Origin of the sequence: Citrobacter sp. CK199, from assembly GCF_030333285.1 — a bacterium.
Taxonomy (GTDB): Bacteria; Pseudomonadota; Gammaproteobacteria; order Enterobacterales; family Enterobacteriaceae; genus Citrobacter_B; species Citrobacter_B koseri.
Window position 1 is genome coordinate 805,076 of sequence record NZ_JAOWGF010000024.1, and the last position, 57,671, is coordinate 862,746.

55 protein-coding genes and 1 tRNA gene (1 of these 56 cut by a window edge) are annotated in these 57,671 nt (G+C 54.9%); 22 read left to right on the forward strand and 34 right to left on the reverse strand.

Annotated elements, in window-relative coordinates; genetic code table 11:
• Window positions 1-192: 192 nt before the first annotated feature.
• Entirely contained in the window at window positions 193-1,056 is an 864-nt protein-coding gene (gene yieE, locus OGX75_RS07895) for a DNA-binding transcriptional regulator YeiE (RefSeq protein ID WP_012131605.1), read from the reverse strand.
• Window positions 1,057-1,175: 119 nt separating this feature from the next.
• Between yieE and OGX75_RS07900 the strand changes: the two genes are divergently transcribed.
• From OGX75_RS07900 to OGX75_RS07910, 3 genes are all read left to right on the forward strand, one after another.
• On the forward strand, window positions 1,176-2,225 hold the full coding sequence (locus OGX75_RS07900) for a YeiH family protein (RefSeq protein WP_012131604.1): 1,050 nt from the start codon (window positions 1,176-1,178) through the stop codon (window positions 2,223-2,225).
• A 115-nt stretch (window positions 2,226-2,340) separates the two neighbouring features.
• Complete coding sequence (gene nfo, locus OGX75_RS07905; RefSeq protein WP_071258993.1) at window positions 2,341-3,198, forward strand: deoxyribonuclease IV; 858 nt, start codon at window positions 2,341-2,343, stop codon at window positions 3,196-3,198.
• A gap of 2 nt (window positions 3,199-3,200) precedes the next feature.
• A complete protein-coding gene (locus OGX75_RS07910) occupies window positions 3,201-4,295 on the forward strand; it encodes a sugar kinase (RefSeq protein ID WP_024130172.1) in 1,095 nt (364 codons plus the stop codon).
• Between the two features lie 373 nt (window positions 4,296-4,668).
• On the opposite strand, the gene OGX75_RS07915 is transcribed toward OGX75_RS07910, so the two are convergent.
• The 6 genes from OGX75_RS07915 to fruB form a co-directional block, all read right to left on the reverse strand.
• Window positions 4,669-5,919, reverse strand: coding sequence for a NupC/NupG family nucleoside CNT transporter (locus OGX75_RS07915; protein WP_115609094.1), 1,251 nt, complete (start codon window positions 5,917-5,919; stop codon window positions 4,669-4,671).
• Window positions 5,920-6,005: 86 nt separating this feature from the next.
• Window positions 6,006-6,941 carry a pseudouridine-5'-phosphate glycosidase gene (locus tag OGX75_RS07920; RefSeq protein WP_012131595.1) on the reverse strand — a complete coding sequence of 312 codons (936 nt, stop codon included), beginning with the start codon at window positions 6,939-6,941 and terminating at the stop codon, window positions 6,006-6,008.
• Window positions 6,929-7,870 carry a pseudouridine kinase gene (locus OGX75_RS07925; protein ID WP_012131594.1) on the reverse strand — a complete coding sequence of 314 codons (942 nt, stop codon included), beginning with the start codon at window positions 7,868-7,870 and terminating at the stop codon, window positions 6,929-6,931. The genes OGX75_RS07920 and OGX75_RS07925 overlap by 13 nt, the downstream gene beginning before the upstream one ends.
• A 357-nt stretch (window positions 7,871-8,227) precedes the next feature.
• Entirely contained in the window at window positions 8,228-9,919 is a 1,692-nt protein-coding gene (gene fruA, locus OGX75_RS07930) for a PTS fructose transporter subunit IIBC (protein ID WP_286451205.1), read from the reverse strand.
• A 16-nt stretch (window positions 9,920-9,935) separates the two neighbouring features.
• A complete protein-coding gene (gene fruK / locus OGX75_RS07935; RefSeq protein WP_012131592.1) occupies window positions 9,936-10,874 on the reverse strand; it encodes a 1-phosphofructokinase in 939 nt (312 codons plus the stop codon).
• Window positions 10,874-12,004 (reverse strand): fused PTS fructose transporter subunit IIA/HPr protein, encoded by a 1,131-nt coding sequence (gene fruB / locus OGX75_RS07940; RefSeq protein WP_101744026.1) that lies wholly within the window; start codon window positions 12,002-12,004, stop codon window positions 10,874-10,876. Before fruB ends, fruK begins: the two co-directional genes overlap by 1 nt.
• Window positions 12,005-12,373: 369 nt before the next feature.
• On the opposite strand from fruB, the gene setB reads away from it, so the two are divergent.
• On the forward strand, window positions 12,374-13,555 hold the full coding sequence (gene setB / locus OGX75_RS07945) for a sugar efflux transporter SetB (protein WP_047462472.1): 1,182 nt from the start codon (window positions 12,374-12,376) through the stop codon (window positions 13,553-13,555).
• On the opposite strand, the gene OGX75_RS07950 is transcribed toward setB, so the two are convergent.
• A complete protein-coding gene (locus OGX75_RS07950) occupies window positions 13,552-13,806 on the reverse strand; it encodes a YkgJ family cysteine cluster protein (protein ID WP_024130170.1) in 255 nt (84 codons plus the stop codon). The two genes, setB and OGX75_RS07950, sit on opposite strands and share 4 nt — an antisense overlap.
• Window positions 13,807-13,958: 152 nt before the next feature.
• Here OGX75_RS07950 and yeiP point away from each other — a divergent pair, with 152 nt between their 5' ends.
• On the forward strand, window positions 13,959-14,531 hold the full coding sequence (gene yeiP, locus OGX75_RS07955; RefSeq protein WP_012131588.1) for an elongation factor P-like protein YeiP: 573 nt from the start codon (window positions 13,959-13,961) through the stop codon (window positions 14,529-14,531).
• Between the two features lie 67 nt (window positions 14,532-14,598).
• On the opposite strand, the gene uxuA is transcribed toward yeiP, so the two are convergent.
• Window positions 14,599-15,789 carry a mannonate dehydratase gene (gene uxuA, locus OGX75_RS07960; protein WP_115609093.1) on the reverse strand — a complete coding sequence of 397 codons (1,191 nt, stop codon included), beginning with the start codon at window positions 15,787-15,789 and terminating at the stop codon, window positions 14,599-14,601.
• A gap of 204 nt (window positions 15,790-15,993) precedes the next feature.
• Here uxuA and OGX75_RS07965 point away from each other — a divergent pair, with 204 nt between their 5' ends.
• The 9 genes from OGX75_RS07965 (at window position 15,994) to yejF (ending at window position 27,677) form a co-directional block, all read left to right on the forward strand.
• Window positions 15,994-17,460 (forward strand): mannitol dehydrogenase family protein, encoded by a 1,467-nt coding sequence (locus OGX75_RS07965; protein WP_286451204.1) that lies wholly within the window; start codon window positions 15,994-15,996, stop codon window positions 17,458-17,460.
• A 119-nt stretch (window positions 17,461-17,579) separates the two neighbouring features.
• Complete coding sequence (locus tag OGX75_RS07970) at window positions 17,580-18,566, forward strand: CobW family GTP-binding protein (protein ID WP_049009461.1); 987 nt, start codon at window positions 17,580-17,582, stop codon at window positions 18,564-18,566.
• A gap of 28 nt (window positions 18,567-18,594) precedes the next feature.
• Entirely contained in the window at window positions 18,595-19,314 is a 720-nt protein-coding gene (locus OGX75_RS07975; RefSeq protein ID WP_047462461.1) for a phosphatase PAP2 family protein, read from the forward strand.
• A gap of 413 nt (window positions 19,315-19,727) precedes the next feature.
• Window positions 19,728-20,297, forward strand: coding sequence for a bifunctional murein DD-endopeptidase/murein LD-carboxypeptidase (gene mepS / locus OGX75_RS07980; protein WP_012131581.1), 570 nt, complete (start codon window positions 19,728-19,730; stop codon window positions 20,295-20,297).
• A gap of 188 nt (window positions 20,298-20,485) precedes the next feature.
• A complete protein-coding gene (locus OGX75_RS07985) occupies window positions 20,486-22,042 on the forward strand; it encodes a cyclic di-GMP phosphodiesterase (RefSeq protein WP_104868436.1) in 1,557 nt (518 codons plus the stop codon).
• 109 nt (window positions 22,043-22,151) lie between these two features.
• Entirely contained in the window at window positions 22,152-23,966 is a 1,815-nt protein-coding gene (locus tag OGX75_RS07990; RefSeq protein ID WP_110494017.1) for an extracellular solute-binding protein, read from the forward strand.
• The gene (locus tag OGX75_RS07995) at window positions 23,967-25,061 is read left to right on the forward strand and encodes a microcin C ABC transporter permease YejB (protein WP_012131578.1); all 1,095 of its coding nucleotides are present in this window, start codon (window positions 23,967-23,969) and stop codon (window positions 25,059-25,061) included. It abuts the gene before it with no gap.
• Window positions 25,061-26,086 carry an ABC transporter permease gene (locus OGX75_RS08000; protein WP_198447488.1) on the forward strand — a complete coding sequence of 342 codons (1,026 nt, stop codon included), beginning with the start codon at window positions 25,061-25,063 and terminating at the stop codon, window positions 26,084-26,086. The genes OGX75_RS07995 and OGX75_RS08000 overlap by 1 nt, the downstream gene beginning before the upstream one ends.
• Before the next feature lies 1 nt (window position 26,087).
• The gene (gene yejF, locus OGX75_RS08005) at window positions 26,088-27,677 is read left to right on the forward strand and encodes a microcin C ABC transporter ATP-binding protein YejF (RefSeq protein WP_286451203.1); all 1,590 of its coding nucleotides are present in this window, start codon (window positions 26,088-26,090) and stop codon (window positions 27,675-27,677) included.
• Window positions 27,678-27,680: 3 nt separating this feature from the next.
• On the opposite strand, the gene OGX75_RS08010 is transcribed toward yejF, so the two are convergent.
• From OGX75_RS08010 to rsuA, 3 genes are all read right to left on the reverse strand, one after another.
• Entirely contained in the window at window positions 27,681-28,025 is a 345-nt protein-coding gene (locus tag OGX75_RS08010) for a YejG family protein (RefSeq protein ID WP_024130169.1), read from the reverse strand.
• Between the two features lie 335 nt (window positions 28,026-28,360).
• Complete coding sequence (locus OGX75_RS08015) at window positions 28,361-29,551, reverse strand: Bcr/CflA family multidrug efflux MFS transporter (RefSeq protein WP_024130168.1); 1,191 nt, start codon at window positions 29,549-29,551, stop codon at window positions 28,361-28,363.
• 49 nt (window positions 29,552-29,600) lie between these two features.
• Entirely contained in the window at window positions 29,601-30,299 is a 699-nt protein-coding gene (rsuA, locus tag OGX75_RS08020; RefSeq protein ID WP_115626774.1) for a 16S rRNA pseudouridine(516) synthase RsuA, read from the reverse strand.
• A 150-nt stretch (window positions 30,300-30,449) separates the two neighbouring features.
• On the opposite strand from rsuA, the gene radD reads away from it, so the two are divergent.
• The gene (gene radD, locus OGX75_RS08025) at window positions 30,450-32,210 is read left to right on the forward strand and encodes a DNA repair helicase RadD (protein WP_286451202.1); all 1,761 of its coding nucleotides are present in this window, start codon (window positions 30,450-30,452) and stop codon (window positions 32,208-32,210) included.
• Between the two features lie 124 nt (window positions 32,211-32,334).
• A complete protein-coding gene (gene rplY / locus OGX75_RS08030; RefSeq protein WP_012131568.1) occupies window positions 32,335-32,619 on the forward strand; it encodes a 50S ribosomal protein L25 in 285 nt (94 codons plus the stop codon).
• A gap of 130 nt (window positions 32,620-32,749) precedes the next feature.
• Here rplY and yejK read toward each other — a convergent pair whose 3' ends face one another.
• The gene (yejK, locus tag OGX75_RS08035) at window positions 32,750-33,757 is read right to left on the reverse strand and encodes a nucleoid-associated protein YejK (RefSeq protein ID WP_012131566.1); all 1,008 of its coding nucleotides are present in this window, start codon (window positions 33,755-33,757) and stop codon (window positions 32,750-32,752) included.
• A 134-nt stretch (window positions 33,758-33,891) separates the two neighbouring features.
• Here yejK and OGX75_RS08040 point away from each other — a divergent pair, with 134 nt between their 5' ends.
• The 4 genes from OGX75_RS08040 to narP all read left to right on the forward strand — a co-directional run bounded on the left by OGX75_RS08040 (window position 33,892) and on the right by narP (window position 36,907).
• Window positions 33,892-34,119, forward strand: a complete 228-nt coding sequence (locus OGX75_RS08040) for a YejL family protein (RefSeq protein WP_012131565.1) — start codon at window positions 33,892-33,894, stop codon at window positions 34,117-34,119.
• 19 nt (window positions 34,120-34,138) lie between these two features.
• On the forward strand, window positions 34,139-35,899 hold the full coding sequence (yejM, locus tag OGX75_RS08045; protein WP_012131564.1) for an LPS biosynthesis-modulating metalloenzyme YejM: 1,761 nt from the start codon (window positions 34,139-34,141) through the stop codon (window positions 35,897-35,899).
• A 73-nt stretch (window positions 35,900-35,972) separates the two neighbouring features.
• Window positions 35,973-36,049: transfer RNA gene (locus tag OGX75_RS08050), tRNA-Pro, on the forward strand.
• Window positions 36,050-36,259: 210 nt separating this feature from the next.
• Window positions 36,260-36,907, forward strand: a complete 648-nt coding sequence (gene narP, locus OGX75_RS08055) for a nitrate/nitrite response regulator protein NarP (protein WP_012131563.1) — start codon at window positions 36,260-36,262, stop codon at window positions 36,905-36,907.
• 78 nt (window positions 36,908-36,985) lie between these two features.
• Here narP and OGX75_RS08060 read toward each other — a convergent pair whose 3' ends face one another.
• From OGX75_RS08060 to napF, 15 genes are all read right to left on the reverse strand, one after another.
• Window positions 36,986-38,035, reverse strand: coding sequence for a cytochrome c-type biogenesis protein CcmH (locus tag OGX75_RS08060; protein ID WP_286451201.1), 1,050 nt, complete (start codon window positions 38,033-38,035; stop codon window positions 36,986-36,988).
• Window positions 38,032-38,589, reverse strand: coding sequence for a thiol:disulfide interchange protein DsbE (gene dsbE, locus OGX75_RS08065; RefSeq protein ID WP_286451200.1), 558 nt, complete (start codon window positions 38,587-38,589; stop codon window positions 38,032-38,034). The genes OGX75_RS08060 and dsbE overlap by 4 nt, the downstream gene beginning before the upstream one ends.
• The gene (locus OGX75_RS08070) at window positions 38,586-40,529 is read right to left on the reverse strand and encodes a heme lyase CcmF/NrfE family subunit (RefSeq protein ID WP_047462438.1); all 1,944 of its coding nucleotides are present in this window, start codon (window positions 40,527-40,529) and stop codon (window positions 38,586-38,588) included. The genes dsbE and OGX75_RS08070 overlap by 4 nt, the downstream gene beginning before the upstream one ends.
• Window positions 40,526-41,005, reverse strand: coding sequence for a cytochrome c maturation protein CcmE (gene ccmE / locus OGX75_RS08075; protein WP_012131559.1), 480 nt, complete (start codon window positions 41,003-41,005; stop codon window positions 40,526-40,528). Before ccmE ends, OGX75_RS08070 begins: the two co-directional genes overlap by 4 nt.
• A complete protein-coding gene (gene ccmD / locus OGX75_RS08080) occupies window positions 41,002-41,214 on the reverse strand; it encodes a heme exporter protein CcmD (RefSeq protein WP_012131557.1) in 213 nt (70 codons plus the stop codon). The genes ccmE and ccmD overlap by 4 nt, the downstream gene beginning before the upstream one ends.
• A complete protein-coding gene (locus OGX75_RS08085) occupies window positions 41,211-41,948 on the reverse strand; it encodes a heme ABC transporter permease (protein WP_012131556.1) in 738 nt (245 codons plus the stop codon). The genes ccmD and OGX75_RS08085 overlap by 4 nt, the downstream gene beginning before the upstream one ends.
• 144 nt (window positions 41,949-42,092) lie before the next feature.
• The gene (gene ccmB / locus OGX75_RS08090) at window positions 42,093-42,752 is read right to left on the reverse strand and encodes a heme exporter protein CcmB (RefSeq protein WP_012131555.1); all 660 of its coding nucleotides are present in this window, start codon (window positions 42,750-42,752) and stop codon (window positions 42,093-42,095) included.
• Entirely contained in the window at window positions 42,749-43,375 is a 627-nt protein-coding gene (gene ccmA, locus OGX75_RS08095; protein ID WP_102949630.1) for a cytochrome c biogenesis heme-transporting ATPase CcmA, read from the reverse strand. Before ccmA ends, ccmB begins: the two co-directional genes overlap by 4 nt.
• Window positions 43,376-43,381: 6 nt before the next feature.
• Window positions 43,382-43,984, reverse strand: coding sequence for a cytochrome c-type protein NapC (napC, locus tag OGX75_RS08100; protein ID WP_012131552.1), 603 nt, complete (start codon window positions 43,982-43,984; stop codon window positions 43,382-43,384).
• Between the two features lie 9 nt (window positions 43,985-43,993).
• The gene (gene napB / locus OGX75_RS08105; protein ID WP_286451199.1) at window positions 43,994-44,443 is read right to left on the reverse strand and encodes a nitrate reductase cytochrome c-type subunit; all 450 of its coding nucleotides are present in this window, start codon (window positions 44,441-44,443) and stop codon (window positions 43,994-43,996) included.
• Window positions 44,440-45,303, reverse strand: a complete 864-nt coding sequence (gene napH, locus OGX75_RS08110) for a quinol dehydrogenase ferredoxin subunit NapH (protein ID WP_012131550.1) — start codon at window positions 45,301-45,303, stop codon at window positions 44,440-44,442. Before napH ends, napB begins: the two co-directional genes overlap by 4 nt.
• On the reverse strand, window positions 45,290-45,985 hold the full coding sequence (gene napG, locus OGX75_RS08115) for a ferredoxin-type protein NapG (protein WP_024130165.1): 696 nt from the start codon (window positions 45,983-45,985) through the stop codon (window positions 45,290-45,292). The genes napH and napG overlap by 14 nt, the downstream gene beginning before the upstream one ends.
• A 6-nt stretch (window positions 45,986-45,991) precedes the next feature.
• Window positions 45,992-48,478 (reverse strand): nitrate reductase catalytic subunit NapA, encoded by a 2,487-nt coding sequence (gene napA, locus OGX75_RS08120; protein ID WP_286451198.1) that lies wholly within the window; start codon window positions 48,476-48,478, stop codon window positions 45,992-45,994.
• Window positions 48,475-48,741, reverse strand: coding sequence for a chaperone NapD (gene napD / locus OGX75_RS08125; protein WP_012131547.1), 267 nt, complete (start codon window positions 48,739-48,741; stop codon window positions 48,475-48,477). The genes napA and napD overlap by 4 nt, the downstream gene beginning before the upstream one ends.
• On the reverse strand, window positions 48,728-49,222 hold the full coding sequence (napF, locus tag OGX75_RS08130; RefSeq protein WP_024130164.1) for a ferredoxin-type protein NapF: 495 nt from the start codon (window positions 49,220-49,222) through the stop codon (window positions 48,728-48,730). Before napF ends, napD begins: the two co-directional genes overlap by 14 nt.
• Before the next feature lie 77 nt (window positions 49,223-49,299).
• Here napF and yojO point away from each other — a divergent pair, with 77 nt between their 5' ends.
• Window positions 49,300-49,467 (forward strand): protein YojO, encoded by a 168-nt coding sequence (yojO, locus tag OGX75_RS21285; RefSeq protein ID WP_487490358.1) that lies wholly within the window; start codon window positions 49,300-49,302, stop codon window positions 49,465-49,467.
• Window positions 49,468-49,632: 165 nt separating this feature from the next.
• Entirely contained in the window at window positions 49,633-50,130 is a 498-nt protein-coding gene (gene eco / locus OGX75_RS08135) for a serine protease inhibitor ecotin (RefSeq protein ID WP_134769216.1), read from the forward strand.
• Between the two features lie 101 nt (window positions 50,131-50,231).
• Here the strand turns inward: eco and mqo are convergent, their stop codons facing one another.
• The 6 genes from mqo to apbE all read right to left on the reverse strand — a co-directional run.
• A complete protein-coding gene (mqo, locus tag OGX75_RS08140; RefSeq protein ID WP_112001896.1) occupies window positions 50,232-51,893 on the reverse strand; it encodes a malate dehydrogenase (quinone) in 1,662 nt (553 codons plus the stop codon).
• A 244-nt stretch (window positions 51,894-52,137) separates the two neighbouring features.
• Complete coding sequence (mgtE, locus tag OGX75_RS08145) at window positions 52,138-53,574, reverse strand: magnesium transporter (protein WP_049009135.1); 1,437 nt, start codon at window positions 53,572-53,574, stop codon at window positions 52,138-52,140.
• A 179-nt stretch (window positions 53,575-53,753) separates the two neighbouring features.
• Complete coding sequence (locus tag OGX75_RS08150; protein WP_047462412.1) at window positions 53,754-55,397, reverse strand: multidrug ABC transporter permease/ATP-binding protein; 1,644 nt, start codon at window positions 55,395-55,397, stop codon at window positions 53,754-53,756.
• Between the two features lie 75 nt (window positions 55,398-55,472).
• The gene (alkB, locus tag OGX75_RS08155) at window positions 55,473-56,123 is read right to left on the reverse strand and encodes a DNA oxidative demethylase AlkB (protein ID WP_024130162.1); all 651 of its coding nucleotides are present in this window, start codon (window positions 56,121-56,123) and stop codon (window positions 55,473-55,475) included.
• Window positions 56,123-57,187, reverse strand: a complete 1,065-nt coding sequence (gene ada, locus OGX75_RS08160) for a bifunctional DNA-binding transcriptional regulator/O6-methylguanine-DNA methyltransferase Ada (RefSeq protein ID WP_114848238.1) — start codon at window positions 57,185-57,187, stop codon at window positions 56,123-56,125. The genes alkB and ada overlap by 1 nt, the downstream gene beginning before the upstream one ends.
• Before the next feature lie 79 nt (window positions 57,188-57,266).
• Window positions 57,267-57,671, reverse strand: partial view of an FAD:protein FMN transferase ApbE gene (apbE, locus tag OGX75_RS08165; RefSeq protein ID WP_071260256.1) — the 3' end only. The gene runs 651 nt beyond the window's last position; only the last 405 of its 1,056 coding nucleotides appear in the window; its start codon lies off the right edge, out of view — the gene reads right to left on this strand; the stop codon is at window positions 57,267-57,269.

Genomic DNA, 57,671 nt, shown 5'->3' on the forward strand with positions numbered 1-57,671 from the left:
AAATGCGCAGTTATAAGAGACCTTCATGACTGGCCGCGGATTATAAGTAAAGTGTAGATCGGATAGACGTTAAGACATTCGCCTGATGGCGCTACGCTTATCAGGCCTACAGGATCGACATTTGTAGGCCGGATAAAGCGTCGAGTTTGTAGGCCGGATAAGGCGTTTACGCCGCCATCCGGCAAAGGACGCTTATTCGCAGTAGCGCAGAAAACGCTGTAAGGCATTGGAAAGGTGTTTCTGGCGATGGTGGATTCGCCACAGGGTTCGCACCAGGCGCGGCAAAGGCACCGCGATTTCACTCAACGTTCCCGCCTGAAGCTGTTCCTCAATAACCCGCCGCGACAGGCAGCTGATGCCCAGACCATGACGCACGGCGTGTTTGATCGCTTCGGAGTTACCCAGCTCCATCGCCATTTCGAATTTTGGCAAGTGCGAAAGCAACAGGTAGTCGACAATCTCACGCGTACCGGAACCGCGCTCGCGCAGTATCCAGGGCGCGGCGGCAAGTTGTTCAAGCGTTACCGGCCCTTGCGCCAACGGCGAGGACGGTGCGGCAAACACCACCAGCTCATCGTCCAGCCACGGCTCAGAAATAATCTCAGTATTGTGGCACGGGCCTTCAATCAGGCCGATATCCACCCGAAAATCGAGCACCGCCGTAATGACATCCTGGCTGTTGCCCACGCTAAGTTCCAGCGGCAGATCGGGAAAGTCTTTCCTGTAACGGGCAATTACCGCAGGCAGGATGTAATTACCGATGGTGCTACTGGCATAAACGCGGATTGCGCCATTGTCTTCCCGAAACAGTTGCTCAATTTCGACAGCCTGCTCCAGCAGCGCCAGCGCGCGCGGGTACAGCAAGCGCCCGTGTTCATTAACCACCAGCCGTTTTCCGACGCGGTCAAATAGCTGTACGCCAAGCTGACCTTCCAGATCGGTCAATGCCGCGCTTACGGCCGACTGCGACAGCGACAGCATGACAGATGCCTGGGTCGTCGAGCCGCTTTTTAGCACCTCAGTAAAAACTTCTAGTTGTCGTAGCGTGATATGCATTGTTGTTTTCCACTGGCAGGCCGTCGCTTACCACTTATAAAGATTAATTATAAATATATAATCAATTTTATTTTTAAACCAGTTCGCCATAACATTTTACCCATATAGAGGAGAAGGTTATGACAGAACTCACCTTACAGAATCACCATCGTACAGTGTGGCATTTTATACCGGGGCTTGCCCTGAGCGCAGTTATCACAGGGGCCGCCCTGTGGGGTGGATCTATTCCAGCCGTCGCGGGAGCCGGGTTCAGCGCCCTCACCTTAGCCATCTTACTGGGAATGGTCATCGGCAATACGGTGTATCCGCAAATCTGGAAAAGCTGTGACGGCGGCGTGCTGTTCGCTAAACAACATCTATTACGCCTGGGGATCATTCTCTACGGGTTTCGCCTCACCTTCTCACAGATTGCAGACGTGGGCGTCAGCGGGATTGTGATTGATGTACTGACGCTCTCCAGCACTTTTTTACTCGCCTGTTTCCTCGGGCAGAAAGTGTTTGGTCTGGACAAGCACACCAGTTGGCTGATTGGCGCCGGAAGCAGCATTTGCGGAGCGGCGGCAGTGCTGGCAACGGAGCCCGTCGTTAAAGCGGAGGCCAGTAAAGTTACGGTGGCCGTCGCGACGGTGGTGATTTTCGGTACGCTGGCAATCTTCCTCTACCCGGCAATGTATCCGCTGCTGGCGCACTGGTTCAGCCCGGAAACCTACGGCATCTATATTGGTTCGACCATGCATGAAGTAGCCCAGGTCGTTGCCGCCGGGCACGCCATTAACCCGGACGCGGAAAACGCCGCGGTGATTGCCAAAATGCTGCGCGTAATGATGCTGGCGCCGTTTCTGATTCTGCTGGCCGCCCGTGTGAAACAACTTTCTCCGGCGACGGGCGCGGAGAAAAGCAAAATCACCATCCCGTGGTTTGCGGTGCTGTTCATCGTAGTGGCAATCGTTAACTCGTTCCATCTGCTGCCGCAGGCGGTGGTAAACATGTTGATTACGCTGGATACGGTTCTGCTGGCGATGGCAATGGCCGCGCTGGGCCTTACAACGCACGTCAGCGCGCTGAAGAAAGCCGGGGCGAAACCGTTACTGATGGCGCTGGTGCTGTTTGTCTGGCTGATTGTTGGCGGTGGCGTGATTAACGTACTGATTCACCATCTTATCGCATAAAGCACTACATTTTGCCCCTGTTAACCCGCTATCATTGGAGAGTATTTTTTTCGAATACACGACATTATTCAAACCTGAAGAATAATGTGTATAGCGGGTTTAACAGGAGTCTTCCATGAAATATATCGGAGCGCATGTCAGCGCCGCTGGCGGGTTAGCCAACGCTGCAATTCGCGCCGCAGAAATTGACGCAACCGCATTTGCGCTGTTCACGAAAAATCAGCGTCAATGGCGCGCCGCGCCGCTCACTGCCCAAATCATTGATGACTTTAAGGCCGCCTGCGAGAAATACCACTATTCGCCTGCGCAGATCCTTCCCCACGACAGCTATCTGATCAACCTCGGGCACCCTGTCAGCGAAGCGCTGGAAAAATCGCGCGATGCGTTTATTGATGAAATGCAGCGTTGTGAGCAACTGGGGCTATCGCTGCTCAATTTCCATCCGGGCAGCCATTTACAGCAAATCCCGGAAGAGGAATGTCTGGCGCGAATTGCAGAGTCGATCAACATTGCCCTTGAGAAAACCCAAGGGGTCACGGCAGTCATTGAAAACACTGCGGGTCAGGGGAGCAATCTGGGATTCAGGTTTGAGCATCTCGCCGCCATCATCGACGGCGTGGACGATAAGTCCCGCGTGGGCGTCTGTATTGATACCTGTCACGCGTTCGCGGCCGGTTACGATCTGCGTACCACCGGCGAATGTGAAAAAACATTCGCCGACTTTGAGCGTGTTGTGGGCTTTACATACCTGCGCGGCATGCACCTGAACGACGCGAAAAGCGCCTTTGGCAGCCGCGTTGACCGTCACCACAGTTTGGGCGAAGGCAACATTGGTCATGATGCATTTCGCTGGATTATGCAGGACGATCGTTTTGACGGTATTCCGCTGATTCTGGAAACCATCAACCCGGATATCTGGGCAGAAGAGATTGCCTGGCTGAAAGCGCAGCAAACGGCAAAGGTGGTTGCGTAATGATGAACGACAGGGAAAAGCAGATCCTCAAGATCCTGCGCCGCAATCCGCTCATTCAGCAAAATGAAATCGCTGATATTTTGCAGATCAGTCGCTCACGCGTGGCGGCCCATATTATGGATCTGATGCGCAAAGGGATGATCAAAGGCAAAGGCTATATCCTCACCGAGCAGGAGTATTGCGTGGTGGTCGGGGCGATCAATATGGATATTCGCGGCGTGGCGGATATCCATTATCCGCAGGCGGCTTCCAACCCTGGCAGCATTCACTGTTCTGCTGGCGGCGTGGGGCGCAATATTGCGCATAATCTGGCGCTACTGGGTCGCGATGTGCATTTGCTCTCTGCGGTCGGTAGCGACTTTTATGGTGAAACGCTGCTGGAGCAGACTCGTCAGGCTGGTGTGAACATCTCCAGCTGTATCCGTCTGCATGGGCATAACACTTCAACCTATCTGTCCATCGCCAACCAGCAGGAAGAGACAGTGCTGGCGATTAACGACACCCACATTCTGCAACAGCTGACGCCGCAGTTGCTGAATAGCTCGCGGGATCTAATCCGTCACGCTGGCGTGGTGCTGGCGGACTGCAACCTGACGCCGGAGGCCATCGAATGGGTCTTTACCATTGCGGATGAAATCCCGGTCTTTATTGATACCGTTTCAGAGTTCAAAGCGGAAAAAATCAGGACCTGGTATTCACGCATTCATACGTTAAAACCCACGCAAAAAGAGCTGGAGATTCTGTGGGGAAAAGCGGTGCGTTCCGATGCCGACCGTGTACAGGCCGTCAATGACCTGCATCAGCAAGGCGTACAGCGAATCTTCGTTTGCCTGGAAGATGAAGCGGTCTTTTGTAGCGAGAAAAATGGCGAGCAGTTTTTACTCACCCCGCCGTCTCACACCCGCGTGGACAGCTTCGGCGCGGATGATGGCTTTATGGCCGGGTTGCTCTACAGCTTTCTGGAGGGAAGTGATTTTCGCGATAGCGCGAATTTCGCGATGGCCTGCGCGGCGTTATCGCGCGCCAGCATCAGTATTAACAACCCCACCCTCTCCGCCGATAACGCGCTTTATCTGCTGAAAACAACCCTGGCATAATGCCTGATGGCGCTACGCTTATCAGGCCTACGGGGTGCGTCACTGTGGGTCGGATATACCTGATGGCGCTGCGCTTATCAGGCCTACGGGGTGCGTCACTGTGGGTCGGATATACCTGATGGCGCTTCGCTTATCAGGCCTACGGAGTGCGCCACTGTGGGTCGGATATGCCTGATGGCGCTGCGCTTATCAGGCCTACGGGGTGCGTCACTGTGGGTCGGATATACCTGATGGCGCTTCGCTTATCAGGCCTACGGAGTGCGCCACTGTGGGTCGGATATACCTGATGGCGCTGCGCTTATCAGGCCTACGGAGTGCGTTACTGTAGGCCGGATAAGGCGTAGCCGCCATCCGGCAAAATCGTCTACTACAACTACGCCAGCCCGATAAAGAACCCCGCGATAGTAGCACTCATCAGGTTAGAGAGCGTTGCCGCCGCCAGCGCCCGTAAACCTAGCTGAGCGATTTCCGGCGCACGATGTGGCGCAATCGCAGAAAACGCGCCCACCACCACGCCAATCGAACCAAAGTTGGCAAAGCCACACAACGCGAAAGAGATGATCGCTATCGTCTTCACATCCAGCGTACCGGCAGCTTGCAGATACGGAGAGAAGTTGAGGTAAGCGACAAACTCGTTAATCGCCAGTTTTTGCCCAATCAGGCTACCGGCAAGCGTCGCATCGCTCCAGTCCACGCCCATAATCCAGGCCAGCGGCGCTAAAACCCAGCCGAAGATCCCTTCTAGCGTGGCGTGACCAAAGCCGAACCAGCCGCCAACGCCGCCGATGATGCCGTTAATCAGCGCGATAATCGCCACAAACGCCATCACCACCGTCGCCACACCGGCGGCGATTTTCAGCCCGGTCATCGCGCCGCTGGCCGCCGCTTCGATGATGCTTTTTGGCGGCGTTTCGGTAAATGACAGATTTTCAAACGTCACCTTCGATTCTTCCGTCGCCGGGCTCAGCATACGGGCAAACAGAATGCCGCCAGGGATCGCCATTAAGGACGCCGCCAGCAGATAATCAATCGGCACCCCCATTCCGGCATAGCCGATCATCATCGAACCGGCGATTGAAGCCATGCCGCTACAAATGGCGGTAAACAGTTCATTACGATTTAGACGGTCGATAAACGGCTTAACAATCGCCGGGATCTCGTTTTGCCCGAGGAAAATGGTAGTGACCGCAACGAACGACTCGATCTTGCTGATGTTCAGCGCTTTCTGGAAAATACCACCGAGAATACGGATCAGCAGTCCCATCACGCCAATGTAGTAAAGCAAGCTGATCAGCGCAGTCACAAAGATGATGGCCGGCAACACGCGAAAGGCAAAGATAAACCCAGCGCCGTCAAACAGCACATCCATTTTTGGCCCTACTAATGAGCCAAAGATAAATGCGCTACCCGCGTCGCTGTAGGACATCACCTTGTGGACACCGAGCGCGGCCTGCTCCACCAGCCATTTCCCCGGCGGGAAATAAAGCATGATCCCACCGATGGCGATTTGCAGCACCAGCGCGGCGCCAACGGTACGCAGGCTGATACGTTTTTTATTCACTGACAGCAGAAATGCGATTGCCAGTAGTACCACCATACCCACAACACTTCTCATTATATCCATAATGATTTTCCCTTCATGCCAGGAAACCCGGCGTGAAAGCCAGGTTTTGATATCGCGGGCGACCGCTCTCTGCCCGTGCGTTTTTATCAGGCGAGGCGTTGATATTCCTTCGCTATTTCACAGGCCAGTACAGCGTTGTTGAACACCAGTTGGATATTGGATTTCAGGCTATCGCCGCCGGTCAGTTCCGCCACGCGCGCCAGCAAGAATGGCGTGCTTTCTTTCCCCACGACGCCCTGCTCTTCCGCTTCTTTCACGGCCTGATCGATCGCCGCGTTGATTTTCTCTTCCGCCATCGCAAACTGTTCCGGGATCGGGTTTGCCACAACCAGACCACCGTTCAGGCCGGTTTGCCATTTCACCGCCATTGCGCGGGCGATGTCTTGCGCGCTGTCCAGGCGGATACTGACGTCAAACGGACTGGTACGGCAGAAAAATGCCGGTAATGCCTGGGTCTGATAGCCAATTAACGGCACGCCAAAAGTCTCTAAATATTCGGTGGTTAATCCCAGGTCGAGAATTGATTTCGCCCCCGCACAAACTACCGTGACATTGGTATGCGCCAGTTCCTGCAAGTCAGCAGAAATATCAAACGTATGTTCTGCGCCACGATGTACGCCACCGATACCGCCAGTTGCAAATACTTTAATTCCGGCCAGTGCGGCAATAATCATGGTGGATGCGACCGTCGTTGCGCCATTTTTTCCAGCGGCAACCACAAACGGTAAGTCACGACGACTGACTTTTGTAACGTTATGTCCTTCACGACCTAATAATTCAATTTCTTCTTTATTCAGGCCCACTTTCATTACACCGCCAATAATGGCAATGGTTGCGGGCACGGCGCCATGCTTACGAATGGTTTCTTCAACTTCAATTGCCGTTTGCGCATTTTGCGGAAAAGGCATGCCGTGGGAAATAATGGTTGATTCCAGCGCAACAATGGGTTTCTTACTCTTTAATGCGTCCTGTACTTCTGGCGAAATTTGTAATAATTCAGAGGAAAGAGTTAATTCAGACATTCTGTGTTCTCCACTAACGATGTAACATTCGCGACAGATAAATCAGGGTTATTGGTATATTCACAGGCAAGCGCCATTGATGAACAACCCTGTGCAAATCGAACCGAATCTATAAAGGGTAAGCCGTCCATCCAGCAGGCGGCGAGTCCCGCCATCATGGCGTCGCCAGCGCCGGTCACATTGACGACGTTGGTTTTAATGGGGAGCGACCAGCCGTTTTCGCCGTTGATATCGCTGTAATAAACGCCGTCGCCACCCATACTAAGCACCAGACGGTTCAGGCCATGTTCATGAAACCATGCCGCAACGCTCCCGACATCTTCCCGCCCGGAGAGGGGAATGCCGCTGAGGGTTTCAGCTTCAAGCCGGTTGGGTTTCAGCGTGTGAATTTTGCCAAGTCGCTCGCGAATTTTGACACACTTCCAGGCAGAAACCGGATCAACAAATACCGGCACATCGCCTGCATTTTCCAGCACCCAGTTCAGTGCCTCTTCGCTGATATTACAATCGGCGACAATCACTTTTGCCCCACGAATAAAATCAGCATGCTGTGATAAAAATTCAGCCGAAATAAAGTCGGTAATGCTCATGTCATTTATGGCGACCAGCATTTCTCCGGTATTGTCGAGCAGGGATAAGTAACTTGACGTATTTTCTCCCGGCACAATCAGACATTTATCAACGTGCACACCGGATTGATTCGTTTGCGCCATTAATGACTGCCCATAGAAATCACTCCCGACTGCCGTCAGTAGCCATGAGTTTTTTCCCAGCAGAGCCAGATTATGCGCAATATTGCGCCCCACGCCGCCGGGGGTAAATTTTATTTTTCCCGGATTGGAGTCCGCATAATTTAAAGAAGCATGCGAATACCCGGCAACATCCATATTGGCTGAGCCAATCGTCACTATGTATTCCGTTTCACGCATAGAACGTCCTCTGGCATTAAGCTGCCATAACAATGAGTTCGTTAAGAATAACCACCGCCACAATCGAGATTATTAGAGCACATGTTCATATTAAAACATGTGTTCATGATATGCGTGTTTTTGATAAAGTAAATCCATCCGCAAGCCCTAAAGTGAATAGATATGAACAGAGTCACAATTTTTTATAGATACAGTTTGCAAGGGAGGAAAAAGTTGCGAGCCAGGACACAAAATGGGGGGATAAAAAAGGCAGAAAAATGCCGGATGGCGACGCTAATGCGTTTTATCCGGCCTACAGGATCGGTATCCGTAGGCCGGATAAGGCGCTCACGCCGCCATCCGGCACAAGGTTTTACATTATGCCGCTTTCGCGATAACTTCAGCTTCCGGGCGTTTCAGGAACGCATAGGCCAGACCGGCAACCAGCGTACCCGCAACAATCGCCAGCAGATAGCCCAGCACCGGTGTAATCGCGCCAGGAATCAGCAGCACAAACAGACCGCCGTGCGGCGCCATCAGTTTCGCGCCAACCCACATTGAGATTGCGCCTGTCAGCGCGCCGCCGACGATACAGCATGGCAGGACACGCATCGGGTCACGCGCCGCAAACGGGATCGCGCCTTCGGTAATGAAGCACAGCCCCAGCACCAGCGCGGCTTTGCCCCCTTCCTGCTGCGCCTTGTCGAACTTACGACGCGCAACCAGAGTTGCCAGCCCAAGAGCCAGCGGAGGAACCATGCCTGCCGCCATAATCGCCGCCATCGGCGCATAGGTTTGCGTACTCAGCAGACCAACACCGAACGCATACGCCGCTTTGTTAACCGGGCCGCCCATATCAGTACACATCATACCGCCGAGGATCGCGCCCAGCAGTACCGCATTCGCCGTCCCCATCGTTTGCAGCCAGTGAGTCAGCCCTTCCAGAATGCCGGCAACCGGTTTACCGATAAGGTAAATCATCGCCAGACCGACAATCAGACTGGAAATCAGTGGAATGATCAGGATCGGTTTCAGCGCTTCCATACTCTGCGGAAGTTTCAGTTTAGTGCTGATAAGTTTCGCGACATAACCGGCCAGGAAGCCCGCGATAATACCGCCGATAAAGCCAGATCCGGTGCTCACTGCCAGCATACCGCCGATAAGACCCGGCGTCAGGCCTGGACGATCCGCGATGGAAAACGCGATATATCCCGCCAGCACTGGCACCATTAGCGCGAAGGCGGAACCGCCGCCGATCTGCATCAGCGCCGCAGCCAGCGTACCTTCTTCTTTAAACGCCTCAATACCAAACGCAAAGGAGAGCGCGATACACAACCCACCCGCAACCACCATTGGCAGCATGTAGGAAACGCCCGTCAGCAGATGGCGATATGCGCCAGCGCTCTCTTTTTTCCCTTCTGTCGCGGCGGCCTGCGCTTTGCCCGTAGGCGCATACGGCGTCGCTTCCGCTACGGCTTTGTCCAGTTCCTGCGCGGTTTTCTTCAGCGCCAGGCCGGTTGACGTACGGTACATCGGTTTTCCGGTAAACTTCGCCAGATCCACTTCGATGTCAGCCGCCACGATCACCAGATCCGCTTCCGCAACCTCTTCCGGCGTGATGGCATTGCCTGCGCCCACGGAGCCGCGGGTTTCGACCTTCACCCACCAGCCACGTTTTTTCGCTTCGGTTTCAATCGCCTCAGCCGCCATAAAGGTATGCGCGACGCCTGTCGGACACGCCGTCACCGCCACGACGCGTTTCGGGCCGCTGGCCGCTGCCGGGGCGGCAACCGCTGTCGGCGCGCTGTATGGCGTCGCGTGTCCTTTCGCTTCATTGAGGAACAGTTCCGGGTGCGCCACGGCACGGGCAATATCGCCCAGCCAGACTTTTTTACCGTTCAGCGCGCTGTCGTTCGGCACAGCGTCAGCCAACACAATGGCCAACTCTGCGTCATTCGGATTGTCGATAATTTCCAGATTTGCTTTATGTGCCGCCGCGCCGAGCAGGGTCTTCGCCATGTAAGCGCGAGCCTGGCCGAGATTGGCGTCAATAATCAGCAGCGTTTTCATTATGCCTCTCCTGCTGTCAGTTAAACGGTTTTAAGTCGACGCGCGCCATCATTGCGGCCAACTGAGGACGATCGGTAATGCCCACATTGCTCTGGCTTACCGCAAGCGCGGCAACGGCTGTCGCCAGACGCAACGTATGTTCACTGGATTCACGCATCAGCAGGCCGTAAATCAGACCGCCAACCATAGAATCCCCTGCACCTACGGTACTCACCACATCAACGGACGGTGGCTTCGCAATCCATTCGCCGGATGCGTTCACCCACAGCGCCCCTTCCGCACCGAGAGAGATCACCACATGCGCAATACCTTGCTCACGCAGGGCGTGCGCCGCGTCGATCACATCTTTCATTTCCGGCAGCTTACGGCCTGCCCAGATTTCTAATTCACGGCGGTTCGGTTTCACCAGCCACGGCGCCGCTTTCAGACCCGCCACCAACGCTTCACGACTACTATCAAAGATAATGCATGGGCACTGGCTACGCAGACGCGTCATCCAGTCGGTAAACGCTTCCGGGCTGACGCCTGTCGGCAAGCTGCCGCTGACGCAGACCATATCGAACTGACCCAGCCAGCTCAGCGAATCGTTCACAAAACGTTCCCAGTCAGCCGGAGTCACGTCAAAACCGGAGAAGTTAAAGTCGGTCACTTCACCGTCTTTTTCCGTCAGCTTAACGTTGATGCGGGTACGCCCCTGCACCACCTGAAAACGGTTGGCAATGCCCAGCTCGCTGAACAACTGCTGGAAACCGTCCTGGTTGTCTTTACCCAGGAAACCGCCAACCGTGACATCAATACCTAAATCTTTCAGAACCCTGGCAACGTTGATGCCTTTACCCGCCGCATGCAGACCCGTGGTTTTCACCAGGTTCACTTCGCCGCGTTCAATCTCCGGGCAGAAACCGACCAGGTCGTATGCCGGATTAAGGGTGATAGTAGCAACACGTCTGCTCATTACGCGCCCTCCCCAAGACCAGCGGCAATGGCGTCGCCAATCGCTTTCAGCGCCTGTTCAGCATCTTCGCCCTGCGCCGTAAAGCGCAGGCGATGGCCTTTCTTCACGCCCAACGCCACCACTTTCATCAAACTGCGTCCATTTGCCGGTTTTCCGGTTCCATCAAGGTTTGCCACGGTAATTTCGCTATTAAATTGTTTAATGGTATTCACCAGCATGGTGCCCGGACGGGCGTGTAAGCCATGCTCATTGCGCACGACAAATTCGGCGCTCAGCACGTCGTCAGTCAATGCTTCATCACTGGTCAGCAGCGCCAGCACGGTGGCGGCATCCGCTTTCAGCAAACGGTCAGCTTTATTGTTCAGCAGCAGATCGCCAAGGCGCTTCAGCACGGCGACGGGCTGATCGTCATTCATCGCGACGGTCACCAGCAACGCAGCCGCTTCGCCCTCTACGTCAAACGCCGTAGCCGCACGGCTCACAGCGATAGCGCTGCGCAGGTTGCCGTCCGCGCTGTCGTTCAGCCAGATGCCCTGGCCGAGATTCATCGGCTGTTCATTGATGGTTCTGGCGACAAACGCGGCATCCACAGCGCCTGCTTCTTTCAGGCGCGCGGCGTTCAGCGCCTGTAGCGTCACCAGGTCGCTGGCCGTCACATCCAGCGTCAGGGTGTCGTTATCCAGCTTCAGCTGTTCGCTCTGCTTTTCACCCATCAGCAACGCGCGCAGTTCTTCTGCCGTCGTGGCGGATTTCAGCTGTTCAGCCACAGAGTCATCGCTTAATACGTGCGTCAGCTGACGCAGCAACCCGAGATGCTCATCGGAGCTGGCGGCAATACCAATCGCCACATAGGCCACCTGCCCTTCGCCCCAGGTTACGCCCTGCGGAAACTGGAACACCTGCACGCCGGTTTTCAGCACCTGATCGCGCGTGTCGGTCGTTCCGTGCGGAATGGCGATACCGTTGCCAAGGAAAGTGGATGTCTGTTGCTCACGCGCCAGCATGCCGTCGACGTAGCCGTCTGCGACGTTGCCCGCCTGCACTAACGCAGCGGCAACCTGACGAATGGCCTCTTCTTTGTTTCCGGCCTGTTCGCCCGGATGAATGTCCTGAACCGATAACTGGAACATAGTTCTCCTCTCCTGCTGAACTTGAAACGATTCAGCTAACATGAGAAAAAAGGCGCTAATCTGACTTGTAGCCAAAAACAAAATAGCGCTGAAACGTTTCAAGAAGTCTTGCGCTTTCTGCTTCAGCACGCAAGTAAAGTCGTAAAATTGATGACAGAATTTAGAGATAAAGCACACTTTTCATTCAGGAAGGTAATAAATGCTGAAGTGAATTGCCCGTAAAACGATCTGTTTCAGCACCGTCAGCATCTTCCCTTCATAGACTGAAATGCTATTTTGATTTTTTGTGGCGATTTTGATTTGGGCACCTGTTTATTTCCTGACGAGCAGCGTAAACTCCGCGTCTCTTCACACCACTGATACAGAAACATGCATAACACCCCCGTTGCCGCCACACCAAAAACGTTTGACTTGACGTCTTCGGCATTCCTGCTCGTCGCGTTTCTGACGGGTATCGCCGGTGCGTTACAGACGCCGACGCTCAGTCTTTTTCTGACGGATGAGGTACACGCTCGTCCGGGGATGGTTGGCTTCTTTTTTACCGGCAGCGCCGTTATCGGCATTCTGGTGAGCCAGTTTCTGGCCGGGCGCTCCGACAAAAAAGGCGATCGCAAAAGCCTGATCGTTTTTTGCTGTGTGCTGGGCATGTTGGCCTGCGTACTGTTTGCCTGGAACCGCAACTATTTTATTTTGCTGTTCGTCGGCGTTTTCCTGAGTAGTTTTGGTTCGACCGCGAACCCGCAAATGTTCGCCCTTGCCCGCGAACATGCCGATCGCACCGGTCGCGAAGCCGTGATGTTCAGCTCGATATTGCGCGCCCAGGTTTCGCTGGCGTGGGTGATCGGGCCGCCGCTGGCCTATGCGCTGGCGATGGGGTTCAGCTTTACCGTGATGTACCTGAGCGCGGCGGCGGCGTTTGTCGTCTGTGGCGTAATGGTCTGGCTGTTTTTACCGTCAATGCGTAAAGATGCGCCACTTGCTGCCGGAACCCTTGAAGCGCCGCGCCGTAATCGCCGCGATACGCTGCTGCTTTTTGTTATCTGCACATTAATGTGGGGAACCAACAGCCTCTATATCATTAATATGCCGCTGTTTATCATTAACGAACTGCATCTGCCGGAAAAACTTGCCGGCGTCATGATGGGGACTGCCGCCGGGCTGGAAATTCCCACCATGTTGATTGCAGGTTATTTTGCTAAACGGCTGGGAAAACGCCTGCTGATGCGGATCGCCATCGTGGCGGGGTTTTGTTTTTACGCGGGTATGCTGCTGGCGCACTCGCCTGTCGTTCTGCTCGGCTTGCAGTTGCTGAACGCAATTTACATCGGCATTCTCGGCGGCATCGGGATGCTCTATTTTCAGGATCTGATGCCCGGCCAGGCGGGTTCAGCAACCACGCTGTATACCAATACCATCCGCGTAGGCTGGATTATCGCCGGATCGCTGGCGGGGATTGCGGCGGAAATCTGGAATTACCACGCCGTATTCTGGTTTGCGCTGGTGATGGCCCTCGCGACGATGGTTTGTCTGGCACGCATTAAAGACGTTTAAGGCGCCGTGAGCGTTTCCAGTTCAATGAGGTAGATCATTGCCTGCGCCCTTGTCTGACCGCACATATCGGCGCTGGGTTGCAGACCTGCGCAGACCTTTGGACGCAGCGGCGAACCGAAGATCTTACAGCGTTGATGTTCATCAAGCTGGACGCACGGCGTGTTTGCGGGTTTGCCGTCAGGCATACCCGGAATGGGGCTGGAGATTGAAGGCGCGGTGCAACATGCTCCGCAATCCGGGCGGCATTCCATACAGTATTCTCTATTCGTAAGCCACCGGACTGAAAGTGGGCGAACAGTATACACAAAATCATCCGGGATATGTGAATTCCACTTGCCTGAATCGCCCGGCGCGAGTAGTTTGACGCGATATTTTAGACATTCTCTACAACAGGATTTTTTCGATGCCAAGAGCGAACGAAATTAAAAAAGGTATGGTACTGAACTACAACGGCAAGCTGCTGATTGTAAAAGATATTGATATTCAGTCACCGACCGCCCGCGGTGCCGCGACGCTGTACAAAATGCGTTTTTCCGACGTCCGTACGGGTCTGAAAGTCGAAGAGCGTTTCAAAGGCGACGACATCGTTGATACCGTCACCCTGAGCCGCCGTGGCGTCGATTTCTCTTATATCGACGGCAACGAATATGTGTTCATGGATAAAGAAGACTATACCCCGTATACCTTCACCAAAGATCAGATTGAAGAAGAGCTGCTGTTTATTCCTGAAGGCGGAATGCCGGATATGCAGGTGCTGACCTGGGACGGTCAGTTGCTGGCGCTCGAACTGCCGCAGACGGTTGATCTGGAAATCGTGGAAACCGCACCGGGCATTAAAGGCGCGTCAGCCAGTGCCCGCAACAAACCCGCAACGCTGAGCACCGGTCTGGTGATTCAGGTGCCGGAATACCTGAGCGCCGGTGAAAAAATCCGTATTCACATTGAAGAACGTCGCTACATGGGCCGCGCGGACTAAGCGCCCGTTGCCGACGCACCAACAAAAAAGGACAGCCAGGGCTGTCCTTTTTTATGACCAACAGGTGTTACAGCAAATCGCGGAACTGGGTCTTTTTCAGCGCCAGTTCAACGCCACGAATTTCCGCCAGCCCTTTCAGACGACCAATAGCGGAGTAGCCGGGGTTGGTTTTCTTATGCAGATCGTCAAGCATCTGATGACCGTGATCCGGGCGCATTGGGATCGGACGCAGATCGCCTGCCAGCTTACGACGCTGTTCTTCCGTAAGGATTGCGGTAATTACCGCGACCATATCGACATCCCCTTGCAAATGCGCGCCTTCGTGGAAGGTTTTCGGGTTATCTTCACGGCAGGTTGAGCGTAAATGGGTAAAGTGAATGCGGTCGCCAAACGTCTCGATCATTTTCACCAGGTCGTTATCCGCGCGTACGCCGTACGAACCGGTACACATGGTGAACCCGTTGTTAATGCTGTCTACGGTTTCTTTCAGCCACTGCATATCTTCAATGGTAGAAACGATGCGCGGCAGGCCGAGGATGGGGCGCGGCGGATCGTCAGGATGCACCGCCAGGCGCACGCCGACTTCTTCTGCCACCGGCACAATCGCACGCAGGAATACCGCCATATTTTCGCGTAAATCCTCTTTGCTGATACCGTTATATTCCGCCAGACGCGCACGGAACTGATCCAGCGTATAACCCTCTTCAGCGCCAGGCAGCCCGGCGATAATATTCCGGGTCAGTTTTTCGATATCCGCAGCGCTCATGGCGTTGAAGTAGTCCAGCGCCTGGCGCTGCTCTTCTTCGCTGTAGTCCGCTTGCGCGCCGTCACGCTTCAGGATGTGCAGTTCGAAAGCCGCAAAGGCAATCTGATCGAAACGCAGCGCTCTGGAACCATCGGGCAACGGATATTCAAGGTCGGTACGCGTCCAGTCGAGAATCGGCATAAAGTTGTAGCACACGGTATCAATACCGCAGGCGGCCAGATTACGGATGCTTTGCTGATAGTTTTCAATCCAGGTCTGGTACTGCCCGGAGCGTGTTTTAATCTCTTCATGCACCGGAATACTTTCGACAACAGACCAGGTCAGCCCTTTCTCAGCCAGAATGGCCTGGCGCTTTTTAATCTCTTCAACCGGCCACACATCACCGTTCGGAATGTGGTGCAATGCCGTCACAACCCCCGTTGCGCCAGCCTGACGCACATCATCAAGCGATACCGGATCGTTAGGCCCGTACCAACGCCAGGTTTGTTCCATTGCTTCACCTCACAAGTTGTTATACCAAATTAGTTTACCTGAGTGATGACTACCATACAGGTATCGCGTAAATGGTCAACGCAGGGCGCATGATTGATTGATCCAGCTCACAATCCCCGGATAAATGCGGCATACCAATTCAATTTGGTGTCATATAACTTTACACTACCATTGTTAATTAATGGTTAATCAGGTGTGTTCTTAATGAAGACTATTGCCTCTGCCCCACTCCCGGAAGGCGTACAGACGCCCCGCTACGATCGACAACAACTACAAACCCGGATTGTGCACTTCGGTTTTGGCGCGTTTCACCGCGCCCATCAGGCATTATTGACCGACAGAGTGCTGAATGCGCAAGGTGGAGACTGGGGGATCTGCGAGATCAGCCTGTTCAGCGGCGATCGCCTGATGAGCCAGCTTCGCGAGCAGAATCACTTGTACACCGTGCTGGAAAAAGGCGCGAACGGCAATCAGGCGATTATCGTCGGCGCGGTCAAGGAGTGTCTGAACGCAAAGCTGGATTCGCTTGCCACTATTATCGAAAAGTTCTGCGAGCCGCAGGTGGCGATAGTGTCACTCACTATCACCGAAAAAGGATATTGCATCGATCCGGCAACCGGTTCGCTCGACGTGTCAAACCCGCGCATTATTCACGATATGCAACACCCCACGGAGCCGCACTCAGCGCCGGGGATTCTTGTGGAGGCCCTGCATCGTCGGCGTGAGCGCGGGTTGTCGCCTTTCACGGTTCTCTCCTGCGATAACATCCCGGATAACGGCCATGTGGTTAAAAACGCCGTTCTGGGCATGGCGGAAAAACGCGCGGCGGAGCTGGCGGCGTGGATTCAGCAGCACGTCAGCTTCCCGGGAACGATGGTAGACAGAATCGTGCCTGCCGCCACAGAGGAATCACTGGACGAAATTACCCGCGAGCTGGGCGTCGCCGATCCCTGCGCCATCAGTTGTGAACCGTTTATACAGTGGGTCATTGAAGATAACTTTGTGGCAGGCCGCCCGCAGTGGGAAGTCGCTGGCGTGCAGATGGTTGATGACGTGCTGCCCTGGGAGCAAATGAAACTACGCATGCTCAACGGCAGCCATTCGTTCCTTGCGTATCTCGGCTATCTGGCCGGGTTCCAGCACATCAGCGATTGTATGCAGGACAGCGCGTTTCGCGAGGCCGCTTACCGCCTGATGATGAATGAACAGGCGCCGACATTGCGCATCACCAACGTCGATTTATCCCGCTATGCCGCCAGCCTGATTGAACGCTTCGCCAATCCGGCGCTGAAGCACCGGACCTGGCAAATCGCGATGGACGGCAGCCAGAAATTACCGCAGCGGATGCTGGAAGGCATTCGCGAACATCTGACGCGTGGGAGTAACTGGCCGCTGCTGGCGCTGGGCGTCGCAGGCTGGATGCGCTACGTCAGCGGCGTGGACGACACAGGTGCAACGATTGATATTCGGGACCCGCTCAGTGAAAAAATTCGCCTGCTTGTTGAAAGCAGCAGTGACGCGGAGCGGGTTAGCGCGCTGCTGTCGTTGCAGGAGGTTTTCGGCACAGATCTCGTGAAAAATCCCCTGTTTGTGCAGGCCATTGAGCAAGCCTGGCGGCGCATTGCGCAACATGGCGCGCATCAGGCGGTCATTGATACGTTAAAAAGTTAACAATTTCTGTCTTTCCAGCGGACGAAAAAATTCTTCGTCCGCTCTGCCCTTCTCTTTTTCGTTTTTTTTCGCCAGGATTAGCACGAGCCGTTACGGCATATCATTATTCTGGAGCAGACGTGACCAAAACCAACCTCATTACCGGCTTTCTCGGCAGTGGAAAAACAACCTCTATCCTTCATCTGTTAGCCAACAAAGATCCTGCGGAAAAATGGGCCGTGCTGGTCAACGAATTTGGCGAAGTGGGCATTGACGGCGCGCTGCTTGCGGACAGCGGCGCATTGCTGAAAGAGATCCCCGGTGGTTGCATGTGTTGCGTGAACGGATTACCAATGCAGGTGGGGCTAAATACCCTGCTGCGCCAGGGCAAGCCGGATCGCTTGCTGATCGAACCGACAGGACTTGGCCATCCGAAGCAGATCCTCGATTTGTTAACCGCGCCGGTTTACGAGCCGTGGATCGACCTGCGCGCCACGCTGTGCATCCTTGATCCGCGTTTACTGCTGGATGAAAAGAGCGTCGCCAACGAAAACTTCCGCGACCAGCTGGCTGCCGCCGATGTCATCGTCGCGAATAAAACCGATCGCGCTACGCCGGAAAGCGAAAGCGCCCTGCAAACCTGGTGGCAACAGTACGGCGACAATCGTCAACTGGTTCATGCCGACCACGGGCAAATCAACGGACAGCTGCTGGATTTACCGCGCCAGAACCTGGCGGAACTGCCCGCCAGCGCCGCCCACGCGCACCAGCATGCCGAAAGAAAAGGGCTCGCCGCGCTTAGCCTGCCGGCGCAACAGCGCTGGCGTCGTAGCCTGAACAGCGGCCAGGGGCATCAGGCCTGCGGCTGGATTTTTGATGCGGATACCGTGTTCGACACCATCGGCCTGCTCGAATGGGCGCGCCTCGCGCCGGTTGGACGAGTGAAAGGCGTTATGCGCATTAAGGAGGGTCTGGTGCGTATTAATCGTCAGGGCGACGATCTTCATATTGAGACCCAAAACGTCGCGCCGCCGGACAGCCGCATCGAACTCATCTCAGACCGTGAAACAGACTGGAATACATTACAGACCGCATTGTTGAAGCTTCGTTTAGCCGAGGACGCGTAAGGTTGCCTCCGTTTTACTGAATGGCGAGATGATAATGAAAACCCGGTATCCCCTCATACTGCTGATTAACGCTGCGGGTCTGGCGTTGTTTTTGTCGTGGTATATTCCAGTCAATCACGGATTCTGGTCTCCTCTCGACGCGAACATTTTCCACTTCTTTAACCAGAAACTGGTTGAAAGCCGCGCATTTCTCTGGCTGGTGGCGATCACCAATAACCGGGCGTTTGATGGTTGCGCGCTGCTGGCGATGGGCTGCCTGATGCTGAGTTTCTGGTTAAAAGAGACCCCGGCAGGCCGTCGGCGTATTATCATCATCGGCCTGGTGATGCTTTTATCTGCGGTTGTGGTGAATCAGTTAGGCCAAGCGTTTATTCCGGTCAAACGCGCCAGCCCTACGCTGACGCTTGAAAATATTCACCGCGTCAGCGATCTCCTGCATATTCCAACCAAGGATGCGTCAAAAGACAGTTTCCCTGGCGATCACGGAATGATGCTGCTTATTTTTTCCGCATTTATGTTGCGTTATTTCGGAAAAGTCGCAGGTTTCATCGCCCTTATTATATTTGTGGTTTTTGCCTTTCCGCGCGTAATGATCGGCGCCCACTGGTTCACGGATATTGCGGTCGGTTCGCTGACAACGGTGCTGATTGGATTGCCCTGGCTGTTAATGACGTCGTTCAGCGATCGCGTGATACGGTTTTTCGATAATTATCTGCCCGGCAAAAACAAACAAAATTTAAACAAATAAATCACATCAATTAACATCGCCATCAGAGAGCGTTCTCACTCCTGATGGCGATCGTCGATTATTTCCCGCCCCGCCGTCATCTTCCTGTCATCTTCTTCCCGTTGAAAATGAACGCATTGCCTGTTATTCGCCTCATTTGCGTTTAATTTAGCCAATGCCACTAATTCACTTTCAGTATCATAATTTCTTATAAAAAATCCCGCCAAACTGCTCGCAATGGCAGCAACGATCGGGTAATCTTGAACTCGTTTTGCCTCGCTGGATAATTATTCTCTTTGCGAATAAATTTGTGCGTTCCGCCACAGATTTGACCTTAAAGAATTGTCTCATTGTGCGCAGGTAATTAGTCTCGTCACGTTTGGCATTTTTATAACGATATTTGTCGTTAAGGACTTCAAGGGAAAACAAACAACATGGTCAGGTCTCAACCGATTTTGAGATATATCCTGCGGGGAATTCCCGCGATTGCAGTGGCGGTTCTGCTTTCTGCATGTAGCACTACAAATACCGCAAAGAACGTGCATTCTGAGACGCATGCTGTGGGCAATGGAGATAACTCTTCACTGCAAGCCTCTCAGGATGAATTTGAAAATATGGTGCGTAACCTCGATGTTAAATCGCGGATTATGGATCAGTATGCTGACTGGAAAGGCGTGCGTTACCGCCTTGGCGGCAGCACCAAAAAAGGTGTCGATTGTTCCAGCTTTGTACAGCGTACATTCCGTGAACAATTTGGTTTAGAACTGCCTCGCTCAACCTATGAGCAGCAGGAAATGGGCAAATCCGTTTCGCGCAATAACCTGCGCACGGGCGATCTGGTTCTGTTCCGCGCCGGTTCGACGGGCCGTCATGTAGGCATCTACATCGGCAACAACCAGTTTGTTCATGCGTCTACCAGTAGCGGCGTTATTATTTCCAGCATGAACGAGCCTTACTGGAAAAAACGTTACAACGAAGGGCGCCGGGTTCTGAGCCGCAGTTAATTTTTCGTCTGACCGCTATCCCTTGGCAATCCTGACGAGACACATAAAAAGCACTGCTTCGGCGGTGCTTTTTTTGCGTTCTATCGCATCCCTGTAGAAAAGTATGACGATGCGGTTTAATCCAGGTTATAGTCTTTTAAATCAAGCATTTTAATCGCATTCGGTTACCTCAGGTAGAACCAGTAACTATGTTCACACGCGCCTCCTCGTCCTCGCGAAAAATCCTGCTCACCTGCATTCTCACAGGGGTCATCGTCGCGTTACTTATCAGTAGCCTGCAATTTTTAATGTCATGGCATAAACGTGAAGTCAAATACGACACGCTGATATCCGACGTACAACATTATCTGGTGAGCTACTTCGCCGACCTTAAAGCCACGACGGATGTGTTACAGCCCCTGACGCTTAATGACTGCCAGCAAGTCTCTTCCGAGCTGACCTCCCGCGCCGCTTTTAGCCTGAATGTGCGCGCCTTTTTGCTCGTCAAAGACAAAATCGCCTTCTGCTCGTCGGCAACCGGATCGATGGACACGCCGCTTACCGACCTGGTATCCAATATCGACATCCGCAAAGAGATTGATATGGCGATACTTCCCGGCACGCCGATGATGCCGGATAAACCAGCGATGGCGATTTGGTATCGCAACCCGTTATTAAAAGAGAGCGGCGTATTTACCTCGCTGAATATCAACCTGACGCCCTACCTTATTTACACCGCCCGACAGGAAGATTTTGATGGCATCGCATTAATTATTGGCGATACCGTGCTCTCGACGTTTTCTTCGCATTTAATGACCGTGGAAGAGCTGTCGGGTACGCCTTCGCGCCAGGCGACAATAAAAGGGCTGCCGCTGAAGATACAGTTATACGCCGACAGCTGGACCTATAACGACGTGGGCTATGCCCTGCTGCTGGGCAGTATGAGCGGTATCATCGCCGCCCTGCTCTGCTACTACATCAGCTCTATCCGCCTGAAGCCGGGGCGAGAGATCCTGGTGGCTATCAAGCGCGAACAATTTTATGTGGTCTATCAACCGGTCGTTGATACCCAAACGCTCAGGGTCACGGGTCTGGAAGTGCTGTTACGCTGGCGTCACCCTACGGCAGGCGAAATCCCGCCTGACGCGTTTATTCATTACGCAGAAGCCCAGCAGCTTATTGTGCCGCTCACCCAGCATCTGTTTAAACTCGTGGCGCGCGACGCCCCCGCGTTGCAGAAGGTACTGCCTGTCGGGGCAAAGTTTGGCATCAATATCGCGCCTGACCACCTGCACAGCAACAGCTTTAAAGAGGACATCCGTCTCCTGGCGGAATCCTTACCGCCGCATCATTTTCAGATCGTACTGGAAATTACCGAACGCGATATGCTCAATCAACATGAAGCGGCTAAATTATTTGAGTGGCTGCACTGTGCTGGATTCGAAATCGCAATTGATGATTTTGGCACCGGCCATAGCGCCCTCATCTATCTGGAACGCTTTACGCTGGACTACCTGAAAATCGACCGGGGCTTTATTAATGCGATTGGTACGGAAACCGTGACCTCTCCAGTTCTGGATGCGGTTTTGATGCTCTCTAAGCGCCTGCATATGCTGACCGTTGCGGAAGGAGTGGAAACCCCGGAGCAGGCCCGATGGCTACGCGATCATGGCGTCAACTTCCTCCAGGGGTACTGGATTAGCCGCCCTTTAGCGCTTGAGGACTTCGTTCACTGGATGAATACCCGGCCCGCGCCGAAATGGTGACGGCACTCTTCTGCCCGAATGGATTCACAACAGAGGCTGCGTCACTTATTATTCAGGATTGACGCTTGCCTGACGGTGGCAGGTGATAAGAAAAGGAAACCATTTTCCGATGATTGCTCGCGTAATGCTTCTGTTTGTCGCCCTGGCCAGCTTTGGCGTACAGGCTCAGGCCATCAAAGAAAGTTACGCCTTTTCCGTGCTTGGCGAACCCAAATACGCCTTCAATTTTAATCATTTCGATTATGTCAATCCGGCGGCGCCAAAAGGGGGGCGGATAACGCTTTCCGCGACCGGGACATTCGATAATTTCAACCGCTATTCCATGCGCGGTAATCCTGGCGCACGTACCGAGCAGCTTTACGACACGCTTTTTACCACCTCTGACGACGAACCCGGCAGCTACTACCCGCTCATTGCCGACAACGCGCGATATGCGGAGGATTACTCCTGGGTGGAAGTGACCATCAACCCACGCGCCCGTTTTCATGATGGTTCGCCCATCACTGCCCGCGACGTCGCCTTCACCTTCCATAAATTTATGACCGAGGGCGTGCCGCAGTTTCGTCTGGTGTACAAAGGCACGACCGTCAAAGCCATCGCTCCGCTTACCGTCCGCATTGAATTAGCCAAACCCGGTAAAGAGGATATGCTCAGCCTGTTTTCTTTACCGGTCATGCCGGAAAAATTCTGGAAGGATCATAAGCTCAGCGACCCGCTCTCTAAGCCTCCTCTTGCCAGCGGCCCGTACCGCATAACCCAGTGGAAAATGGGCCAGTACATTGTCTATTCCCGGGTAAAAAACTATTGGGCTGCTAACCTGCCGGTAAACCGGGGGCGCTGGAACTTTGATACCATCCGCTACGACTACTACCTTGATGACAACGTTGCGTTTGAAGCCTTTAAGGCCGGGGCGTTTGACCTGCGTCTGGAGAATGACGCGAAAAACTGGGCGACGCGCTACACCGGTAAAAACTTCGATAACCATTACATCGTTAAAGACGAACAGAAAAATGAATCCGCACAGGATACGCGCTGGCTGGCCTTTAATATTCAGCGTCCGGTATTTAACGATCGTCGCGTGCGTGAAGCGATAACCCTGGCATTTGATTTCGAATGGATGAACAAGGCATTGTTTTATAATGCCTGGAGCCGGGCAAATAGCTATTTCCAGAATACCGAGTATGCCGCCAGAAACTACCCCAGTGCAGACGAACTGGTCTTACTCGCGCCCATGAAAAAGGATCTGCCGCCGGAGGTCTTTACCCGGATTTATCAGCCGCCAGTCTCAAACGGCGATGGCTACGATCGGGAAAACCTGCTAAAGGCCGATAAATTACTCACAGAGGCGGGATGGGTACTGAAAGGCCAGCGACGCGTTAACAGCGCGACCGGCAAAACGCTGAGCTTTGAACTGCTGCTTCCGGCAGGCGGCAACAGCCAGTGGGTTCTTCCCTTCCAGCATAATTTGCAGCGTCTTGGCATCACGATGAACATCCGCCAGGTTGATAACTCGCAAATCACCAACCGTATGCGCAGTCGCGACTACGACATGATGCCGCGACTGTGGCGCGCCATGCCGTGGCCCAGCTCCGATCTACAAATATCCTGGGCGTCTGAATACATTGACTCCAGCTATAACGCGCCAGGCGTGCAAAGCCCGGTCATTGATAAACTGATTGCCCAAATCATTGCCGCCCAGGGCGATAAAACAAAGCTGGTTCCCCTCGGGCGGGCGCTGGATCGGGTATTGACCTGGAATTACTACATGCTGCCAATGTGGTATATGGCGGAAGACAGGCTCGCCTGGTGGGATAAATTTTCTCATCCGGCCATCCGGCCGATCTACACCATTGGACTGGATACCTGGTGGTATGACGTCAACAAAGCGGCAAAACTTCCCGCCGCCAGACGACAGGGAGAATAAATGGGCGCCTACCTGATTCGACGTCTGTTACTGGTGATCCCGACGCTGTGGGCCATCATTACAATCAACTTTTTTATTGTCCAGATCGCACCGGGCGGCCCGGTTGACCAGGCGATCGCGGCCATTGAATTCGGCCAGTCTGGCGCCCTGCCCGGCGCCGGTAGCGAAGGCGTTCGCGCCAGCCACGCCCAGACCGGCGTAGGGAATATTAGCGACAGCCACTATCGCGGCGGACGTGGGTTAGATCCCGAGGTGATCGCGGAGATCACGCATCGCTACGGCTTTGATAAGCCGGTTCATGAGCGCTACTTTAAAATGCTCTGGGACTATGTTCGTTTCGATTTCGGCGACAGCCTGTTTCGCAGCGCATCCGTACTGACGTTAATCAAAGACAGTCTGCCCGTGTCCATTACGCTCGGATTGTGGAGTACGCTCATCATTTATCTGGTGTCGATCCCGCTGGGCATCCGCAAAGCGGTATATAACGGCAGCCGTTTCGACATCTGGAGCAGCGCTTTTATCATCGTTGGCTACGCTATCCCCGCCTTCCTGTTCGCCATCTTATTGATCGTTTTCTTTGCTGGCGGTAGCTATTACGACCTCTTCCCGCTGCGCGGCCTGGTATCCGCCAATTTTGATTCCCTGCCCTGGTATCAGAAAATTACCGACTACCTCTGGCATATCACGTTACCGGTACTGGCGACGGTGATCGGCGGGTTCGCCGCGCTGACCATGTTGACCAAAAACTCTTTTCTGGATGAAGTCCGCAAACAGTACGTTGTCACCGCGCGCGCAAAAGGGGTGAGCGAAAAAAACATTCTGTGGAAGCACGTTTTCCGCAACGCCATGCTGCTGGTGATCGCCGGTTTTCCGGCCACCTTTATCAGCATGTTTTTCACCGGTTCGCTGCTCATTGAAGTGATGTTTTCCTTAAACGGGCTGGGGTTGCTGGGCTACGAAGCGACCGTGTCACGCGACTACCCGGTAATGTTTGGCACGTTATACATTTTCACCCTGATCGGCTTACTGCTGAATATCCTGAGCGATATCAGCTATACGCTGGTTGATCCACGCATTGATTTTGAGGGACGCTGATGCCGCGATTAAGCCCTGCAAACCAGGCCCGCTGGGCGCGTTTTCGTCATAATCGCCGGGGCTACTGGTCACTGTGGATTTTCCTGGTGCTGTTTGGTCTGAGTCTGTGCGCCGAACTGGTCGCCAACGATAAACCGCTGCTGGTGCGCTATGAGGGAAGCTGGTACTTTCCGCTGGTCAAAAACTACAGCGAAAGCGATTTCGGCGGGCCGTTCGCAACGCAGGCGGATTATCAGGACCCCTGGCTGCAAAAGCAGCTTGAAAACCACGGATGGGTGCTGTGGGCGCCCGTGCGTTTTGGCGCCACCAGCATCAACTTTGCCACTGATAAACCTTTCCCCTCTCCGCCGTCCATACAAAACTGGCTGGGAACCGACGCGAATGGCGGCGACGTGCTGGCGCGCATCCTCTACGGCACGCGAATCTCTATCCTGTTTGGTTTGATGCTTACCCTCTGCTCCAGCGTAATGGGCGTGCTGGCGGGCGCGTTGCAGGGGTATTACGGCGGAAAAATCGACCTGTGGGGGCAACGGTTCATCGAAGTGTGGTCAGGAATGCCGACGCTGTTTCTGATTATTCTGCTCTCAAGCGTGGTGCAACCCAATTTCTGGTGGCTGCTGGCTATTACCGTCCTGTTTGGCTGGATGAGCCTGGTCGGGGTGGTTCGCGCGGAATTCCTGCGCACACGCAATTTCGACTACATCCGCGCCGCGCAGGCGCTGGGCGTCAGCGATCGCAGCATTATCCTGCGTCACATGCTGCCCAACGCGATGGTCGCCACGCTGACCTTTTTACCGTTCATTTTGTGCAGCTCGATTACCACATTGACGTCGCTGGATTTTCTCGGATTTGGCCTGCCGCTCGGCTCCCCTTCCCTCGGCGAATTACTCCTGCAAGGTAAAAATAATTTGCAGGCGCCGTGGCTTGGGATCACCGCGTTCCTGTCCGTCGCGGTGTTATTGTCGCTGCTGATTTTTATTGGCGAAGCAGTACGCGACGCGTTTGATCCCAACAAGGCGGTATAAGATGACGCATCCTCTGTTAACTATTGAGAATTTATCGGTAGGTTTTCGCCATCAGGAGAACGTGCGCACGGTTGTTAACGACATCTCTCTACAGGTTGACGCAGGCGAAACGCTGGCGCTGGTGGGCGAATCCGGCTCCGGTAAAAGCGTCACCGCGCTGTCGATTCTGCGGTTGCTGCCCTCTCCGCCTGCGGTGTATCTCGCGGGCGATATCCATTTTCATGGCGAGTCATTGCTCCACGCCAGCGAGCAGACGCTGCGCGGCGTGCGGGGCAATAAAATCGCCATGATTTTTCAGGAACCGATGGTATCGCTAAACCCGTTGCATACGCTGGAAAAACAGCTCTACGAAGTGCTGTCCCTGCACCGGGGTATGCGCCGTGAGGCCGCCAGGGCCGAAATCCTGAGCTGCCTGGATCGCGTAGGGATTCGTCAGGCCGCGAAACGGCTGAGCGATTATCCCCATCAGCTCTCAGGCGGCGAACGCCAGCGCGTGATGATCGCAATGGCGTTGCTCACGCATCCTGAACTGTTAATCGCCGATGAACCCACGACCGCTCTGGATGTCTCCGTACAGGCGCAAATCCTGCAACTGCTGCGTGAACTGCAACGCGAACTGAATATGGGTATGCTGTTTATCACCCATAATCTCAGCATTGTGAAAAAACTGGCGGACGCCGTGGCGGTGATGCAAAACGGACGATGCGTGGAGCAAAACCGTGCGTTGCCGTTGCTTAGCGCGCCTGAGCATCCCTATACGCAGAAGTTGCTGAACAGCGAACCCACCGGCTCCCCGGTTCCATTGCCCGGTGAGTCGTCGCCACTGCTGGAAGTGAGCCAGCTTCGCGTCGCATTCCCGATTCGAAAAGGGGTTCTGAAACGCGTGGTGGATCATAACGTCGTGGTTAACGAGGTGAGTTTCGCGCTTCGACCAGGTGAAACGCTGGGGTTGGTCGGTGAATCCGGGTCAGGAAAAAGCACCACCGGTCTGGCCTTGCTGCGGTTGATTCGCTCGCAGGGCAGCATCACTTTTGACGGCCAGCCGTTGCAAAATTTAACCCGCCGTCAGTTGCTGCCGGTTCGTCACCGTATTCAGGTGGTATTTCAGGACCCGAACTCATCGCTGAACCCCCGCCTCAACGTACTGCAAATTATTGAAGAAGGCTTACGCGTTCATCAACCGGCCCTTTCTGCCGGGCAGCGCGAAGAACAGGTTATCGCCGTCATGAAGGAAGTGGGTCTGGATGCTGAGACGCGCCATCGTTACCCGGCGGAATTTTCCGGCGGCCAGCGCCAGCGTATCGCTATCGCCAGGGCGCTAATACTGAAACCATCGCTGATTATTCTGGATGAACCGACATCATCGCTGGACAGAACGGTTCAGGCACAAATCCTAGCGCTGTTGAAATCTTTACAACAAAAGCATCGCCTGGCTTACATTTTCATCAGCCACGATCTGCATGTTGTGCGCGCATTATGCCATCAGGTCATTGTACTGCGACAAGGAGAAGTGGTGGAACAGGGGCAATGTGAGCGTGTCTTTACCGCTCCGCAACAGGAGTATACGCGTCAGTTGCTCGCGCTAAGCTGACGCTCAAAAAGGATTGTTGTTCGAAAAGGGTTCCGCTATCGCTACGCCGAAATTTTTCAGGCGGCAGGTCGCGGCAAATTCATCCTGACGATTAACAAACAGGCACGGCTCGCCTTCGCACTCCAGAACGGAGCAAGGCACTTCGATGTCGCTAAGCGCCTGGCTAAGTGTATGCATCACCGGCCATGCGCTGTCACCATCGGGGCTCAGGAGTTTGAGCGCCACCAGACTGTTTTCTGTGTTCTGCCCGTTTTGCGGAATCGGTTCAACTTTTGAACCTGCAAAACCCGTTGACCACCGATAGTTCTGCGGTAAACGATGAATGATTGAGAGTTGTAATGTAGTCACTTTCTTTCCCCGGAAGCACATTCACTTCACAATTTATTTACATCCATATTAACACATCATTGACAACCCGTCCTTAAACAGATCGAAAACGCTTACATCCCTGGTCTGAGCGGCCTGTACAGCCCGTTATTAAAATATTTTTTGCCAGTGCCGGACGTATTTGCGGGCTATATGTACCCGTTTCTGCGATCTAACTCAACCTTTTTAACTACAATGATGTGACTTTTTACATAAATTGATTTTACATAAAATAAACATAAATGGAAAAAATGATGGATTTGACGTTGATGTACGTCAACAAAGGAAGCCTTCCGGCTTCCATGTTGTGTATTAGATCACCGTTTTTTCGGACGGCTGGCGTAGAGATAGAAGAGAATGGAGCAGGTTGCGCAGAAAGCAATCGACCAAATCATCGGCCAAGCGGAGGTAAAGGTTGCCAGCGACAGCAGCGCCCCGACAATCGCGCCAATGCCAAACCGGAACGTACCGGCCAGCGACGAGGCGGTGCCCGCCATATGCGGAAATTCATCCAGAATAACGGCCATCGCGTTTGAAGAGACCATAGAAACGCATCCGACAAACGCCGCGACGCCAACCACCAGCGCCCAAAAGCCCACGCCAAACAGCGCGCTGAATACCATCCAGGCCGCCATCACAAACTGAATCCATAACCCGGTACGGAACATATTCAACGCCCCAACCCGGCGCACGAAGCGGCTGTTGATAATGGTCATCACAAACAAGAACACAATGTTCAGCGCAAAGTAATAGCCAAAATGCTGCGGCGACACATGGTTAATCTCGATGTACACAAACGGGCCGGCGCTGAGGAACGAGAACATTCCCGCAAAGCTAAATCCGCTGGCCAGCATATAGCTCAGTACGCGTTTGTGTCGGAACAGCGAGGCAAAGTTCCCTATCGTGGTACGAATATGGAACGGCTGACGGCGTTCAACGGGAAGCGTCTCGTTAATCAACAAGAAGATCATCACCGATGCCAGAATCGCCGCCACCGCCAGAATCCAGAAGATGTAATGCCAGCTCAACCACACCAGAACCCACCCACCAATAATCGGCGCCATCAGCGGCGCGATTGTCGTCACCAGCATGACGAATGACATCATGCGGGAGAACTCTTCTTTCGGGTAGATATCGCGCATCAGAGCATTGATCACCACGCTCGCCGCAGCGGCGGCAAGACCGTGGAAGAAACGCATGATGATCAACTGGTCGATAGTCTGCGCCAGCGCGCATGCCACCGCCGCCGCCGCAAACACCAGCGTCCCGCCGAGGATAACCGGCTTGCGCCCGAGACTATCCGCCATCGGGCCGTAAATAAGCTGCCCCACGGCGAACCCCAGAATATAGGTACTGAGGGTCATCTGCGCGCTGCCCGCCGGTACGCCAAACTGGGCAGAAATCACCGGTAGCGCCGGAAGATACATATCAATCGACAGCGGCATCAGCATGGCTAACAGGCCAAGGATAAAAACAATGGCAAAGGATGAGTGCTGCCGGGTGGTCACAAATGAACTCCTGAATTTAGCGGGACGTAAAGCGCCTGGCTCACCGGGTCTATAAACCGACGCTGGCGATTTCTTCTTCGGTCAACGGGCGATACTCGCCAGGTTCGAGGTCGTCATCCAGCACAATTGCGCCGATGCGTTCGCGGTGCAGTTCGACAACATGGTTCCCCACGGCGGCGAACATCCGCTTCACCTGGTGGTAGCGCCCTTCACTAATGGTCAGACGCACCTGCGTCGGGGTGATCACCTCCAGCACGGCCGGTTTGGTGAGATCTTTCTCATTATGCAGTTGCACGCCTTTGGCAAACTGTTCGGCGGTATCCGCAGCTACCGGCAATTCCAGCGTGACCAGATAGGTTTTCTCACAATGATGGCGCGGAGAGGTGATCCGGTGCGACCACTGACCATCATCCGTCATCAACACCAGTCCCGTGGTGTCGATATCCAGCCGCCCGGCGGCATGCAGCTTGTACGCGACAGGTTCATCAAGGAAATAGAGTACCGTGGGATGATCCGGGTCGTCCGTTGAACAGACATAGCCCTGAGGCTTATTAAGCATAAAGTAGCGCGGGCCATTTTGCTGAACCAGCGTGTTGCCATCGTACTCGACATTATGTTCTGGCAGGAGTTTAAACGCCGCGTTTCGGATGATTTCGCCATCGACGGTAACACGGTTACTACGAATCTCACGCCCGGCAATAGCACGGCTGACGCCGAGTTGCTGAGCGATAAATTTATCAAGTCGCATGAGTTTGATTTTGCCTGTAATAATACGGAAATCGGGCATAACGCCCGAAAAATGAAGCCGTTGTCCATCCAGTATAACGGGCTCTAACCATCGCTCAAGGGAAATGATTCATGGCATACTATTCCCTGTACCGTTCATCGTAGTGAGACCATGATTTTTACACTTCGTCCTTACCAGCAAGAAGCCGTGGATGCCACGCTCAACCATTTTCGCCGCCACCGCACGCCTGCCGTGATTGTCCTGCCAACCGGCGCAGGCAAAAGTCTGGTGATTGCCGAGCTGGCACGAGTGGCGCGTGGGCGCGTGCTGGTGCTGGCGCATGTAAAAGAGCTGGTCGCGCAAAACCATGCCAAATATTGCGCGCTGGGGCTGGAGGCCGACATTTTCGCCGCCGGTCTGAAGCGTAAAGAGAGCCACGGCAAGGTGGTGTTTGGCAGCGTGCAGTCGGTCGCCCGTAACCTTGACGCCTTCCAGGGCGAGTTTTCACTGTTGATTGTCGATGAATGCCACCGCATCGGCGGCGACGAAGAGAGTCAGTATCAGCAAATCCTGGCGCACCTGAGTAAAGTGAATCCCCACTTACGTCTGCTCGGCCTGACGGCCACCCCTTTCCGGTTAGGCAAAGGCTGGATTTATCATTTTCATTACCACGGCATGGTGCGCGGCGACGAAAAAGCGCTCTTTCGCGACTGCATTTATGAGTTACCGCTGCGCTACATGATTAAACATGGTTATCTGACGCCGCCGGAGCGTCTGGATATGCCCGTGGTGCAGTATGATTTTAGCCGCCTGCAGGCACAGAGTAACGGCCTGTTCAGCGAAGCTGACCTCAATCGCGAGCTGAAAAAGCAGCAGCGCGTGACCCCGCACATCATCAGCCAGATTGTTGAATTTGCCCAAACCCGCAAAGGGGTGATGATTTTCGCCGCCACCGTCGAACATGCCAAAGAGATTGTGGGTTTGCTGCCCGCCGATGATGCGGCGCTGATTACCGGGGACACGCCGGGCGCAGAACGCGACGTGATGATTAACGATTTCAAAGCCCAGCGCTTTCGTTATCTGGTGAACGTCGCCGTGCTGACGACCGGGTTTGACGCGCCGCATGTCGATCTTATCGCTATCCTGCGCCCGACAGAGTCAGTCAGCCTTTACCAACAAATCGTGGGGCGCGGTCTGCGGCTTGCGCCTGGAAAAACCGACTGTCTGATCCTCGACTATGCCGGGAACCCGCACGATCTGTATGCGCCGGAAGTGGGCACGCCAAAAGGCAAAAGTGACAACGTTCCCGTGCAGGTGTTCTGCCCTGCCTGCGGGTTCGCCAATACCTTCTGGGGGAAAACCACCGCTGACGGCACGCTGATTGAGCATTTCGGTCGTCGCTGCCAGGGCTGGTTTGAAGATGATGACGGGCATCGCGAACAATGCGATTTTCGCTTCCGCTTTAAAAACTGCCCGCAGTGTAACGCGGAAAACGATATCGCCGCCCGGTGCTGCCGGGAGTGCGACACGATTCTGGTTGACCCGGACGATATGCTGAAAGCGGCGCTAAAACTCAAAGATGCGCTGGTATTGCGCTGTAGCGGGATGGCGTTACAACACGGGCATGATGAGAAAGGCGAATGGCTGAAAATCACCTACTACGATGAGGACGGCGCCGATGTGAGTGAGCGCTTCCGATTGCAGACGCCCGCTCAACGCACCGCCTTTGAACAGTTGTTTATTCGCCCGCATACCCGCACGCCGGGTATTCCGTTACGCTGGATCGCTGCGGCGGATATCCTGGCGCAACAGGCGCTGCTTCGCCACCCTGATTTTGTCGTCGCCCGCATGAAAGGCCAGTACTGGCAGGTGCGCGAAAAAGTCTTCGATTATGAAGGCCGCTTCCGGCGGGCACATGAATTGCGCGGTTAATCGTACTTTTGATTGATGTGATAGCCATTTGAGTATAGAATCTCGCCCGCTTTTGCATACGCAAAGCAGATCACTTACCTGTTGCTGGGTCGCCTGTAACAGGAATTATTTAAGAGAGATTTAAATGTTTACTATCAACGCAGAAGTACGTAAAGAGCAGGGTAAGGGTGCGAGCCGCCGCCTGCGCGCCGCTAACAAGTTCCCGGCAATCATCTACGGTGGCGCTGAAGCCCCGATTGCTATCGAACTGGACCACGACCAGGTTATGAACATGCAAGCTAAAGCTGAGTTCTACAGCGAAGTTCTGACCATCGTTGTTGACGGTAAAGAAGTAAAAGTTAAAGCTCAGGCTGTACAGCGTCACGCGTTCAAGCCGAAGCTGACTCACATCGACTTCGTTCGCGCGTAATCGCCAACAAGTTGAAGAAAAACCCCGCCACGGCGGGGTTTTTTTATGGTGCGCGACAAGGCGATGAACCGTAAGCCGAATAAGGTGCCTGCACCGCTATCCGGCGTTACAACACATAACGTCAAAACCGTTAATTACCGCCGGACGTCCGACGCTGGAGCTGATCGCGCAGGTTTGGCGGCGTTCCCTTGATCGTCAGCGTATCGGTCGCCGGGTCCCAGAAAATCCGCTCACCTAACAGCATGGCGTCGAAGTTGATGGTTAACCCACCGCCGCTCCCGGCATATTTCGTCAGTTGACGCAGCGTGCTGCGGTCCGCCGGGAAACTCTCTTCCAGCTCATAGCCTTTGTCAGCGGTAAATTCTCTGAAGCTGACTTCGCTGACGCCGGATAACTCTTTCGACAGCGATTCAAGCTCAATCTCTTCACCAGACTGCAATTGCTCATTGCAGTAGCTGTACACCTGCTGACGGACATTCTGACGTTCAGCTTTGTCCAGTTGCGCTTCTGCGGTGAAATCGTCCACCGCTTGCAACAGCCCCCGGTTTTGCGCTTTCGCGTTCAGCCCTTCGCTGGCGCCCAGGAAATCCATAAAGAAATCGGCCACTTTGCGCCCTACCCGGCCTTTCAGGAAGGTCAGATAACGGGTGGATTCCGGGTTCGTTTCCCATTCGGTCAAATCGATACGCGCCACAATATCCGCATGGTTAATATCCAGATAGTGCGTCGGGTTGATATCCAGGTTCTCATTCACGCGCATGCTGCTTAAGTTGTTCAGCACCGCCACCAGCAGATACTCCACCGCCAGATAACGGTAATGGCAGAACAGGACAATACCGCCGTCCGCAAACGGGTATTTCGCCAGTTCGTCGCGTAAACGGCCGGTCGCCGCACGGCTAAAGGCAAGAAAATCCTCCTCGCCCTGACGCTGCAACCGCAGCGTTTGCGCCAGTTCACTCTCTTCGCTGAACAGGCCGTACGCTTTGTTTTTGGCGCTATAGACCCGGTGCAGTTCAGCCACCATATCGACAACGGTGGTTGTCGGCTCCAGTAATGAATCGCGCAAGACCAGCTCAAGATTTTGCTCATCACGTTTGATAAGCTGGTGCAGGGCAATCTGGTTGATATCCAGACTCATGATAAACTCTCCTTTATGACCGGGCGGTATTCAATCACCTGACGGGCGGTGACGCAACAGGAGATAAAAAAGCAGAAAAAAAACTGTTGCTACGGTAATATGTTGCCCTTTCATGAACAAACTGATTGCGATTTATGCCACAACACTCCCGCTATAGTGACGAACACGTTGAACAATTACTGAGTGACCTGCTCAACGTACTGGAAAAACATAAGGCACCGACCGACCTTTCCCTGATGGTGCTGGGAAACATGGTCACCAACCTTATCAACACCAGCATCGCACCGGCTCAACGCCAGGCGATTGCGAACTCTTTTGCCCGCGCATTACAGTCTTCAATTAACGACGACAAAGCGCATTAAGGGAAACGAACGGCTATTTATGGTAACTCATCGTCAGCGCTACCGTGAAAAAGTCTCCCAGATGGTTAGCTGGGGGCACTGGTTTGCACTGTTCAACATTCTGCTGGCCATGGTGCTCGGTAGCCGTTACCTGTTTGTCGCAGACTGGCCGACAACGCTTGCAGGGCGTATTTACTCGTACCTGAGCATTGTCGGGCACTTCAGCTTTCTGGTGTTCGCCGCCTACCTGCTGATCCTGTTTCCTCTGACATTTATTGTCATGTCCCAGCGGCTGATGCGTTTTTTGTCAGCCATCCTGGCGACGGCGGGCATGACGCTGTTGCTGATCGACAGCGAAGTTTTTACCCGCTTCCACCTGCACCTGAATCCCATTGTCTGGGAACTGGTCATTAACCCCGATCAGAACGAGATGGCGCGCGACTGGCAACTGATGTTTATTAGCGTGCCGGTCATCCTGTTAATCGAAATGCTGTTTGCGACCTGGAGCTGGCAAAAGCTGCGCAGCCTGACGCGACGTCGCCATTTCGCCAAACCGCTTGCCGCGTTCTTTTTCGTCTCATTTATCGCTTCGCATGTGGTGTATATCTGGGCAGACGCCAACTTCTATCGCCCGATCACCATGCAGCGCGCGAATTTACCGCTGTCATACCCGATGACGGCGCGCCGTTTTCTGGAAAAACACGGTCTGCTGGATGCGCAGGAGTATCAGCGCCGTCTGGTGGAACAAGGCAACCCGGAAGCCGTTTCCGTTCAGTATCCGCTGAGCGATTTGCAGTATCGCGACATGGGCACCGGCCAGAACGTACTGTTAATTACGGTCGACGCGCTGAACTACTCCCGCTATGAAAAACAGATGCCCGCGTTGGCCGCATTCGCCGAACAGAATACGTCGTTCACGCGCCACATGAGTTCAGGCAACACGTCTGACAATGGAATATTTGGTCTGTTCTATGGCGTATCGCCCAGCTATATGGACGGCATTCTGTCGACCAGAACGCCTGCCGCGCTGATCTCGGCGCTGAACCAGCAAGGCTATCAGTTAGGGCTATTCTCTTCTGACGGCTTCACCAGCCCGCTCTACCGCCAGGCGCTGCTGTCAGACTTCTCCATGCCAACTGTGCAAACGCAGTCCGACGAGCAGACGGCGAGCCAGTGGATTAACTGGTTAGGACGTTACGCCCAGGAAGATAACCGCTGGTTCTCATGGGTTTCCTTCAACGGCACAAACGTTGACGACAGCAACCAGAAAGACTTTGCGAAACGGTATGCCCGCGCCGCAGAGAACGTGGATGCCCAGATTAACCGGGTGCTCAGCGCACTGCGTGACGCAGGGAAACTCAACAACACCGTGGTGATTATTACGGGCGGTCGCGGCGTACCGTTAGCGCAGGAAGAGAGTCATTTCGCCTGGTCTCGCGGCCATCTGCAAGTGCCGTTGATCATTCACTGGCCGGGCACGCCAGCGCAGCGAATCAACACTCTGACCGACCATACGGATTTGATGACGACGCTGATGCAGCGACTGTTGCACGTCAGTACGCCAGCCAATGAGTACTCGCAGGGACAGGATCTGTTCAACGCCACGCGCCGCCATTACTGGGTGACCGCAGCGGACGGCAGTACGCTGGCGATTACCACGCCGGAAATGACGCTGGTACTGAACAATAACGGCACCTATCAGACGTACGATCTACACGGCGAGAAGATCAAAGACCAGAAGCCGCAGCTGAGCCTGTTGTTGCAGGTACTGACCGACGAGAAACGATTCATTGCTAACTGATTAATTATAAATCAGTTAGCAAGACATCCCCTTGCATTCGTGGTGGAAAGCGGTAGTATTGGCATCCACAAGTCGGCACGTAGCGCAGCCTGGTAGCGCACCGTCATGGGGTGTCGGGGGTCGGAGGTTCAAATCCTCTCGTGCCGACCAAAATCCCTTAGAAAAACCAACCTCTTACGGTTGGTTTTTTTATGCCTGCCGTTCCCTTCCAGTACTGTGCTAACACCGCATAATCAAAAGGTTTTACTACTTACCCATGCCCAAAATAGGGTAAAATTTATTCTCTCATCAACGCGATGAATCTGGACGATTTTCGCGCTAAAAACAATAATGATACGAGTATGTACTCAGGAGAATAGTATGCCTGAAGCAACGCCTTTTCAGGTGCTTATTGTGGACGATCATCCACTTATGCGACGAGGTATTCGTCAATTACTGGAACTGGATACCGCATTTAATGTCGTTGCCGAAGCTGGCGATGGGGCGAGTGCTATCGATCTGGCAAGCCGTCTCGATCTTGATCTGATCCTGCTTGACCTGAATATGAAAGGCCTGAGCGGGCTTGATACGCTGAATGCGCTGCGTCGGGATGGCGTCACCGCACAGATCATTATCCTGACGGTTTCCGACTCTGCCAGTGACGTGTACGCGCTGATTGATGCCGGAGCGGACGGCTATTTACTGAAAGACAGCGACCCGGAAGTGCTGCTGGAAGCGATTCGTGCTGGCGCCAACGGCGGCAAGGTATTCAGCGATCGCGTCAGCGAATACCTGCGCGAACGGGAACTGTTTGGCGCAGAGGAAGATCCCTTTAGCGTGCTCACTGAACGCGAACTGGACGTGCTGCACGAACTGGCTCAGGGACTGTCGAACAAACAGATTGCCTCCGTGCTGAATATTTCTGAGCAGACGGTTAAGGTGCATATTCGTAATTTACTGCGAAAGCTGAACGTGCGCTCGCGCGTCGCGGCGACCATTCTCTTTTTACAAACACGCGGAATGCAGTAACAAGATATGCCCGATGGCGCTACGCTTATCGGGCCTACAAGTCGCGTGGCAAGTACCATCCGGCCTTGCCACACTCATTTATTCCGCCTGCGGCGAAAGCTGCGCTAATGCCTGCTTAATACTGCGTTCAATCACTGCCCGGCGGGAATCATTGGCGGGCAGCAATTTCAGCATCATCTCCCAGGCTGCGACCGCCTCGCCGAAACGCTGCTGCTCGAAGGCATTAAACGCATACATACTCAACGTCCGAATGTTGGCATGATCGCTTCTCACCAGCTGGCGCAACAGCTCCCCTCCCCGACGATTATCATCAGGATCGGAAGAACGGGTCAGCGCTTCCGCATACCCTAATGCGGCATCGCTATTTTTGGGGTCCAGTCTGTACGCATTGGCATACGCTTCCGTCGCCGTGCTGGCATTCCCCAGCACCATGCCGATACGCCCAAGCATAATCCAGCCTTCCACATTGCCAGCATCGCTTTGCAGTCGGGTACGCAAACCAAGCGCCAGGCGTGTCATCTCTTCCTCATTCAGCGGCTGCGCGTCAGGGTCCAGCGCGCGCTCCAGCAACGCTGGCGTCTGCGCCGTAGCCTGTTGCCAGATTTTTACCTGCTGATAGTTACCGGTCTGGTAGTAACTTACCGCCCCGACAATCAGCGCGATCACAACCCCGGGAGCAAACAGCCATAATCCGGCCTGGCGTCCCTTCGGCGTCACCTCGTCAGAAAAGGTTTCCTGTTTTACACGTACGCGCCGCCGCGAACGGGAGAAGATAATCCAGCCGCCAGCGCCAATAGCGGCGATCGGCAAGATCCACAACAGCACGGTAAGCGGCGTCAGCGGCGGATCGTAGGTGACGAAGTTACCGTAGCGCGCCACCATGTAATCAACGATCTCCTGCTTGCTTTTACCTTCCTGCATCAGTTCATAAACCTTCTGACGCAGGTCGGTGGCAATCATCGAGTTAGAGTCCGCGATGCTGTTGTTCTGGCATTTCGGGCAGCGCAGTTGCTCGGTGAGCTGGCGGAACTGCTGCTCCTGCGCTTCATCTTTGAACTGCATAACATCAATAGCAGCCAACGACGAGCCGGAGATCACCAGCATCAGCACACCCAGTAAGAATCTCATTGCGCGGCCTCCTTACTGTACTGCTCCCAGAGCGGTTTTATTTCACTTTCCCATACCCTGGCGTTCAGATCGCCTGCATGGCGATAACGAATGATCCCTTTACCGTCGATCAGAAAGGTTTCCGGCGCGCCGTAAACGCCCAGATCCAGCCCAAGCATACCGTCGCCATCAAACAGGCTTAGCGCATAAGGATTCCCTAACTCTTTCAGCCAGGTAATCGCTTTCTGGCGATCGTCTTTATAATTCAGGCCAACCACGCGAATTCCCTGCGCAGACAGCTGATTCAGATACTGATGTTCAGCGCGGCAGGTCAGGCACCAGGTCGCCCACACGTTGAGCAGCACCGGTTTCCCCTGAGTCAGCACGTCTGCCTGATAGTGCTGACCAGGATTTTCCAGCGATTCGAGACGGAAGGTCGGCACCGGTTTGCCAATCAGCGCCGATTCCAGATTCGTCGGATCGTCCCCTTCCGCATTACGCGCCAGCTGCCACAGCAACGCCGCCGCAATAACCAGAAAAATGACGAAAGGTATTAACAGTACGTTGCGCTTCATACAGCCTCCGGCGCGGTTTTTTGCGGGCATGAACGCTGGCGATAGCGCGGATCAAACAGGCAGAACAACCCGCCAAGCGCCATCAACAGCCCTCCCGCCCAGATCCAGCGGATAAACGGTTTGTAATACAGGCGCACCGCCCATGCGCCATTGTCCAGCTCTTCGCCGAGAGCGGCATACAGATCGCGGGTGATCCCGCCATCGATCGCCGCTTCCGTCATCATTGAGCTGGTGCTGTTATAAAAACGTTTTTCCGCATGCAACGTCGCTTCTGCTTTACCTTCCCGCGTCACACCGATAATCGCCACCCCGCCGCGATAGTTCGGGCCGGTAATCTCCTTCACTTCACGGAAGGTGAATTGATAGTCGTGGATGCTGACGCTGTCGCCCGCTTTCATGCGGACATCACGTTCCACGCTGTAGTTTTGGCTAAACGCGATGCCGACAATCGTCACCGCCAGCCCAACGTGCCCGGCGACCATTCCCCAGTAGCTGAGCGTCATTTTCGTACCACGCGAAACGCGCTGCGCGACTTCCGCTACCGCCAGCACAAATACCCAGCACGCCATCGCCAGCCCGACCACCGTCATGGCGACAATCTTGTCTTCAAACAGCCACGGCAGCAGCATCGACAGCACTAACGTGCTCACCAGCGCGATAACCAACAACCGCTGCAACTTGCGCGGTCTGTCACGTCCCCAGCGAACCAGCGGCCCGATGCCCAGCAGCAGCGCGAACGGCGCCATCAGCCAGGTGAACATGGTATTAAAGAACGGTTCGCCGATTGAAATACTGCCCAGACCGAGCTGTTTATGCACCAGCGGCAGCAATGTTCCCAGCAACACCACCAGCATGGCGGCGATAAGCAGGACGTTATTGGCTAACAGCAGTGACTCACGCGACCAGAGTGCGTTATTCACCCGCGAGCGAACCTTGTGTCCACGCGTCGCGAACAGCAGCAGAGAACCGCCGATCACCAGTACCATAAAGGCGAGAATAAACATCCCGCGCGATGGATCGGAGGCAAAAGCATGCACCGACACCAGCACGCCAGAACGCACCAGGAAAGTACCGAGCAGGCAGAGTGAGAAGGCGCATATTGAAAGCAGAAGCGTCCAGGCTTTGAAGCTGGCGCGCTGTTCAGTCACCGCCAGGGAGTGCATCAACGCGGTGCCCACCAGCCACGGCATAAATGAGGCGTTTTCCACCGGGTCCCAGAACCACCAGCCGCCCCAGCCCAGCTCGTAATAGGCCCAGGCAGAGCCAAGCACGATACCCAGCGTTAAGAATACCCATGCGGCCAGCGTCCAGGGACGGGAAAAGCGGGCAAAGGTGCTGTCCAGACGCCCACTCATCAGCGCGGCGATCGCGAACGCGAACGCCACCGAGAAACCGACATAGCCCATATAGAGCAGCGGCGGGTGGAAGATCAGCCCCGGGTCCTGCAACAGCGGATTCAGGTCGCGCCCTTCAATCGGAAAGTTGGGCAACGTACGGGAAAACGGGTTGGAGGTGAACAGAATAAACAGCAGAAAACCGACGCTGACCATCCCCATCACCGCCAGTACGCGGGCGACGATATCCAGCGGCATCCGCTGACTGAACACGGCCACGGCAAACGTCCAGCCGCTCATCAGCAATACCCATAGCAGAAGCGACCCTTCGTGCGCTCCCCAGGTCGCGGCGACGCGATACCAGACCGGCAGTTGCGTGTTGGAGTTGCTGGCGACATAGGTAACAGTAAAATCATTCACCACGAAGGCATTGATCAGCACCAGAAACGCGCCCATCACCAGGATAAACAGCAGCCAGGAGAATGGCCTCGCCGAGGCCATCATGCGCACATCGCCGCGCCCCACGCCCCACAGCGGATAAACGGACAGCAACAGCGCCACGCCGAGTGCGAGACACAGCAGCGCGTTGCCAATTTCAGGCATCATGATGCTTTATCCTTATAAACGCTTTCCGGGCGACGATGGTTTTCCTGCATCGCTTTTTCAACTTCCGGCGGGGTATAGTTTTCATCATGTTTGGCGAGCACCTCTTTCGCCTGCACATGGTTTTTCTCGCCCAGCTCCCCCTGCACCACCACGCCCTGCCCTTCGCGGAACAGATCCGGCAGAATGCCTTCGTACGTCACATCCACCACGCCTTCGGCGTCGTAGATGCTGAAATTCACTTTCAGCGAATCCGGGTCGCGCTTCACGCTTCCGGGCATGACCATGCCGCCGACGCGCAGGCGTTGCCCCACTTCAGGCAGTTGGTGCGTTTCGCGTTTACCGTAGAGAATTTCGCCTGGCGTATAGAACAGGTCGATATTGGAACGCAGCGCATAAAGTACCAGCGTGATAGTCAGAGCCAAACCGGCCAGCACCGCGCAGGCTATCCACAAACGATTTTTACGACGGATATTCATGCCGCCTCCCGCTGCGCCTGCGCCGCACGCATCCGCGCTTCACGCGCTCGCTGCTGCGCCACACCGCGCAAAATCACACGGTGCTGCATGGCGGTATGCACCACCAGCGCCGCCAGTGGGATCACGGTCATCACAACCGCCAGCCAGACATAAAAGGCGTAACCGCCCATAGCAAAGAAATCACTCCAGGATGCAAATGCGCTGGTCATTGGCGGCCTCTTTTTAAAATCAGTTCACTCACCCACGGGCGACGTTTTTCCATTAACAAAATCAGGTTACGCATCCGCATCAGCGCCAGCGTGATAAACAGCAGCAGATAACCGATAATCGCCAGGCGCAGCGGCGCGCGCATCGCCGGGTCAATGCTCTGCTGCATACGAGTTGATCCCTGATGTAGCGTATTCCACCACTCCACCGAGTAGTGGATGATCGGCAAATTAACGACGCCAATCAGCACCAGAATGCCCGCCGCGCGTCCCGCCAGGCGGCGATCGTCAAAGGCGTGCCACAACGCTATCGCCCCGACGTACAGGAACAGCAGCACCAGTTCGGAGGTCAATCGCGCGTCCCATACCCACCAGGTTCCCCACATCGGTTTGCCCCAGGCGGAACCGGTAACCAGCGCGATAAAGGTAAACACCGCGCCAACAGGCGCCATCGCCGCCACCGCCAGGTTAGCCATTTTCATTTGCCAGACCAGACCGATGAATGCGGCAACCGCCATCGAGGCGTAAATCCCCATCGACCAGATCGCCGCCGGGACATGCAGGTAGATGATGCGGTAGCTTTGCCCCTGCTGATAATCCGCAGGCGCGAAGCCAAACCCCCAGACCCAGCCCGCCGCCAGCACCACCACGCTGGCTATCGCCAGCCACGGGATGAACCAGCCACAGATCTGATAAAGCCGTGGGGGAATCGCCAGTTGATGAAGTGTTTTCCACATAGTTCAGTCACCAGATTCAATCAAAACGAATGAAACTTCAGTTATGCCGGATGACGGCAAAGACGCCTTATCAGACCTACAGACTTTCCTGATAAGCGTAACGTCATCCGGCATCCTACAGTTTGTCGCCAGTCAAAGACCGCGCTACTGCATGCTGATACGTAACGCTGCCGCCGTAGCAAAAGGGCTTAACGTTGCGCTGCCCGCCAGCAACGCGCCCAAAATCGCCATATATCCCTCAACGGGCAAATGCATGGAGGCCGCATCCATCGCCGCAGTGGCGAAAATCAGTAACGGAATGGTCAGCGGCAGCACCAGCACGCTCAGCAATACGCCGCCGCGCTTCAGGCCCACCGTTAACCCCACGCCCGGCGCGCCAAGAAAACTCAGGGTCGGTGTGCCAAGCAGCAGAGTCAGCGCCATGATTTGCCAGCCGTACATATCCATTCCCAGCAATAACGCCACCAGCGGGGAGAGGATCAGCAGCGGCAGGCCGGTCACCACCCAGTGCGCCATCACTTTCGCCAGCACCACCGCCGGTAACGGCAGCGGCAGGAGCATCAGTTGCTCCAGGCTGCCGTCCTGTAAGTCATCGCGAAACAGACGCTCCAGCGCCAGCAGCGAAGAGAGCAACGCCGCCACCCAGATAATGCCGGGAACAATGCGCGCCAGCAGCTGCGGCTCCGGGCCAATGCTCAGTGGGAAAAGCGTGATAACAATCAGAAAGAACCACAGCGGGTTAGCGATTTCCGCGCTATGACGAAACGCCACGCGCAGCTCAAGACGAAAGATTTGCCACATCATTGCGCTGCCCTCTCGCCGGTCAGCGCGATGCGCCGTATTTTGTCAGTCGCGACATTCAGCGGCTGGTGCGTGGTGAGGATGACGATCCCGCCCTGCTGTGTATGTTCAGCCATGCGCTGCGTCAGACGCTCAACGCCATTGACATCAATAGCGGTAAACGGCTCGTCGAGGATCCAGAGCGTCGCGCGGGTCAGCCACAGACGCGCCAGCGCCACGCGCCGTTGCTGTCCAGCGGAAAGCTGGTTGACGGGGATGTCTTCGTATCCGGCCAGCCCCGCCTGCGCCAGCGCGGCCAGACACTGCGCCGTATCGCCGTCATGGTGGAAAAAGCGCAGGTTCTCCAACGCCGAAAGCCGGGTTTTAATCCCCGGCTGATGTCCAATCCACAACAGATTTTGATGGTAGCTGTCGCGCACGCGGTGCAACGCCTGCTCTTGCCAGCACACTTCCCCTGCGTCGGGGCGCGCCAGCCCGGTGAGCAACCGCAAAAGGGTGGTTTTCCCCGCGCCGTTGCCCCCGGTAATTTGTACCCATTCCCCTGCGTTCACGCGAAACGACAGCCCACTGAACAGTATTCTGTCATCCCGCTCGCAGAGCAGTTCTCTGGCTTCAAGCATACCCACTCATTATTAAAAGCCCGGTTTCACTTCGCGCATATCCGGGAGTTTATGCGCAATCCCTTTGTGGCAGTCGATACAGGTTTGCCCCTCTTTCACTGCCTGGTCGTGCATTTTGGCGGCAACGCCTTTCTGAGCGGTGAGATCCATAAATTCGAAGTTGTGGCAGTTACGGCACTCCCGCGAATTGGTGTCTTTCATCCGTCGCCACTCGCTCTGCGCCATTGTCAGGCGGTGATCTTCAAACTTCTGCGGAGTATCGATAATGCCGAACACCTTCCCGTACAGCTCTTTACTGGCCTTGATCTTACGGATCATTTTCGGGCCCCACTCGTGCGGAACGTGACAGTCAGGACAGGTGGCGCGAACGCCGCTGCGGTTGTTGTAGTGCACGGTTTCCATGTATTCCTGATAGACGGTGTTGCGCATTTCGTGGCAGCTGATACAGAACTCTTCGGTGTTGGCCTTTTCCATCCCGGTGTTGAAACCGCCCCAGAAAATAATGCCGCCAACAAAACCGATTAACAGCAACGTGCCGATCGCCAGGCGGCTGGGGCGACGCCACCATTGCCAGACCCGCTTAATCACGCCAGGTTTACGGTTAGAATTTTCCATAATGACCTCTTATTTCCCGTAACCTTTCGACGGGGTAAAGGTATTACCCACGATCGGCGCGGCATTCGCCTGCGGCACATGGCACTGCAAACAGAAGTAACGACGCGGCGCGACTTCGCCTAAAACTTTGCCGTCGCTGTCCATAAAGTGCGTTGGGCTAATACGCGGCGCGCCGGTCGTACGGTAGCTTTCCACACCATGACATTGCAGGCAGCGGTTGGTATTGGTCGTTACCTGATAACCTTCAACGCTATGCGGGATCATCGGCGGCTGATTAACATAGTTCAGCGGCATACGTTCCTGCTCTTTCGGCATGCGAATCGCCCCTTCCTGCGTCCCCGAAACTTCCGGCGACTGGCTCAGATCCACTCCGTTTGCTGCCCAAACCGCACCACTCACCACCAGGGCAAGCAGGGCCGTCCATTGACACAGCGCTTTCTTCAGGTCATGGCTTTTCATGATTTCGCTCCCGAACTCCATCGTGTTGTTATTGTAAATACGTCCTCAGAACAGACATCCACGCAGCGACCGCACGTCATGCAATCGCGGCTGGTGACCTGCACCGGACTTTGCTCATCCAGCACCGGCGCACGCAGGACGTGCGGTTCCGGGCAAACATGAAAACAATCCATACAGCGGTTACATTTCTCGCGATCTTTCGCCGCCACCGTTAGCGCGCCTTTACTTCCCAGCACGCCATACAACGCGCCCAAAGGGCAGATATGTCCGCACCAGCCGTGTTCAACGACCAGTAAATCAAATAAAAACAGAGCGATAATCAGCAGTGCACCGCTACCGAATCCCATCACCAGGCTACGCCCCAGCAGGGAAACCGGGTTTATCCATTCCCACAGTAGCGTTCCGGTTAGCGCCGATCCCACCAGCACGACAACCAGAAGGACGTACCGTATATGACGCGGAATCGTTGCGGACTGATTCAGGTCAAACCTTCTGCGTAGCCAGTTCGCAAAATCGGTAATTGGGTTCAGCGGACAGACCCAACTGCAAAATAATCGCTTTCCTGCCAGGGCATACAGCACCGTAATAATGGCGGCGCCGGTCAGCGCAACGGCGGCAGGTAAATGCCCGCTGGCAAGGCTTTGCAACGTTATCAGCGGGTCGGTTAAAGGAATGGTATCCAGCAACAAGCTACTGCTGTAGTTACCGTGCAGAATCCAGACGCCCGCCCACGGGCCACTGAGAAACATTCCCAGCACCAGAAACTGACTTATCCGCCGCAAAATCAGCCAGCGATGGCTGCGCCACCAGCCTTTTTTCGCTCGCGCTTCGCGCCCGGCATCGCGTTTACGATTTGCCATCTTTCCCCTCCAGCCAGCCGAAGCGGTAGTGGTGCCCCAACTCCCCTTTCGCCAGCGACAGCGGCAACACTTTTATCGCCGGTTGCTCCAGCACACAGACTTTTTCGCACTTACCGCAGCCGGTGCAGGCGTCGCTGTGAACGGTGGGAAGAAAGCGCGCATGTTTGCCGGTACGCATATTGCGATCCAGCTCCAGCGTGATCGCCTCATCGATTTTTGGGCACTCGCGATAACAAACGTCGCAGCGCAGTCCCTGGAAGTTAAGGCAGTTCTCCTGGTCCAGCAGTACCGCCAGCCCCATGCGCGCATCGTCAATGGATTCGATCTCTCGATCCAACGCCCCACTGGGGCAAACTTTGGCGCATGGAATGTCTTCACACATTTCGCAGGGAATATCGCGGGCGACAAAGTAAGGCGTACCGGCAGACAAACCCGAAGCCAGCGTCGCCAGCTTCAGGGTGTCATACGGACATGCCTGAACGCACTGCCCGCAGCGCACGCAGGCGCTGGCGAACGCGTCTTCACTCAATGCCCCCGGCGGGCGCAACCGCACGCCCGTTGCGCGAGCGGTTTGCTGCTGTAACCCCAGCGCCACGCCAACGGCAGCCAGCCCGCCTGCCGTGCGAACCATATCGCGCAAAAAGCGGCGGCGGCCATTTTGGGGTTTCGCTGACCGGGACATGGTGTGTTACACCTTCGCCAGTTTGACGGCGCACTTCTTGAAATCCGTCTCTTTAGAGAGCGGGTCCGTCGCATCCAGCGTCAGGTTGTTCACCAGCTGTGCGGCGTCGAAGAACGGCATGTACACCAGTCCCTGCGGCGGACGGTTACGCCCGCGCGTTTCGACAACCGAAATCACTTCCCCACGGCGGGAGATGACTTTGACCTTATCGCCACGGCGCAGGTCGCGCGTTTTCGCGTCCAGCGGATGAATAAAGAGCACCGCTTCCGGGAAGGCGCGATGCAGCTCAGGCACGCGGCGCGTCATGCTGCCGGTGTGCCAGTGCTCCAGTACGCGACCGGTAGAAAGCCACAGGTCATACTCTTTATCCGGCGCTTCCGCGGCGGGTTCAAACGGCAGGGCGAAAATCACCGCTTTGCCGTCCGGCTTACCGTAAAACTTGTAGCCTTCTCCCGCTTTGACATACGGATCATGGCCTTCGCTGTAACGCCACTGGGTCTCTTTACCGTCAACCACCGGCCAGCGCAGACCGCGCGCTTTGTGATAATCATCGAACGGCGCGAGATCGTGGCCGTGTCCGCGACCAAACCAGGCGTACTCTTCAAACAGCCCTTTTTGCAGGTAGAAACCCAGCTCACGGGATTCATCGTTCAGCTGGTCTTCCGCCAGATCGGTCAGCGGGAATTTGCTGACCGCAGGCGTGGCAAACAGAACGTCGTAGAGGGTTTTGCCGCGCAGTTCTGGTTTTTGCGCCAGCAGTTCTTCCGGCCAGACCTCTTCCGTTTTGAAACGACGAGCGAACTGCACCAGCTGCCACAGGTCTGATTTCGCTTCACCCGGCGCTTTAATTTGTTGACGCCAGAACTGGGTACGACGCTCAGCGTTACCGTAGGCCCCTTCTTTCTCCACCCACATCGCCGTTGGCAGAATCAGGTCAGCGGCCAGCGCGCTGACGGTCGGGTACGGATCGGAGACGATGACGAAGTTACGCGGATCGCGCCAGCCCGGCATACGCTCTTCATTGATGTTCGGCCCGGCCTGCATGTTGTTGTTGCACATCACCCAGTAGACGTTCAGCTTGCCGTCTTTCAGCGCACGATCCTGCGCTACGGCGTGCAGACCGATTTTCGCCGGGATGGTGCCCGTTGGGATCTGCCAGTGTTTTTCGCAGATATCACGGTGTTTTTCATTAGTGACCACCATGTCCGCAGGCAGACGGTGGGAGAATGTCCCAACTTCACGCGCCGTACCGCAGGCGGAAGGCTGACCGGTCAGGGAGAACGGACCACAGCCTGGCTGGGAGATCTTGCCGGTCAACAGGTGCAGGTTATACACCAGGTTGTTGGCCCATACGCCACGCGTATGCTGGTTAAAGCCCATCGTCCAGTAGGAGAGCACTTTTTTCTTCGGATCGGCATACAACTGCGCCAGCTGCTCCAGCTGATCTTTCGGCACGCCGGTCATTTCTGCGGTTTTCTCCAGCGTGTACTCCGCGACAAACGCTTTGTACTCGTCGAAGCTCATCGGCTCAGAGGCGTCAGAGCCCGGATTCTTCGCCGCTTTTTCCAGCGGGTGCGTTGGACGCAGGCCATAACCGATGTCGGTCGTCCCTTTACGCAGGTTGACGTATTTGCTGAAGAAATCCTGATTTATCGCATTGTTTTGAATGATGTAATTGGCGATATAGTTGAGGATCACCAGATCGCTTTGCGGCGTAAAGACGATGCCGTTATCCGCCAGCTCAAAGCTACGATGCTGGAAGGTTGAGAGAACCGCGACATTAACGTTCGGATCGGACAGACGGCGGTTGGTGATGCGCGACCACAGGATCGGGTGCATCTCCGCCATGTTAGAGCCCCATAGCACAAAGGCGTCGGCTTGTTCGATATCGTCGTAGCACCCCATCGGCTCATCCATACCAAAAGTACGCATGAAGCCCACCACCGCCGACGCCATGCAGTGGCGCGCGTTCGGGTCGATATTGTTGGAACGGAAACCGGCTTTGAACAGCTTCGCGGCGGCATAACCTTCCCAGACCGTCCACTGCCCGGAACCAAACATACCAATCGCTTCCGGCCCTTTTTCTTTCAGGGAGGCCTTAAATTTCTCTTCCATCACATCGAAGGCCTGATCCCAACTGATTGGGGTAAATTCACCTTCTTTGTTGTACTGGCCGTCTTTCATGCGCAGCATCGGCTGCGTTAAACGGTCTTTGCCATACATGATCTTGGGCAGGAAGTAGCCCTTAATGCAGTTAAGGCCACGGTTGACCGGCGCATCAGGATCGCCCTGACAGGCCACAATACGGCCCTGCTGAGTACCGACCAGCACGCCGCAACCCGTTCCGCAAAAACGGCACGGGGCTTTGTCCCATTTGATGGCTTCCTGCTGACCAACCACTGCGCGGGCGACGCCCGGCACGCTTAGCCCGGCAGCCGCCGCAGCGGCCGCAACGGCGTTAGCTTTCATAAAGCTACGACGACTGAGTTTCATGGTGTTTCCTCACCTTGCTCATCCTGCTGGTGATAAACCAGCGACACCGCCAGCACGCCCGCAACGTTGCGTACCGACTCAATTGTTTGCATCAGCGTTCCGCTGTGTTCTGCTTCCACCACCACGATCAACTGACCGCTGTCGACATCGCTCAGCGCGACTTCACAGCCCGGAAACTGGTGCAATTGCGTGCTGATGTCGGTGATGTGCTGACTTTTGGCCTGGACGACCAGGCTACAGACCTGCCAGTTACTGTGCTGCATGGTTGTACTCCGCATTGATCGCTGATGTCGGGCAAATAGCGACACACGCCCCGCATCCGCTGCATGCCTGATTGTCGAGTTGCGGCTGATAAATGCCTGACAGCGTGGGGCGAAACGTTATCGCCAGTGGTTCGCAGCTATCCTGGCAGCGATGACACTCAACGGACTGATACGCCAGACAATTCTGCCCAATCGTAAAGTTCAGATCCCAGGCCCTGGTGTGGCGCGGAAGGAAGAGTGATTCAGGACAGGCTTGCGCGCAGGCATAACAAAAGCTGCATTCACCCTGCTTAAAATTAACGCCCGGATAGCCGCCCTGCCCCCGCTGTAAAATGTCGGTTTCACATGCCTGAATGCAGGCGTCGCAACGGATGCAGTGCGTCAGGAAGTGTGATTCGTCCCCAGACCAGGGCGGACGGAGCCCGCTGTTGGCTTTGCGCCAACTGCCTGTCAGTATTCCTCGACGGGATAGATCAACCATGACATCGCCCTTCCATCACGACGCTCACACCGGAAGGTGAACGACTAAATAAACCGCACTACCACTAAGTCATTATTATGATCGGTAAGATATTTCAGGATGTGTTAGAGGTGCATACCCCGATTGGGGTAAATGCTGTCGCCGGATCAAAAGAGTGTGGGGTTAGCGTATCTGAATGTGCTTTTGTTCACATTTCAAAGGGTTATATTAATAAGTATATAACGAAAGGCTTAATTGGAGAATAATCCTATTTAACGTGCAAGAAATGGAATATATCGCTATCAAACAAGTAAACACTCAATTAACCATCTTAAAATATAAGTAAATTTAGATTAATAGCCAATATGAATGTGTTAACCTGCCGGGAATCGTTCAGAAGACAGAAGAAAGGAAACGCTGTGAACTCGAAAATGAAGACAATTGTACCTGCCGTACTGTTAGCGGCTTTCGCCAGTACCTCCGCATGGGCGGCGACCAGCGATGCCAATACGCAACCTCTGGAAAAAATCGCGCCGTATCCGAAAGCGGAAAAAGGGATGAAGCGCCAGGTTATCCAGCTTACTCCCCAGGAAGATGAGTCTACCCTGAAAGTGGAACTGCTGATCGGCCAGACGCTGGAAGTGGATTGCAACCATCACCGTCTTGGCGGCGAACTGGCGAGCAAAACGCTGGAAGGCTGGGGTTACGACTACTACGTTTTTGATAAAGTAACCTCCCCGGTTTCTACCATGATGGCCTGCCCGGATGGCAAGAAAGAGCAGAAGTTTGTGACGGCCTATCTGGGCGATGCCGGAATGGTGCGTTATAACAGCAAGCTGCCGATCGTGGTGTACACCCCGGCTAACGTAGAGGTGAAATACCGTATCTGGAAAGCGGAAGATAAAGTACAGGACGCAGTGGCGCGTTAAGGAACGTTTTGCCGGATGGCGGCGTACCGCCTATCTGGCCTACATATTGCTCGTTGTAGGCCGGATAAGTGCAGCGCCATCCGGCATGCCGCAATACGTTTTTACAGCGCGATATCCGCGACAGCTTTATGCGCCGGCTGCGGTTGAGCCTGCGGCTTAAGCTGCGGTTTTGGCGCTTCGTCCACCACCTGCGGCTTGTCATATTTCAGCCCCAGAACGTCGCTGGTGTATTGCAGCTCTTGTTCCGTGGCCTCAATATTGCCGTTCAGCTTAGTCCCGTAAGACGGAACAATCGTTTTCAGCTTCGCCTGCCATTCCGGGCTGGCCACTTTCTCTTTAAACACTTTTTCCATCAGATGCAGCATGATCGGCGCAGCAGTGGATGCCCCCGGAGACGCGCCCAGCAGCGCGGCAATCGTACCGTCTTTGTCGCTGACCACTTCAGTGCCCAGACGCAGTACGCCGCCCTTGTCTTCATCACGCTTGATGATCTGCACACGCTGGCCCGCCTGCCACAAACGCCAGTCTTCTTTCTTCGCCTGCGGATAGTACTCTTTCAGCGCTTCAAAGCGTTCATCATCGCTCAGCATCACCTGGCTAATCAGGTATTTCACCAGATCGAAGTTATCCATCCCTACGTTGACCATCGGCATAAAGTTAGAGGTCGTGGTCGAACTCAGCAGATCCCACAGCGAACCGTTTTTCAGGAACTTCGTGGAGAACGTCGCGAACGGCCCAAACAGCACGACGCGTTTGCCATCCAGAATACGGGTATCGATGTGCGGTACGGACATCGGCGGTGCGCCGACCGACGCCTGGCCGTATACCTTCGCCAGGTGGTTGTTAACCACATCCGGGTTCTCTGAAACCAGGAACTGGCCGCCAACCGGGAATCCCGCGTAATCTTTCGCTTCAGGAATGCCCGTCTCCTGCAACAGCTTCAGCGCCGCGCCGCCCGCGCCGATAAAGACAAATTTCGCCTTAATCGCATGTTCCGCTTCACCGTTTTTCAGATCGGCGACGGTCACGGTCCAGGAGTTATCCGCGTTACGTTTAAATCCACGGACTTCGGTATTCAGTTGCAGCGCAAAGTTCGGTTTTTTCTGCAACGATGCCACCAGCTGACGCGTGATTTCCCCGTAGTTCACGTCAGTACCGATTTCAGTGCGGGTCGCGGCAACCTTCTGTTTCGGGTCGCGACCTTCCATGACCAGCGGCGCCCACTCTTTAATTTGCGCATGATCTTCGGAGTAACGCATACCGCGGAACAGCGTGCTCTGCTGCAACGCGGTATAGCGGGCGCGCAGGAAATTGACGTTATCATCGCCCCAGACAAAGCTCATGTGCGGAACGGTATTGATAAACGAGTGTGGTTCGTGCAGAACGCCGCTCTGTACCTGATGCGCCCAGAACTGGCGGGAAACCTGGAAGGCTTCGTTAATGTCGACTGCCTTTTCGATGCTGACGGAACCATCGGCTTTTTTCGGCGTGTAGTTCAGTTCCATCAGCGCGGAGTGGCCTGTTCCGGCGTTGTTCCAGCCGTTAGAACTCTCCTGTGCAACCCCATCCAGTCGCTCAACCATGGTCATTGACCACTCCGGTTCCAGCTCCTGCAAATAGGTTCCTAACGTGGCGCTCATGATGCCGCCGCCAATCAACAGTACATCCGTTTCCTGCTCTTCGGTCGCTTTCGCTTTTGCCGCCATCGAGACAGCATTCAGCCCCACAGCCATGGTGAAGAGCATGGCAGTCACTTTTTTCATAATGTTAATGCCTTACTTTTAGTATCGTTTTTTTTGCTTTTTGCAGGTGAAAATCGAGCGGCATCAACGTTAACACTTCAGGTAAAAGATTTAAATATTGTTTATAAATTATATTAAGATTTTAAAAACGTTAGCAATACGTTGAATATTTATAAGGTTATTGACAATTAACGGGACAACAGCATTCCCGCATCGCTCATCGCCATGCTTTTGCTGCTACGGATGATCAGGCGTAATCAGGCGGTTAAAGCAGAAATACCGTCGCCAGCCCCAGAAAAATAAAGAAACCGCCGGTATCGGTAATGGCGGTAATCATCACGCTTGAGCCGACCGCCGGGTCACGCCCGAGCTTTACCATCGTCATCGGGATGATCACGCCCATCAGCGCCGCCACCAGTAAATTCAGCACCATCGCCAGCGTCATAACGCCGCCAAGGGCGATATCGTCGTAGAGCCACCAGGTCACGCCGCCCATGATGCCGCCCCAGACAAGGCCGTTGACCAGCGCCACGCCCATTTCACGCAAAATGAGAAAGGTCAGGTTGCCGGGCTGAATATTTTGCAGCGCCAGCGCGCGAACAATCATAGTAATGGTTTGATTCCCGGTATTGCCGCCAATCCCGGCGACAATCGGCATGAGAGAAGCCAGCGCCACCAGTTGCGAGATCGTGTGTTCAAAGCCGTCGATCACCCGGGAGGCGATAAACGCCGTGCACAGGTTTATCGCCAGCCATGCCCAACGGGTTTTTACCGCTTTGGCGACGGGCGCAAAGACATCTTCTTCGGCGCTCAGGCCCCCCATGCGACGCAGATCGGTGTCGGTTTCTTCGTAGACCACATCAACGATCTCATCGATGGTCAGGCGTCCCATCAGTTTGCCGGAAGGATCGATCACGGCGGCGCTAACCAGGTTGTCACGTTCAAAGGTGCGCGCCGCATTCTCAGAGATATCTTCCGGGGCAAAGGTCAGCGGATCGTCATCCATCACGTCGCTGACTTTACGCTGCGCGTCACTGAGCAGAATACGCGTCAGAGACAGCTCGCCGACCAGTATTTTATTCCGGTTCGTTACAAAGAGTTTGTCGGTGTTTTCCGGCATTTTTCCCAGACGGCGTAAATAGCGCTGCACCACCTCCAGCGTCACGTCCGGGCGCACGGTGATGACCTCGAACTCCATGATCGCCCCGACGCGATTCTTCTCGTAGTGCATAACCTGACGGACGCGGGCGCGCTCCTCTGGCGGCAGCGTCGCCAGCAGTCGCCCGGTGAGGTTACGCGGCAGGTGCTGAACGAGATAAATCTGTTCGTCAATGTCGAGGTATTGCAGCGCGTCCAACAGCGCGCGGTCGGTCATTTCATCAATCAGGTCATCCCAGACGTTTTCGGACGCTTCCAGCAGCACTTTGCCGCGTTTTTCATTCTCGACCAGCCGCCATAAGGCATGACGTTCTTCGGAAGGCAGCGCTTCAAGGGTATCCGCCAGGTCCGGCGGCGGCAGGTGAGCCACCAGCGCCCCTACCTCAGCAATATCGTCGGCCAGCGTACCGACATCATATTGCTCAGCCAGGGTGAGCTTGCCTGACAGGGCGGAAATAATCGCTTTATCGGTGGTGAGCAGCCAGATAAGACGCGCACGCTCTTCATCGCGCAGTCTGGCGCTGTTTTTGGTCATTGCGGACATTAATTATAAATCCATGAAATGAGATGCCATTAAGCATGGCGCGAGGTTATGTAAATAACAATAAACGGCGCCGCGAGTGGATAAAAAATCAGCATCATGCAGGGAATGGCAGGCCCGATAAGCGTCGCGCCATCGGGCAACCAGGCCGGATGCGGCTACGCCTTATCCGGCCTACAGGATCAGGCGGTACGCGCAACCGCATCGCGGGAGGCGGCGTCGCGTTCATCGCCGACCAGTTCACTCAACTGCCCGTTACGCATCTCCAGCAGGCGATCGGCGTGAATAAAGTAATGATCGTCATGACTGATCGCAAAGATGGTTTTGCCCATCTCCTGCATCAGCGGCAGCAGCACCTGATAAAATTCACGGCGGAAATGCGGGTCCTGATCGGCGGCCCATTCATCCAGCAGAATGATGTCACGCTCCTCCGCCAGCGCCAGCAGCAACGCCACGCGCTTTTTCTGCCCTTTCGACAGCTTCAGGTTCAGAATCCGGCCATCGCGTAGCTCCAGCTTGTGCGCCATTTTCAGTTGCTCAAGCCACTTTTCCACCAGTTCCGCTTTGGCCGGTTTGCCTTCCGGCCCCAGCAGTTGATCAAACAGCCAGACATCGGTAAACACAGCGGAAAAGAGTTTCCGGTAGTCCTCAGGACGCTCTGCGGAAAGCGTTTTGCCATCCAGTAAAATTTCGCCTGACTGAGGCTGGTACAGCCCCGTCAGCAGCATCGCCAGCGTCGATTTCCCGCTACCATTGCCGCCAATCAGAAACAGCAGTTCCCCGCGCTGGATGGTCAGGTTGATCGGCCCTACTGAAAACGCATTATCCTGATAATGGAAAACGACATTGCGTAACTCCAGCGTTTTCCAGTCAGGAAAGGCGTCAGGACGAGGAAATTCCGCTTTAAACGGCGCCAGCGAAAATTTATTCAGCTTGTTGAAAGCCACCTGCGCGGTGAGCAGCGTCGGCAACGCGCCAACCGCAGAGAGCAGCGGCGTGCGCAGGAACAGCAGCGTCAGCGAATAGATCGCCGCCACGTTGGTATCCGCCCAGCCCAGGCTGTTCGCCATCCAGAACACCAGACCAATCGCGCCCAGCATCATAATGTTTGACCAGTTAACGGCGCTCAGGTGGAACGTATCGGCGCGAATAATATGGTGGCGATACTCTTTCGCATCCGGGATATATGAATGGTTAAAGATATGTTCCGCGCGCTCACGGTTCAGGGTCAGCTCTTTGCGCCCTTCCAGCACCGTCTGAAAATCCTGATACAGCTTATCTTCCGTTTCGCGCAGCGTCGCCATGTGCTTATACACGCGCGCCACCAGCACAAACCCGCCCCAGATGGTGATTGCCATCCAGATTGCCGTCACCAGCAGCATTTTAGTGGATAACATCGCCAGATACGCGGCGGAACCCACCGTCAGGATGATCCCCTGTACCAGCTCCGGCAGGCGTACGAACGCGATCGTGATGTTGCGGATATCACTGGTTAACCCTGCCAGCAGCGAGGCGCTGCCCAGTTGTTCGATGCGCTCAACCTGCGTGTCCAGAATACGTTTGATAAATTCGCTGCGCAGGCGATAGACAAAATGGTGCCCTAACGCGGTTAAGGCCAGTTGGGAGCCCAGCGTCACCGCCATCAGTAAAAGCAGCAGCGCGAGAAATTCCGGCAGCACCATCAGCGTGGTATCCACCGTTTCGATGAGGCGCTGATTGATAAAGGCAATCAGGCCAATCCCCAGCGCAGCGCTGGCGAGGCTGAGCGCCATCACGCTGATAAATGGCCAGCGATACTGCCGCCAGACAAGAAGAAGTAGTTCCATTCATACAACCCGGGCAAGGAATAACAGCCCGCAGTTTAAACATCTCAACGCCGACAGCAATAATAATTCTTATTTTTATTCTTTTTTACCCGCCTGGCGAAACGTCAGGTTGTAACGACAGTCCGCCGTCAGCGGATGAAAGCCCGCTTTAAGCGGTTGTATGCCGTGGTAAAACAGTCTCGATTCACCGCCCCAGACCACCACATCGCCGTGCTCCAGCAAAAGGCGTTTTAACGGATCGTTACGACGCAGGCCGCCAAACTGAAAAATGGCCGGAAGGCCCAAAGAAACCGACACAATCGGCGCGCGCAGATCCGGTTCGTCTTTATCCTGATGCAACGACAACTTTGAGCCGGGCGCATAGCGATTGATAAGACAGGCATCCGGCTGAAAATCAGCATAGCCCGCCGCGATCGCCGCGCGATGGCACAGGCTGGTAAAGACCTCAGGCAGCGGCGGCCAACGCCGCCCGGTTAACGGATCGACGGGAGAATAGAGATATCCGTGTTGATCCGTCGTCCAGCCGAGCTGACCGCAATTTGTCATCGCCACCGACATGGTATAGCCGCCGGGCGTCACCATCTGGCGAAATGGCGACTGCGCGGCGACCGCCGCGATGGCCTCAATCAGCGATGGCGCCTCGCGAAAGGCGAAACGGCGCAAGATAACCGCGCCGGACGCCAGCGGCTCTTGCCAGGGTTCAGCATCCGCAAATAAGTCCAGCATCATTTATCCTCATGTCGCGCCTCTCGTTGCAGAAGCTGCGCCTTGCGCGCCACGCCCCAACGATAACCCGATAGCGCGCCGTCGCCGCGCACCACCCGATGGCACGGGATCACAATCGCCAGTTTATTTGCCCCGCAGGCGCTGGCAACGGCACGAACCGCCTTCGGCTTGCCGATTGCGCTGGCGATCTGCTGATAGCTGACGGTTTCCCCACAGGGAATCGTGCGCAGCGCCTGCCAGACCTGCTGCTGGAACGCAGTGCCCTGAATATCTAACGGCAGTGACAGCGGTATATCGCGTGCATTAATACTGGCGATAACCTGGCGCACGCGCTGCTGGAAAGGGCGATCAGCGGGTTCATCCTGCGCGGCGGGAAACAGTTCATGCAGGCTGGCGATAAGCCCGGCATCATCATCGCCCAGTAAAATCGCGCAGATTCCCCGCTCGCTCTCCGCAACCAGGCAGCGTCCCAGCGCACAATCTGCGAGGGCATAGCGAACGGGGAGATTATCGCCGCCCTTACGAAACTGCTTCGCCGTCATGCCGAGCGTCTCATCCGCTTTGCGATAGTAACTGCCGCTGTCGGGAAAACCGGCGTTCAGGATCGCCTGCGTTACCGTCTCTCCTTTCGCCAGCGCATCGCGCAGACGGCGGGCGCGCCAGGATTGCTGCCAGGCTTTTGGCGTCATTCCCGTCGTGGCTTTGAACAACCGGTGCAGATGAAATGGGCTCATTGCCACCTGCTGCGCCAGGGCGTCCAGCGTGATGGGGGCATCCTGTTCCAGTAAACGACAGGCGTGCGTGATTTTATCCAGCTGATGCTGTCGGGCGTTGTCTTTGTCTGGCTGGCAGCGTTTGCAGGGGCGGAATCCTGCGGCCAGCGCCTGCTCCGCACTGGCAAAGAAACGAACGTTTTGCCGCAACGCGTGTTTTGCCCGACAGGACGGTCGGCAAAAGATGCCGGTGGTCTGTACCGCAAAAACAAACTGACCATCGGCGTCAGGATCGCGATCCAGCACCGACTGCCAGCGCGCATCGTCATTTATGCGTGAGAGATTTTTCATCATGGACTCCTTCATTAAGCATAGTGCTTAGTCTCAGTGTGTCCGTAAGTCAGCGCACGAAAACCCGAAATCTTGCTTTTTAATTTTTATCACTCACGAGGAAGCTTTTGAACTGCGGCGACATCCAGGTTTTAAAACCCTCGCCCTCTTTCATGATCATGTACACCGCCAGCCCTTCCCGGCGCACCACCTCTTTGGCCTTTTCCGTGCCGAGCACCATCAACCCGGTATCCCAGCCGTCCGCTTCCAGCGCCGTCGGAGCGATAACCGTCACGGAGACCAGATTGTGTTCTATGGGACGCCCGGTCTGCGGATCAATAACGTGAGACAGGCGCTTCCCGTCCAGTTCGTAATAGTTACGGTAGCTGCCGGAGGTACTGATGCCATGCCCGTTAATATCGACAATTGCCTGCACCGCGTTTTCTTGATCGGTCGGTTTTTGGATCGCCACACGCCAGGGCTGCCCCTGTGCATTCATGCCGCG

Excerpts from the sequence above, each read along its gene's own strand:
- yieE (WP_012131605.1), bottom strand. The coding sequence starts at position 1,056 with ATGCATATCACGCTACGACAACTAGAAGTTTTTACTGAGGTGCTAAAA.
- OGX75_RS07900 (WP_012131604.1), top strand. The coding sequence starts at position 1,176 with ATGACAGAACTCACCTTACAGAATCACCATCGTACAGTGTGGCATTTT.
- nfo (WP_071258993.1), top strand. The coding sequence starts at position 2,341 with ATGAAATATATCGGAGCGCATGTCAGCGCCGCTGGCGGGTTAGCCAAC.
- OGX75_RS07910 (WP_024130172.1), top strand. The coding sequence starts at position 3,201 with ATGAACGACAGGGAAAAGCAGATCCTCAAGATCCTGCGCCGCAATCCG.
- OGX75_RS07915 (WP_115609094.1), bottom strand. The coding sequence starts at position 5,919 with ATGGATATAATGAGAAGTGTTGTGGGTATGGTGGTACTACTGGCAATC.
- OGX75_RS07920 (WP_012131595.1), bottom strand. The coding sequence starts at position 6,941 with ATGTCTGAATTAACTCTTTCCTCTGAATTATTACAAATTTCGCCAGAA.
- OGX75_RS07925 (WP_012131594.1), bottom strand. The coding sequence starts at position 7,870 with ATGCGTGAAACGGAATACATAGTGACGATTGGCTCAGCCAATATGGAT.
- fruA (WP_286451205.1), bottom strand. The coding sequence starts at position 9,919 with ATGAAAACGCTGCTGATTATTGACGCCAATCTCGGCCAGGCTCGCGCT.
- fruK (WP_012131592.1), bottom strand. The coding sequence starts at position 10,874 with ATGAGCAGACGTGTTGCTACTATCACCCTTAATCCGGCATACGACCTG.
- fruB (WP_101744026.1), bottom strand. The coding sequence starts at position 12,004 with ATGTTCCAGTTATCGGTTCAGGACATTCATCCGGGCGAACAGGCCGGA.
- setB (WP_047462472.1), top strand. The coding sequence starts at position 12,374 with ATGCATAACACCCCCGTTGCCGCCACACCAAAAACGTTTGACTTGACG.
- OGX75_RS07950 (WP_024130170.1), bottom strand. The coding sequence starts at position 13,806 with ATGGAATGCCGCCCGGATTGCGGAGCATGTTGCACCGCGCCTTCAATC.
- yeiP (WP_012131588.1), top strand. The coding sequence starts at position 13,959 with ATGCCAAGAGCGAACGAAATTAAAAAAGGTATGGTACTGAACTACAAC.
- uxuA (WP_115609093.1), bottom strand. The coding sequence starts at position 15,789 with ATGGAACAAACCTGGCGTTGGTACGGGCCTAACGATCCGGTATCGCTT.
- OGX75_RS07965 (WP_286451204.1), top strand. The coding sequence starts at position 15,994 with ATGAAGACTATTGCCTCTGCCCCACTCCCGGAAGGCGTACAGACGCCC.
- OGX75_RS07975 (WP_047462461.1), top strand. The coding sequence starts at position 18,595 with ATGATAATGAAAACCCGGTATCCCCTCATACTGCTGATTAACGCTGCG.
- mepS (WP_012131581.1), top strand. The coding sequence starts at position 19,728 with ATGGTCAGGTCTCAACCGATTTTGAGATATATCCTGCGGGGAATTCCC.
- OGX75_RS07985 (WP_104868436.1), top strand. The coding sequence starts at position 20,486 with ATGTTCACACGCGCCTCCTCGTCCTCGCGAAAAATCCTGCTCACCTGC.
- OGX75_RS07990 (WP_110494017.1), top strand. The coding sequence starts at position 22,152 with ATGATTGCTCGCGTAATGCTTCTGTTTGTCGCCCTGGCCAGCTTTGGC.
- OGX75_RS07995 (WP_012131578.1), top strand. The coding sequence starts at position 23,967 with ATGGGCGCCTACCTGATTCGACGTCTGTTACTGGTGATCCCGACGCTG.
- OGX75_RS08000 (WP_198447488.1), top strand. The coding sequence starts at position 25,061 with ATGCCGCGATTAAGCCCTGCAAACCAGGCCCGCTGGGCGCGTTTTCGT.
- yejF (WP_286451203.1), top strand. The coding sequence starts at position 26,088 with ATGACGCATCCTCTGTTAACTATTGAGAATTTATCGGTAGGTTTTCGC.
- rsuA (WP_115626774.1), bottom strand. The coding sequence starts at position 30,299 with ATGCGACTTGATAAATTTATCGCTCAGCAACTCGGCGTCAGCCGTGCT.
- radD (WP_286451202.1), top strand. The coding sequence starts at position 30,450 with ATGATTTTTACACTTCGTCCTTACCAGCAAGAAGCCGTGGATGCCACG.
- rplY (WP_012131568.1), top strand. The coding sequence starts at position 32,335 with ATGTTTACTATCAACGCAGAAGTACGTAAAGAGCAGGGTAAGGGTGCG.
- yejK (WP_012131566.1), bottom strand. The coding sequence starts at position 33,757 with ATGAGTCTGGATATCAACCAGATTGCCCTGCACCAGCTTATCAAACGT.
- OGX75_RS08040 (WP_012131565.1), top strand. The coding sequence starts at position 33,892 with ATGCCACAACACTCCCGCTATAGTGACGAACACGTTGAACAATTACTG.
- yejM (WP_012131564.1), top strand. The coding sequence starts at position 34,139 with ATGGTAACTCATCGTCAGCGCTACCGTGAAAAAGTCTCCCAGATGGTT.
- narP (WP_012131563.1), top strand. The coding sequence starts at position 36,260 with ATGCCTGAAGCAACGCCTTTTCAGGTGCTTATTGTGGACGATCATCCA.
- OGX75_RS08060 (WP_286451201.1), bottom strand. The coding sequence starts at position 38,035 with ATGAGATTCTTACTGGGTGTGCTGATGCTGGTGATCTCCGGCTCGTCG.
- dsbE (WP_286451200.1), bottom strand. The coding sequence starts at position 38,589 with ATGAAGCGCAACGTACTGTTAATACCTTTCGTCATTTTTCTGGTTATT.
- OGX75_RS08070 (WP_047462438.1), bottom strand. The coding sequence starts at position 40,529 with ATGATGCCTGAAATTGGCAACGCGCTGCTGTGTCTCGCACTCGGCGTG.
- ccmE (WP_012131559.1), bottom strand. The coding sequence starts at position 41,005 with ATGAATATCCGTCGTAAAAATCGTTTGTGGATAGCCTGCGCGGTGCTG.
- ccmD (WP_012131557.1), bottom strand. The coding sequence starts at position 41,214 with ATGACCAGCGCATTTGCATCCTGGAGTGATTTCTTTGCTATGGGCGGT.
- OGX75_RS08085 (WP_012131556.1), bottom strand. The coding sequence starts at position 41,948 with ATGTGGAAAACACTTCATCAACTGGCGATTCCCCCACGGCTTTATCAG.
- ccmB (WP_012131555.1), bottom strand. The coding sequence starts at position 42,752 with ATGATGTGGCAAATCTTTCGTCTTGAGCTGCGCGTGGCGTTTCGTCAT.
- napC (WP_012131552.1), bottom strand. The coding sequence starts at position 43,984 with ATGGAAAATTCTAACCGTAAACCTGGCGTGATTAAGCGGGTCTGGCAA.
- napB (WP_286451199.1), bottom strand. The coding sequence starts at position 44,443 with ATGAAAAGCCATGACCTGAAGAAAGCGCTGTGTCAATGGACGGCCCTG.
- napH (WP_012131550.1), bottom strand. The coding sequence starts at position 45,303 with ATGGCAAATCGTAAACGCGATGCCGGGCGCGAAGCGCGAGCGAAAAAA.
- napG (WP_024130165.1), bottom strand. The coding sequence starts at position 45,985 with ATGTCCCGGTCAGCGAAACCCCAAAATGGCCGCCGCCGCTTTTTGCGC.
- napA (WP_286451198.1), bottom strand. The coding sequence starts at position 48,478 with ATGAAACTCAGTCGTCGTAGCTTTATGAAAGCTAACGCCGTTGCGGCC.
- napD (WP_012131547.1), bottom strand. The coding sequence starts at position 48,741 with ATGCAGCACAGTAACTGGCAGGTCTGTAGCCTGGTCGTCCAGGCCAAA.
- napF (WP_024130164.1), bottom strand. The coding sequence starts at position 49,222 with ATGGTTGATCTATCCCGTCGAGGAATACTGACAGGCAGTTGGCGCAAA.
- yojO (WP_487490358.1), top strand. The coding sequence starts at position 49,300 with ATGATCGGTAAGATATTTCAGGATGTGTTAGAGGTGCATACCCCGATT.
- eco (WP_134769216.1), top strand. The coding sequence starts at position 49,633 with ATGAAGACAATTGTACCTGCCGTACTGTTAGCGGCTTTCGCCAGTACC.
- mqo (WP_112001896.1), bottom strand. The coding sequence starts at position 51,893 with ATGAAAAAAGTGACTGCCATGCTCTTCACCATGGCTGTGGGGCTGAAT.
- mgtE (WP_049009135.1), bottom strand. The coding sequence starts at position 53,574 with ATGTCCGCAATGACCAAAAACAGCGCCAGACTGCGCGATGAAGAGCGT.
- OGX75_RS08150 (WP_047462412.1), bottom strand. The coding sequence starts at position 55,397 with ATGGAACTACTTCTTCTTGTCTGGCGGCAGTATCGCTGGCCATTTATC.
- alkB (WP_024130162.1), bottom strand. The coding sequence starts at position 56,123 with ATGCTGGACTTATTTGCGGATGCTGAACCCTGGCAAGAGCCGCTGGCG.
- ada (WP_114848238.1), bottom strand. The coding sequence starts at position 57,187 with ATGAAAAATCTCTCACGCATAAATGACGATGCGCGCTGGCAGTCGGTG.